Origin of the sequence: Halonotius sp. F2-221B, from assembly GCF_046719765.1 — an archaeon.
In the GTDB taxonomy this organism is placed as follows: Archaea; Halobacteriota; Halobacteria; order Halobacteriales; family Haloferacaceae; genus Halonotius.
Map to the genome: position 1 here is coordinate 1 of NZ_JABEBY010000010.1, position 44,705 is coordinate 44,705.

At 62.6% G+C, this 44,705-nt stretch carries 47 protein-coding genes, 1 tRNA gene and 6 pseudogenes; 26 read left to right on the plus strand and 28 right to left on the minus strand.

Annotation, left to right across the window (positions count from 1 at the left end; all coding sequences use genetic code 11):
- Positions 1-143 precede the first annotated feature (143 nt).
- Positions 144-1,556, plus strand: coding sequence for an adenylosuccinate lyase (gene purB, locus HKK80_RS08415; protein WP_411799163.1), 1,413 nt, complete (start codon positions 144-146; stop codon positions 1,554-1,556).
- A 20-nt stretch (positions 1,557-1,576) separates the two neighbouring features.
- On the opposite strand, the gene HKK80_RS08420 is transcribed toward purB, so the two are convergent.
- The 4 genes from HKK80_RS08420 to fba form a co-directional block, all read right to left on the minus strand.
- Positions 1,577-2,371 carry a universal stress protein gene (locus HKK80_RS08420; protein WP_411799164.1) on the minus strand — a complete coding sequence of 265 codons (795 nt, stop codon included), beginning with the start codon at positions 2,369-2,371 and terminating at the stop codon, positions 1,577-1,579.
- Between the two features lie 157 nt (positions 2,372-2,528).
- Positions 2,529-4,205, minus strand: coding sequence for a tRNA uridine(34) 5-carboxymethylaminomethyl modification radical SAM/GNAT enzyme Elp3 (locus HKK80_RS08425; protein WP_411799165.1), 1,677 nt, complete (start codon positions 4,203-4,205; stop codon positions 2,529-2,531).
- A gap of 106 nt (positions 4,206-4,311) precedes the next feature.
- Entirely contained in the window at positions 4,312-4,761 is a 450-nt protein-coding gene (locus tag HKK80_RS08430; protein ID WP_411799166.1) for a universal stress protein, read from the minus strand.
- A 75-nt stretch (positions 4,762-4,836) separates the two neighbouring features.
- Positions 4,837-5,829 carry a class II fructose-bisphosphate aldolase gene (gene fba, locus HKK80_RS08435; protein ID WP_411799167.1) on the minus strand — a complete coding sequence of 331 codons (993 nt, stop codon included), beginning with the start codon at positions 5,827-5,829 and terminating at the stop codon, positions 4,837-4,839.
- Positions 5,830-5,938: 109 nt separating this feature from the next.
- On the opposite strand from fba, the gene HKK80_RS08440 reads away from it, so the two are divergent.
- The 5 genes from HKK80_RS08440 (at position 5,939) to asd (ending at position 9,031) form a co-directional block, all read left to right on the plus strand.
- A complete protein-coding gene (locus tag HKK80_RS08440) occupies positions 5,939-6,214 on the plus strand; it encodes a DUF433 domain-containing protein (protein WP_411799168.1) in 276 nt (91 codons plus the stop codon).
- 37 nt (positions 6,215-6,251) lie between these two features.
- The gene (locus HKK80_RS08445; RefSeq protein ID WP_411799169.1) at positions 6,252-6,575 is read left to right on the plus strand and encodes a DUF5615 family PIN-like protein; all 324 of its coding nucleotides are present in this window, start codon (positions 6,252-6,254) and stop codon (positions 6,573-6,575) included.
- 258 nt (positions 6,576-6,833) lie between these two features.
- Positions 6,834-7,124 carry a hypothetical protein gene (locus tag HKK80_RS08450; protein ID WP_411799170.1) on the plus strand — a complete coding sequence of 97 codons (291 nt, stop codon included), beginning with the start codon at positions 6,834-6,836 and terminating at the stop codon, positions 7,122-7,124.
- Between the two features lie 80 nt (positions 7,125-7,204).
- Positions 7,205-7,873 carry an AIM24 family protein gene (locus HKK80_RS08455; protein WP_411799171.1) on the plus strand — a complete coding sequence of 223 codons (669 nt, stop codon included), beginning with the start codon at positions 7,205-7,207 and terminating at the stop codon, positions 7,871-7,873.
- Between the two features lie 114 nt (positions 7,874-7,987).
- The gene (asd, locus tag HKK80_RS08460) at positions 7,988-9,031 is read left to right on the plus strand and encodes an aspartate-semialdehyde dehydrogenase (RefSeq protein WP_411799172.1); all 1,044 of its coding nucleotides are present in this window, start codon (positions 7,988-7,990) and stop codon (positions 9,029-9,031) included.
- A gap of 39 nt (positions 9,032-9,070) precedes the next feature.
- Here asd and HKK80_RS08465 read toward each other — a convergent pair whose 3' ends face one another.
- Positions 9,071-9,844, minus strand: coding sequence for a hypothetical protein (locus tag HKK80_RS08465; RefSeq protein ID WP_411799173.1), 774 nt, complete (start codon positions 9,842-9,844; stop codon positions 9,071-9,073).
- Between the two features lie 115 nt (positions 9,845-9,959).
- On the opposite strand from HKK80_RS08465, the gene HKK80_RS08470 reads away from it, so the two are divergent.
- Positions 9,960-10,532, plus strand: a complete 573-nt coding sequence (locus HKK80_RS08470; RefSeq protein ID WP_411799174.1) for a GNAT family N-acetyltransferase — start codon at positions 9,960-9,962, stop codon at positions 10,530-10,532.
- A gap of 1 nt (position 10,533) precedes the next feature.
- On the opposite strand, the gene HKK80_RS08475 is transcribed toward HKK80_RS08470, so the two are convergent.
- The 3 genes from HKK80_RS08475 to HKK80_RS08485 are packed head-to-tail and all read right to left on the minus strand — an operon-like array spanning position 10,534 to position 11,333.
- Positions 10,534-10,797: a hypothetical protein gene (locus tag HKK80_RS08475; RefSeq protein ID WP_411799175.1), complete on the minus strand. Its 264-nt coding sequence runs from the start codon at positions 10,795-10,797 to the stop codon at positions 10,534-10,536.
- Between the two features lie 40 nt (positions 10,798-10,837).
- Positions 10,838-11,110, minus strand: coding sequence for a hypothetical protein (locus HKK80_RS08480; protein ID WP_411799176.1), 273 nt, complete (start codon positions 11,108-11,110; stop codon positions 10,838-10,840).
- The gene (locus tag HKK80_RS08485) at positions 11,100-11,333 is read right to left on the minus strand and encodes a hypothetical protein (RefSeq protein WP_411799177.1); all 234 of its coding nucleotides are present in this window, start codon (positions 11,331-11,333) and stop codon (positions 11,100-11,102) included. The genes HKK80_RS08480 and HKK80_RS08485 overlap by 11 nt, the downstream gene beginning before the upstream one ends.
- A gap of 87 nt (positions 11,334-11,420) precedes the next feature.
- On the opposite strand from HKK80_RS08485, the gene cdd reads away from it, so the two are divergent.
- The 3 genes from cdd to HKK80_RS08500 are packed head-to-tail and all read left to right on the plus strand — an operon-like array spanning position 11,421 to position 13,947.
- Positions 11,421-11,885, plus strand: a complete 465-nt coding sequence (gene cdd, locus HKK80_RS08490) for a cytidine deaminase (RefSeq protein WP_411799178.1) — start codon at positions 11,421-11,423, stop codon at positions 11,883-11,885.
- Positions 11,882-12,727 (plus strand): nucleoside phosphorylase, encoded by an 846-nt coding sequence (locus HKK80_RS08495; protein ID WP_411799179.1) that lies wholly within the window; start codon positions 11,882-11,884, stop codon positions 12,725-12,727. Before cdd ends, HKK80_RS08495 begins: the two co-directional genes overlap by 4 nt.
- Positions 12,728-12,783: 56 nt before the next feature.
- Positions 12,784-13,947, plus strand: a complete 1,164-nt coding sequence (locus tag HKK80_RS08500; protein WP_411799180.1) for an NAD(P)/FAD-dependent oxidoreductase — start codon at positions 12,784-12,786, stop codon at positions 13,945-13,947.
- Positions 13,948-13,994: 47 nt separating this feature from the next.
- On the opposite strand, the gene HKK80_RS08505 is transcribed toward HKK80_RS08500, so the two are convergent.
- The 6 genes and pseudogenes from HKK80_RS08505 to HKK80_RS08530 form a co-directional block, all read right to left on the minus strand.
- On the minus strand, positions 13,995-14,519 hold the full coding sequence (locus HKK80_RS08505) for an Rrf2 family transcriptional regulator (RefSeq protein WP_411799181.1): 525 nt from the start codon (positions 14,517-14,519) through the stop codon (positions 13,995-13,997).
- Positions 14,520-14,670: 151 nt separating this feature from the next.
- Positions 14,671-15,516 carry a hypothetical protein gene (locus tag HKK80_RS08510; protein ID WP_411799182.1) on the minus strand — a complete coding sequence of 282 codons (846 nt, stop codon included), beginning with the start codon at positions 15,514-15,516 and terminating at the stop codon, positions 14,671-14,673.
- A gap of 3 nt (positions 15,517-15,519) precedes the next feature.
- Entirely contained in the window at positions 15,520-18,048 is a 2,529-nt protein-coding gene (gyrA, locus tag HKK80_RS08515) for a DNA gyrase subunit A (RefSeq protein WP_411799183.1), read from the minus strand.
- Positions 18,048-18,467, minus strand: a pseudogene (locus HKK80_RS08520) (DNA topoisomerase IV subunit B); the annotation flags it as partial. The gene gyrA and the pseudogene HKK80_RS08520, both read right to left, overlap by 1 nt.
- A 6-nt stretch (positions 18,468-18,473) precedes the next feature.
- Positions 18,474-20,162: pseudogene (locus tag HKK80_RS08525) on the minus strand (LAGLIDADG family homing endonuclease); the annotation flags it as partial.
- A pseudogene (locus HKK80_RS08530) lies at positions 20,148-21,656 on the minus strand (DNA gyrase subunit B); the annotation flags it as partial. The pseudogenes HKK80_RS08525 and HKK80_RS08530, both read right to left, overlap by 15 nt.
- A 114-nt stretch (positions 21,657-21,770) precedes the next feature.
- On the opposite strand from HKK80_RS08530, the pseudogene HKK80_RS08535 reads away from it, so the two are divergent.
- The 5 genes and pseudogenes from HKK80_RS08535 to HKK80_RS08555 form a co-directional block, all read left to right on the plus strand.
- Positions 21,771-22,121 (plus strand): annotated as a pseudogene (locus HKK80_RS08535) (ATP-binding protein); the annotation flags it as partial.
- Positions 22,122-23,789 (plus strand): annotated as a pseudogene (locus tag HKK80_RS08540) (DNA topoisomerase VI subunit B); the annotation flags it as partial.
- A gap of 30 nt (positions 23,790-23,819) precedes the next feature.
- Positions 23,820-25,922 (plus strand): annotated as a pseudogene (locus tag HKK80_RS08545) (DNA topoisomerase VI subunit B); the annotation flags it as partial.
- 38 nt (positions 25,923-25,960) lie between these two features.
- Positions 25,961-27,055, plus strand: a complete 1,095-nt coding sequence (locus HKK80_RS08550; protein WP_411799184.1) for a DNA topoisomerase IV subunit A — start codon at positions 25,961-25,963, stop codon at positions 27,053-27,055.
- Positions 27,056-27,151: 96 nt separating this feature from the next.
- Positions 27,152-28,669 (plus strand): sensor histidine kinase, encoded by a 1,518-nt coding sequence (locus tag HKK80_RS08555; protein ID WP_411799185.1) that lies wholly within the window; start codon positions 27,152-27,154, stop codon positions 28,667-28,669.
- On the opposite strand, the gene ndk is transcribed toward HKK80_RS08555, so the two are convergent.
- The 9 genes from ndk to HKK80_RS08600 form a co-directional block, all read right to left on the minus strand.
- Entirely contained in the window at positions 28,670-29,134 is a 465-nt protein-coding gene (ndk, locus tag HKK80_RS08560) for a nucleoside-diphosphate kinase (protein ID WP_411799186.1), read from the minus strand.
- A gap of 24 nt (positions 29,135-29,158) precedes the next feature.
- Complete coding sequence (locus tag HKK80_RS08565) at positions 29,159-29,350, minus strand: 50S ribosomal protein L24e (protein WP_120084264.1); 192 nt, start codon at positions 29,348-29,350, stop codon at positions 29,159-29,161.
- Between the two features lie 2 nt (positions 29,351-29,352).
- A complete protein-coding gene (locus tag HKK80_RS08570; protein ID WP_021061981.1) occupies positions 29,353-29,580 on the minus strand; it encodes a 30S ribosomal protein S28e in 228 nt (75 codons plus the stop codon).
- 6 nt (positions 29,581-29,586) lie between these two features.
- On the minus strand, positions 29,587-29,949 hold the full coding sequence (rpl7ae, locus tag HKK80_RS08575; RefSeq protein ID WP_142442081.1) for a 50S ribosomal protein L7Ae: 363 nt from the start codon (positions 29,947-29,949) through the stop codon (positions 29,587-29,589).
- 188 nt (positions 29,950-30,137) lie between these two features.
- Positions 30,138-30,584: a MaoC family dehydratase gene (locus HKK80_RS08580; RefSeq protein WP_411799187.1), complete on the minus strand. Its 447-nt coding sequence runs from the start codon at positions 30,582-30,584 to the stop codon at positions 30,138-30,140.
- Complete coding sequence (locus HKK80_RS08585; RefSeq protein ID WP_411799188.1) at positions 30,581-30,970, minus strand: PIN domain-containing protein; 390 nt, start codon at positions 30,968-30,970, stop codon at positions 30,581-30,583. The genes HKK80_RS08580 and HKK80_RS08585 overlap by 4 nt, the downstream gene beginning before the upstream one ends.
- Entirely contained in the window at positions 30,967-31,242 is a 276-nt protein-coding gene (locus tag HKK80_RS08590) for an AbrB/MazE/SpoVT family DNA-binding domain-containing protein (protein ID WP_411799189.1), read from the minus strand. Before HKK80_RS08590 ends, HKK80_RS08585 begins: the two co-directional genes overlap by 4 nt.
- A 113-nt stretch (positions 31,243-31,355) precedes the next feature.
- Entirely contained in the window at positions 31,356-33,230 is a 1,875-nt protein-coding gene (gene gatE, locus HKK80_RS08595; protein WP_411799190.1) for a Glu-tRNA(Gln) amidotransferase subunit GatE, read from the minus strand.
- An 88-nt stretch (positions 33,231-33,318) separates the two neighbouring features.
- Positions 33,319-33,753 (minus strand): DUF5788 family protein, encoded by a 435-nt coding sequence (locus tag HKK80_RS08600; protein WP_411799191.1) that lies wholly within the window; start codon positions 33,751-33,753, stop codon positions 33,319-33,321.
- A gap of 164 nt (positions 33,754-33,917) precedes the next feature.
- On the opposite strand from HKK80_RS08600, the gene HKK80_RS08605 reads away from it, so the two are divergent.
- The 9 genes from HKK80_RS08605 to HKK80_RS08645 all read left to right on the plus strand — a co-directional run bounded on the left by HKK80_RS08605 (position 33,918) and on the right by HKK80_RS08645 (position 39,541).
- Positions 33,918-34,412: a 50S ribosomal protein L11 gene (locus tag HKK80_RS08605; RefSeq protein WP_411799294.1), complete on the plus strand. Its 495-nt coding sequence runs from the start codon at positions 33,918-33,920 to the stop codon at positions 34,410-34,412.
- A 101-nt stretch (positions 34,413-34,513) separates the two neighbouring features.
- Positions 34,514-34,792 (plus strand): ribbon-helix-helix domain-containing protein, encoded by a 279-nt coding sequence (locus tag HKK80_RS08610; RefSeq protein ID WP_379724304.1) that lies wholly within the window; start codon positions 34,514-34,516, stop codon positions 34,790-34,792.
- A 165-nt stretch (positions 34,793-34,957) separates the two neighbouring features.
- On the plus strand, positions 34,958-35,599 hold the full coding sequence (locus HKK80_RS08615; RefSeq protein ID WP_411799192.1) for a 50S ribosomal protein L1: 642 nt from the start codon (positions 34,958-34,960) through the stop codon (positions 35,597-35,599).
- Positions 35,596-36,645 carry a 50S ribosomal protein L10 gene (locus HKK80_RS08620; protein WP_411799193.1) on the plus strand — a complete coding sequence of 350 codons (1,050 nt, stop codon included), beginning with the start codon at positions 35,596-35,598 and terminating at the stop codon, positions 36,643-36,645. Before HKK80_RS08615 ends, HKK80_RS08620 begins: the two co-directional genes overlap by 4 nt.
- An 18-nt stretch (positions 36,646-36,663) precedes the next feature.
- The gene (gene rpl12p / locus HKK80_RS08625) at positions 36,664-37,023 is read left to right on the plus strand and encodes a 50S ribosomal protein P1 (protein ID WP_411799194.1); all 360 of its coding nucleotides are present in this window, start codon (positions 36,664-36,666) and stop codon (positions 37,021-37,023) included.
- Between the two features lie 123 nt (positions 37,024-37,146).
- Entirely contained in the window at positions 37,147-38,373 is a 1,227-nt protein-coding gene (locus HKK80_RS08630; protein WP_411799195.1) for a tripartite tricarboxylate transporter permease, read from the plus strand.
- Between the two features lie 183 nt (positions 38,374-38,556).
- Entirely contained in the window at positions 38,557-38,736 is a 180-nt protein-coding gene (locus HKK80_RS08635) for an HVO_2753 family zinc finger protein (RefSeq protein WP_411799196.1), read from the plus strand.
- Positions 38,737-38,738: 2 nt separating this feature from the next.
- A complete protein-coding gene (locus HKK80_RS08640) occupies positions 38,739-39,005 on the plus strand; it encodes an elongation factor 1-beta (protein ID WP_379724294.1) in 267 nt (88 codons plus the stop codon).
- A 131-nt stretch (positions 39,006-39,136) separates the two neighbouring features.
- The gene (locus HKK80_RS08645; RefSeq protein ID WP_411799197.1) at positions 39,137-39,541 is read left to right on the plus strand and encodes a helix-turn-helix domain-containing protein; all 405 of its coding nucleotides are present in this window, start codon (positions 39,137-39,139) and stop codon (positions 39,539-39,541) included.
- Between the two features lie 18 nt (positions 39,542-39,559).
- Here HKK80_RS08645 and HKK80_RS08650 read toward each other — a convergent pair whose 3' ends face one another.
- The 3 genes from HKK80_RS08650 to HKK80_RS08660 are packed head-to-tail and all read right to left on the minus strand — an operon-like array spanning position 39,560 to position 41,604.
- A complete protein-coding gene (locus HKK80_RS08650) occupies positions 39,560-40,033 on the minus strand; it encodes an FKBP-type peptidyl-prolyl cis-trans isomerase (protein ID WP_411799198.1) in 474 nt (157 codons plus the stop codon).
- 33 nt (positions 40,034-40,066) lie between these two features.
- Positions 40,067-40,972 carry an SDR family NAD(P)-dependent oxidoreductase gene (locus HKK80_RS08655; protein WP_411799199.1) on the minus strand — a complete coding sequence of 302 codons (906 nt, stop codon included), beginning with the start codon at positions 40,970-40,972 and terminating at the stop codon, positions 40,067-40,069.
- Positions 40,969-41,604, minus strand: coding sequence for a DsbA family protein (locus HKK80_RS08660; protein WP_411799200.1), 636 nt, complete (start codon positions 41,602-41,604; stop codon positions 40,969-40,971). Before HKK80_RS08660 ends, HKK80_RS08655 begins: the two co-directional genes overlap by 4 nt.
- Positions 41,605-41,694: 90 nt before the next feature.
- Here HKK80_RS08660 and HKK80_RS08665 point away from each other — a divergent pair, with 90 nt between their 5' ends.
- Complete coding sequence (locus HKK80_RS08665) at positions 41,695-42,204, plus strand: hypothetical protein (protein WP_411799201.1); 510 nt, start codon at positions 41,695-41,697, stop codon at positions 42,202-42,204.
- An 83-nt stretch (positions 42,205-42,287) separates the two neighbouring features.
- On the opposite strand, the gene HKK80_RS08670 is transcribed toward HKK80_RS08665, so the two are convergent.
- Positions 42,288-42,370 (minus strand) — tRNA-Ser (locus HKK80_RS08670).
- A 394-nt stretch (positions 42,371-42,764) separates the two neighbouring features.
- Here HKK80_RS08670 and HKK80_RS08675 point away from each other — a divergent pair.
- On the plus strand, positions 42,765-44,024 hold the full coding sequence (locus HKK80_RS08675; RefSeq protein ID WP_411799202.1) for a tRNA (N(6)-L-threonylcarbamoyladenosine(37)-C(2))-methylthiotransferase: 1,260 nt from the start codon (positions 42,765-42,767) through the stop codon (positions 44,022-44,024).
- Positions 44,025-44,047: 23 nt separating this feature from the next.
- Here HKK80_RS08675 and HKK80_RS08680 read toward each other — a convergent pair whose 3' ends face one another.
- Positions 44,048-44,503, minus strand: a complete 456-nt coding sequence (locus HKK80_RS08680; protein WP_411799203.1) for an NYN domain-containing protein — start codon at positions 44,501-44,503, stop codon at positions 44,048-44,050.
- Positions 44,504-44,705: the final 202 nt, after the last annotated feature.

The following is a 44,705-nucleotide window of genomic DNA, read 5'->3' on the forward strand; positions in this document are numbered from 1 at the left end:
TCGTATCGGCATCCTCACCATGTCAGACTGCGATCTTGCTGCTACCGTTATCAGGAGAACGGACAACTAGCGATATTGCTCATCTGAATCTTCTCTAGTAGCCCTTCGACATGCTTTTGCGACTGCCACGGGCACCGTCGGCCATGACCGATCTCTCGCGTAGTGACCCGCTGGCGGCGGTCTCGCCGCTCGACGGGCGGTACAGCCGCCGGACGGCCTCCCTCTCGCCGTACGCCAGCGAGTCCGGACTCATGCGCGCTCGCGTGCGTGTCGAAGCCGAATACCTGATCGCACTCGCCGATCTCGACGCCGTCGACCTCGATCTCACCGACGACGAGCGCGCCGCCGTCCGCGCGACCTACGAAGATTTCGACGGCGACGACGCCGAGTTGATCAAACAGCTCGAAGTCGAGGGCGCGGCGGGCTACAGCGCGACCAACCACGACGTGAAGGCCGTCGAATACTTCCTCCGCGTTCGGCTCAGCGAGGCCGACGCCATTGACGACGCCGAACGGCTCTACCCGTGGCTCCACTTCGGGCTCACCAGCGAGGACGTGAACAACCTCGCCCAGCGGCTGTTGGTCAAACCCGCAGTCGAGGACGTGTTGCTGCCGGAACTTCGGGAGATCCGCGACGAACTCACCGATCTCGCCCACGAACACCGCGATCTGTCGATGTTGGCACGGACGCACGGCCAGCCGGCGACGCCGACGACGTTCGGCAAGGAGATGGCCGTCTACGCCGCCCGACTCGGGAAGACGATGGCACGGCTCACGCAGGCTAGCGACGACCTCGCGGGCAAACTTGCCGGAGCCTCAGGCACCTATGCCGCCCACCACGCGGCGTTTCCGGATGTGGACTGGCAGGCGTTTTCGGAATCGTTTGTTACCGATCTCGGCCTCGACCACACCGCGTTGACAACGCAGGTCAACCCCTGTGACGATCTGGCCGCGCTGTTCGACGCGGCCCGCGGCGTCAACAACGTCCTCATCGATCTCGATCAGGATATGTGGCTCTACATCTCGGATCGCTATCTCGGCCAGCAAACCGTCGAGGGTGAAACCGGGTCGTCGACGATGCCCCACAAGGTCAACCCCATCGACTTCGAGAACAGCGAGGGCAACCTCTCGAAGGCGAACTCGGATCTCACCTTCCTCGCCGACTACGTGACGACCTCGCGGCTCCAGCGCGACCTCTCGGATTCGACAGTCAAGCGCAACATCGGTGCGGCCTTCGGCCACTGCCTGATCGCCTACGGCAAGACGCAAGCGGGCCTTGGCAAGATCGTTCCCAACGAGGCGGTGATGACTGATGACCTCGAATCGACCCCCGAGATCATCGGCGAGGCCGTCCAGACGATCCTCCGCCGGGAGGGCGACACTGACGCCTACGAGCGGGTGAAGGAACTCACTCGCGGCAAGCAGGTCACGATTGAGGATTTCTATGAGCTCTTCGAATCACTTGATGTCGACGAGTCGGTTCAAGAAGAATTGCTCGTGCTGACGCCGACCGGCTACACTGGTGTTGCCAGCGACCTTGCCGACAGCACGGAGTAAGAAGCGAGCGCGCTCCAGTCTCAGGGGCTGTGGGCGTGGGCGACGACAACCGGCGAGTCAGCATCCTGTTGCACGTCGGTTGAGGTTGAGCCGAAGACAAACCGCTCTAGGGGGCCGACCGTCGGCGCGCCCATCACCGTCAGGTCGTAGTACTCCGACTGCTCAATGATCGCATCAGCCGCTGACTCAGCCTCATAGAGCCACGTATCGGCACTCTCGAACTCACCCAGCGCGGTCGCCGCCGTCGCCAGGATCTGTTCGCCGCGCTCGCGGCTCGCCGCGCCGTCGGCTTCGACGACATGGAAGAGATCGATCGCGGCGTCGTTGGCGGCGGCGATCGCCCGCGCGGCTTCGACGGCCAGCTGGCTGTGACGGCCGCCGGCGATCGGCACGAGGATCGACGCCAGCGTCTCGACATCGCCGCGGTCGTCGACGGTGAGCACATCCGTTCGGTCGGCCAGCCGCTCGGCGTCGGTACCGCGGAGCCCAGTCAGCAGCGATGGCCGCGACTCGCGTTCCATCACGAGTGCCGAGGGGTTTCGTCGATCGACCGCGGGTTCGACATCGCTTACCCCGGCAACGGCGGTGGCCGACTGGCTGTATGCGTCGCGGTGATCCGCCGGCAGTTGGATATCGTCGGCCGAGGGGGCGGTGGTCGACTCCGCGAGGAGCAGTTCGGTGTCCCGGACGGTCGCCATGGCGTGGGCGACCATCGCGCCACGCCGCGCGGCTGTCTCGTCGCTGATGTGGCCGACAAGACATGGCCCGTGGCCCTCAGTTGCTGGTGTCGACCCGGCGTCGTTGACCGCGATCATGCCTCACAGTGACGCCTGCTCGGATATAAATTCCACTGACCGTTCACGAGAAATGATGGTTTGCTAATAGATGTAGGGGCTGTGTACCACCCAGTGTGACTGTCAATTTGTGCAACAGTTCTGGCTTTAGATGGGCGTTCGATCAGCAAACAGCTTGTTATAACCACGTGCTTACGTATGGGCCATCCTGCGTGTACCCTAGCTTCTCGCGGTAATACTGCCGGACACCGATCCCGGAGATCACGCTGAGTTTGTTTAAGCCAGCGTCAGCCGCGAGCTCCTCAGCCGTTTCGAGCAGTCGCCGACCGTAGCCGTGGTGTTGCCAGTCGACCTCGCCTGCCGGCTCGCCGATCCCGGCCTCGCTGCCGTAGACGTGGAGCTCCCGGACGATCGCCGCGTCCTGTAGCTCCCGGCGCACCGGGTCGTTCGGGAACCGCAGCCGGCAGAACCCGATGAGCAGGTCTTGTTCGGTATCCTCGTAGCTGATGAAGTGTTCGGTGCCGCCGCAGGCCTCGTAGGTCAGCACGTCGCGCTCGATATCCTCGGGGTTTGGGTCGGCCTCGTTCATCCCGACCTCGCGGGCGCGGATGTCCCGACACTCGATGCCGTTGTCGTCGGCGTACTGCTGGGCCAACTGCCGGAGATTCGACTTCCAGACGCCGGCATCGATGAAGTCAGCGGGGATGTCACGCTGGACGCGCTGGAGGCGGGTGTATTTCGGGATCAACCCCATGATCTCGCCGACGAGTTCGGCGGCCTCCTCGTTTTGGAGCGGGTCGTACTCGCCGCGTCGCCACATGTCGTAGGTGAGCGTATCGCGGACGACAATGGTGGGATAGATCTTGAGATAATCCGGCTTGTAATCCGGGTTGGAGAACAGCTGCCGAAAATCCTCCAAGCACATCTCTTTGGTCATGCCAGGCTGGCCGGGCATCATGTGGAAGCCGACTTTGAACCCCGAATCCCGCAGCCGGCGGTTGGCGTCGATTGAGGCCTGGTTGCCGTGGCCGCGGTGCATTTCCCTATTTATTCGCTCGTAGGTCGTCTGGACGCCGACCTCGACTTTCGTCCCGCCGAGATCGAGCATGCGGTCGATCTGTTCGGGATCACACCAGTCAGGCTTGGTCTCGAAGGTGGTGCCGATGTTGCGGATCTCGTTGGTCTCGTTTTCGGCGATCACATCTTCCAGATACTCGAATGCATACTCCTCGGGATCCTGCGCGAAACTCTCGCCCTCGGCGGCCGCTGGCTCGCTGTCGAGGTCGTAGTCGTTCAGTGCCTGCAGCGCGCGCTTGACGAACCACTCCTGGTAGTCGTGGCTTCGGGCGGTCATCGTCCCGCCCATCAGGATGAGTTCGACCTTGTCGACCGGGTGACCGATCGTTCGCAGCTGGTGGAGCCGGAGCGTGACCTGTCCGTAGGGGTCGTAGTCGTTCTGTTCGCCGCGAGCGGCGGCGGGCTCGTGGCCGGTGTAGCTCTGTGCGGAGTCGAACTCGCTGGCCGGGCCGCCGGGACAGTAGAGGCACTTCCCGTGGGGGCACATATGCGGGGAGGTCATGATCGCCACCGGCGAGACGCCGGAGGCCGTGCGTACCGGTTTGCGCTTGACGACCGACTTGACGGTGTCGCGGTGTTCCTGTGGGGCGTGTGCCAGTAGCTCGGTGTTTTTTGGAACCTTTGGCGCAGAATACTCCGAACAGACATCCAGCTTCGCGGATTCGAGGTCGTCGCGTTCGATCTCGCCGTCGATGATTCGGGCGACAAGCTCCTCGCAGGCCTGCTGGAACGCCGCGGATTCCTCGGTGGTCTCGCCGTCAGCGAGTTCAGAGCTCACGGCAACACCTCCGATCGAACAGGTCGCATTACTGTGTCGTGGTCGCGTTTCGCGGTTAAGCGTGTCGCTCGGCGGACTCGTGCCATAGCTCGGTGACCCATGCCGCCTACTCGGCAGCTTCGTCGGCCGCCTGCTTGATCACGAACACCGGCACTTCGGCTTTGTCGACAACACGCTCGGAGACGCTCCCGAGCGAGCGGAGCTTTTCGCGTGGTGTTTTGCCATCGGTGCCGATGACGATCACATCGATATCCTGCTCGTTGGATTCTTTGACGATCTCTTTGTCGGGTGTGCCGCGCCGGACAGTCGTTTCGACATCAAGTCCCTCCGCGGCGGCCGCGTCGGCGACCGCCTCAACGGCGGCTTCGGCATCAGCGGTCAACTCGGCGTCGACGCCCTCGCGGTCGCCGTCACCGGCGGCCTGTACCGAGCGGATGTCAACGACCGACAGCGCGCGCACGGTCGCGTCGTTGTCGGCGGCCAGCGTCAGGGCGTGCGGGAGCGTTCGCTGGATCGTCTCGCTGCCGTCGGTCGGCACCAGAATCGTCTCGTACATGCCCACTGCTACGGTGGGTGGCCGCTTAATTTCACCCCTTCAGTGGGCCGTCGGCGATGGGTAGTCGGCTGCGGCTCAGTTGAATTTGCTGCGGCCGGCACTCCCCGAAACCTCGGCGAGATCGGCGTACACATCGGCGATGCGGTCACGGATATCCCGGCCGGCGACACGGGGATCGAAGCGATCCTTGTTCGGGGCCCACTCCACGTCGTTGAAGAACGTATCGCGGTGGTCGTCGACGCCCTCCGGCGGGACGATCTCGTCGGTTTCCTCCCGGTAGAGGTCGAAGGCGGTACGGGTGTACTCGTACTGATACCGGGTGTCCTTGTTCACTTTGCAGATCCCATGTTCCAGCATCTCCTGTAGCTGGTCGGACTGGACGCCAGAAGAGCCATGCAGGACGAGCGGCGTATCGAGGCCGTGATCGCGGAGGGCGGTGCGGATTTCCTCGGTCAGATCGGGTTTGAGTTCGAGATCTTTCCCCTTGGCGACGCCGTGTTGGGTGCCGACCGAGATCGCCAGCAGATCACAGCCCGTGCGGTCGACGAACTCGACGGCCTGCTCGGGATCGGTGTAGAAGGCGTGCTCGGCGACGATCTCGTCTTCGACGCCTTTGATCTTCCCGAGTTCGGCCTCGACGAGGATGTCGGCGTCGGCGTCGTCGATCATCTCGACGACCTGTTTGCTCCGGGCGACGTTTTCCGCGAAGGCCTCGTGGGAGGCGTCGATCATGATCGAGGAGGGGATCTCCAACTCGACCTGTCGTTGAATGGTGTTGAGGTCGGTCTGGTGATCCATGTTGAGGAAAACGCCGATATCGTACTGGGCGGCGATCCGTTCGATATAGTTGCCCATGACGCGCAGGCCCGCGATGGGATCGCCGTTGCCGGCGAACGTGCAAGCACCATTGCTCATCTGCAGGAGGAGGTCGGAGTCGGCTTGCGCCGCACCCTGAATCAGCCCGATCATCGTGTTCGGCTCGGCGATGTTGCTTGCGATCAACCCAAAGCCCGAATCGAGTGCATCGTCATAGACTGTTCCCAGTTCGGCTCCACCATAGAAGGTCATGTCTACCGTGTTTCGCGTCGACTGAGATAAATCCCGCCGTCATTTGTCGCACACTCGCTGATGAGTTACCCGACAAAAATATAAATGACTCATGTGCCTACAGGACGGTATGACGATCACCCGTGATGACGACGTACTCGGCGGGGAACCCCACATTCAGGGGACGCGGATCGGGGTTCGACACATTGCTGAACGGGTGATCGAGAGCGATCGTTCGCCGGCCTACGTCGCCGATCAGTTCGATCTCCCACTCGCGGCTGTCTATGCGGCTCTTGCGTATTACTACGAGCACATCGACGAGATGCGTTCGCTTGATCGCACAAACGAGGCTGCGTTCGACCGCGTTCGTGAGGAATCGCTGAAGCCGAAAGAACCGATCCAGTGACCGGGGGCAGCTCCGTCTGGATGAGCACGTCGGCCGCGTGCCTGAGCGATTGCTCCGCGAACGTGGCCACGAGGTTCGACAGGCGAAAGACGAGTTCGACGAGTACACCGACGACGCCGCACTCTTGGAGTGGTGTGCAACCAACGGTGTCGTACTGGTAACGAACAACGCAAAAGATTTCGAGCCGCTGGCCAGCAAGCGAGCGCATGCCGGCATCCTGCTCTACTACGACCAGAGCCTTCCAGAAACCGATCCAGAAGGACTCATACGGTTTGCTGTAGGAAGTTACCGTTCGACCGCCGCCCGGTGGGCGGTCGAGGCGGTAACCGTCTACAGTAAACAGTATCACACAAACGATTGACGAAGTGTTCACACAGTACGGAATGGCTGGCGTCGAGGACGAACTCGTCGATCTCGGTGAGTGGTGCGACTGGCTCAACGAGTGAAATATCGCCCGGAACACTAACGCCCAACCTCATCCAGCGGCGGCATGCCATGTCGGTCGGGAAACCCTCGTGCCGGGCGGCTGTCGTTGCGGCCGACAGCGGGCCGTCTGTCCCGTGCCTGGGTTCGCCGGACTGTCATCGCTCCCGAAATAGGATAGCTCGGCCGGGGACTTGTGGCACGTACCACAGCGTCGGTGCGCGCTCGGCTTACACCTTCCGCTGCCGTCGCCCGCGGGCGTGACCAACTGTACCAAGCCGAAACACAGCCGCGTCGCCCCGAGACGGAGTACAGCGTTGTCGCTGCCGCCGCAGGCCTACTGGCCGTCTTTTCGGTGCTTCCGATTGCCGTGTTGACCGTCGGCGACGTTGACACCGGAACCGCCATCGCGGTGCTCATACTCGCCGCGCCGTTGTTGGCGCCGTTGGTCGGGGGGTTGCTGGTGAGCGGCTTGTCACGCATCTGATCGCAGCCAACGGGGTGTTGCAAACGCGCGTTTGAGTCTCCACCGCATATATACGGCTCCTGTGACAACCGCCGGCTGTCATGGAACTCGACGAGTTCACACAGGCCAATGCCCCGGAATCCGGCGGCGAGAGGTTCCAGTTGGAGAACAGCAAGCTGCTCGATATCACCGTCGACGGCACCGTCATGGTCAAAGCCGGCACGATGGTCGCCTACACGGGCGAGATGACCTTCACCGGCAAATCCTCCGCCGAGGGCGGGATCACCGGCTTCGTCAAAGATGCCGTCTCCAGCGAGGGAACGCCGGTGATGGAGGCCGAAGGCTCGGGCCATCTCTACGTCGCCGAACAGGAAAAGAAGATCCAGGTGCTCGAACTCGACGCCGACGACGCCATCTCGGTCAACGGCAACGACATCCTTGCCTTCGAGTCCCGCGTTGACTACGAGATCAACACCGTCGGCGGGCTCTCGGAGGCGGTTGCCGGCGGGCTGACAAACGTCTACCTCAGCGGGCCGGGAACAGTCGCGTTGACGACCCACGGCGACCCGCTGGTGGCGACACCGCCGATCACGACCGATCCCGACGCGACCGTCGCCTGGAGTACGAACCTCTCGCCGTCGATCGGTACCAACAAAACGATCGAGATCGGCCAGCAGTCCGGCGAATCGATCCAGATGGAGTTCACGGGCTCGAAGGGCTTTGTCGTCGTCCAACCCTACGAGGAAGGCGGCCAGCCAGCCCAACAGTAGCGACCCGCTGGCAGCCATCGACGACCGCGGGACGTTCACCAACAACCGAGACAGATCGACACACTGCGCCGTGAATCCGACCGACTTATATATGTGAGACGGCTTCGCACGGCAATGACAGTATCAGTCGGGATTCTCGGTGCGACAGGCGCGGTTGGACAGCGATTTATTCAGCTGCTTGATGGGCATCCGACCTTTGAGATCGACGCACTCACCGCCAGCGAGTCGAGTGCGGGCAAACCGTATCGGGAGGCCGCCAAATGGCGCGCCGACTCGCCGATCCCCGAGGATATCGCCGGGATCGAGGTCGACACGACCCATCCCGACGACGTTAGCGACGACATCGACCTGCTGTTTTCCTCGCTGCCCTCCGGCGTCGCCAGCGAGGTCGAACCCAAATTTTTGGAGGCGGGCTACGTCGTCTCCTCGAACTCCTCGAACGACCGCATGGCCGAGGACGTGCCGCTGACAATCCCGGAGATCAACCCCGATCACCTCGATCTGATCGAGGTACAGCGCGACAACCGCGGCTGGGATGGCGCGCTCATCAAAAATCCGAACTGCTCGACGATCACGATGGTGCCCACCCTTGCCGCACTCGATGAATCGTTCGGGCTCGACCGCGCGGACGTGACGACGCTACAGGCCGTCTCCGGGGCGGGCTACTCCGGGGTCACGTCGATGGAGATCATCGACAACGCGATCCCACATATCGGCGGCGAGGAGAACAAGATGGAGACCGAATCCCGCAAGCTGCTTGGTTCGTTCGACGGCGCGGAGCTCTCCCTGCATGGCGCGAGCGTCAACGCCTCCTGTAACCGGATTCCGACGCTCGATGGCCATCTCGAAAGCGTTTTCGTCGATCTCGACGACGCACCGACGCCCGCCGAGGCCCGCGAGGCACTGGAGTCGTTCCCGGGTGTTGACCTCCCAAGCGCGCCCGACCAACTCATTCATGTCTTCGGCGAGGATCAGCCCGACCGTCCGCAGCCACGGCTTGATCGGAACCGCGACAACGGGATGGCGATCTCAGCCGGCGGCGTCCAGCCGACCGACACCGGGCTCAAATACAACTGTCTCGCCCACAACACGCTCCGCGGCGCGGCGGGTGCGAGCATCCTCAACGGCGAACTGTTGCTCGAAGACGGCTGGATCTGAGAAGGGGATCGTCGGTTGACAGCAGCGAGTGGCTGTCAGCTACGTCGCGCTGTCGTCGCTTCGGTCGTCTTTTTTGTTGTCGCCATCCGTTTCTTTGGCCTCCGCATCGGCGGCCTGCTCGTCGAGTTGCGCCTCGATCGCCTCGGTTTTGGCTTCGAGCTTCTCGGTGGCCGCTGAGACCTCGTCGCTGACGGTCTCCTCGACGGCTGCTTCGACCGTCTCCTCGACCCGTTTGGCGACCTCCTCACCAACCGTTTCCTCAACCGACTTTTCGACCTCGTCGCCGACGGTCTCCTCAACGGTTTTCTCGACCTCCTCACCGACTGTTTTCTCGACGGTCTTTTCGACCTCATCGCCGACAGTCTCCTCGACGGTTTTGGCAACCTCGTCGCCGACGGTCGCTTCGACCGTTTCCTCGACAGTTTCGCTGACGCCGTCGTCGACGGTCTTGCCGACGGTCGCTTCGACCGTTTTCTCGACGGTGTCGCCGACCTCCTTTTCGACCGTTTCACCGACCGTTTTCTCGACGGTGTCGCCAACCTCCTTTTCGACCGTTTTCTCGACGGCCTCACCGACCTCCTTGTCGACGGTTTCCTCGACGGTCTTTTCGACGGCCTCGGCGACCTCCCGTGTCATCCAGTCGGGATCGAACCGGGCCATCTTCCAGACGACGTGGATGGTGTACGACAGCAACACACCGACGCCAAAGGCGACGCCGGTTTGGGTGCCGACGACAACGAGCAACACCACGGCCAGCGAGATCAGGATCCCGAAGGCCATGTCGACGGCGAAATCGACGCGGTTCGGTTTCATGACTGTCCCCCAAGAGAGCAACTGTAAATCGACATACCGTCGCTACTCGGCCGGCGGGTTTAGTTGTCCCGTCACGGCCCAACAGTTTACATCGGTGCGGGCGATACCGCCTGCTATGTACGTCCGCGATGGAAAACCCCGAGATGAGACGTGGCTCCGTGAGGGGATCGAGACGATGGGACTCGCGGCGGCGACGATTCAGCCGGCGGAGTACGTGATCGCGGTCGACGAGAGCTCAAACGACCGGGCCGGCTTCGGCCGGCTTCGCGTCTCCTCCGGCGAGCCACCCGTCGGCGAGATAACGAGCGTCGGCGTCCGGGAACCCTGGCGCGGCCAAGGGGTTGGGGCCCACATCATCGAGCGGCTGCTCACAAAAAGCGGCGATGCTGGCGTTACGACGGCCTACATGCTGACCGACGAGCCCGGCTATCCGGCGCAGTTCGGCTTCGAACAGCGGGCCGTCGAGAGCCTGCCGGAGCCGCTGGTCGACCGACAGGCCGAAAAACAGGCTGCCTCCGACGGCGATGTCGTTGCCCTCGCCATCGATATCGACGACTTCGAGATGCCCACCGACCGCCGGGAAGCGTTCAAATCGGCCAGCCCGGCCGGCGATGAGCCGACCGTCGAATCCGAGGAGTTCGGGATCGACGCCGAGGGAGCGACCTACAAGTACGATACCGGTCGCTGACCTACCGATCGTCAAGGAAGTCCGTGCTGAACACGATATATGTCAGGGCGGTCGTAAACAGGATCGGCGGGAGTTGGGCGAACGCCCACAGCGGTTCAAGCCCAAAATTGAGGATCAAGACGGCGTTGCCGACGCCAAGCGCGAGAAACGGCAGCGCGTAGAGGGCTGCTCGCCGGCGGTTGCGACCCTCCGCTGTCGACTCCGCGGGTTGTGAACCCCTTGTCGACGCATCCGGCCCCTCGGTCTTACCGGGTGGCGGTGCCATAGCGTCTCGTAGGGGCCGATGGGTAAAAAGCGGGCGTCTTTCAGTTCGGGTCGTGGTCAAACCGCGAGGCCACCGACACCAACCCGTAGAGCACCCCGATCGCCAGCGCGATCAGCCCCATGCCATACAGCGTCATCGCCCCCGGTGTGATCGGCACCGTCACCAGCCCAAGGGGTTCGATGGCGTCGATCCCGCCACCGCCGTTGGCACCGACAACAAAGCCAAGCACGCCACCGAGGACAACCGTACCACCGCCTAACAGGAGAAGGATCCGCCGTCCGGCACCGGTCTCGGTGTCGCTGTCAGTCGTCACAGGGTCGGTATGAGCCGCGATGACTACAGCCTTTCTGTCCGGCTGTTGGGGGTGCCATGGCGATCGAGAGCCCGATCATGATCGCGGCAACCCCGGCACCAACCCCGACGCCGGCGAGCAGCGGGATCGCCAGCCACCAGCCCGCGGCCGCACCGCCAGCAACAGAGGCGGGCATCGCGGCCAACAGCCCGTCGTAGCGCGTCGGCGACGGTGGTCGATCCATGCCGATCTGTCTGCTCCCCTGCTAATTAAATATTATTATCGATGGTTCCACGCCAAGCTATTTGCTGGTCGGCCCTCCCTGCTCGGTATGGACAATCCATTGATCGAACACGCACGCGAGGCACTCGCCGAGGCCTACGTCCCGTACTCCGAGTACCGCGTCGGAGCCGCCCTCCGGACGGCCGACGGCGAGATTTTCACCGGCTGCAACATCGAGAACGCCAACTACTCCAACAGCCTCCATGCCGAGGAGGTGGCGATCGGAACGGCGGTAGCAGCAGGCCACCGAGAGTTCGAGCGGCTGGCGGTTAGCTCCGGCGTCCGCGACGGCGTTACCCCCTGTGGGATGTGCCGACAGACGCTCGCGGAGTTCTGTGGGGACGACCTCACGATCGTCTCTGATCTCGGCGACGGCGCGGTCACGACCTACACCCTCGGCGAGTTGCTCCCCGAAACGATCTCGGCGTCAACGCTGTCGGCCGCTGCCGAGGCCAGCGACGACGCGGAACCGCCACACGAGGTGGGTGACACAGACAGTGAGGAACCATCATGACGGACGGAGATACCCCACCCGAGAGAAGAGACAGCGAAGACCCAAACACCGATCGCCAGTACCACCTCGAAGTCACCGACGACGACGTTGCCGACAGCGTCCTCCTGCCGGGGAACCCGGATCGGCTGGCAACGATCACCGACGTATGGGAGTCGGCGACCGAGGTTGCCAGCCACCGGGAGTACCGCACCGCAACCGGCCGGTATCGGGAGACGCCGATATCGGTCACCTCCACGGGGATCGGCGGCCCCTCGACAGGCATCGCCGTCGAGGAGCTTGCCCGCGTCGGCGCGGAGACGCTCATCCGGGTGGGCTCCTGTGGCACCGTCCGGCCCGACATCGCCGTCGGCGATCTTGTCATTACCTCGGGGGCGATGCGCGGTGAGGGAACGAGCAGCGAGTATATCGACGAGACGTATCCGGCGAGTGCCGACTACGAGGTGATCGCCGCGTTGGTCGCCGCCGCCGAGCGACTGGGATACGAGTACCACGTCGGCGTCACCCTCAGCACCGACAGCTTCTATGCCGGCCAAGGGCGGCCCGGCTTCGAGGGGTATGAGGCCCCCGGCAGCGACGACCTGTTGGAAACGCTCAAATCGGCCAACGTCGCCAACATCGAGATGGAGGCCGCAACGCTGTTTACGATTGCCGGTCTCTATGATCTGCGAGCGGGGGCGGTGTGTGCGGTGTACGCCAACCGCGAAACCGGCGAGTTCGAGACGATCGGCGCGCGAGCAGCCGCTGAAACGGCGAGCCTCGCGGTCGCGCTGCTGGCCAAGATGGACGCCGCAAAGGCGGCCGCCGGTGTCGACCGCTGGCATCCCGGCCTTTCGCTTGAGTGAGGAGGCGGCCACACCGTTCCAAAGCCGCTTTATCCGAGGGCCCCAGAGGCAGTGGTATGTCAGCCAACGTCGTTGTCGTCGGTGCCGGCTATGCCGGTACTGGAGCCGTCAAATCGTTTGAAGACGAGGTCGATGATGGGGAAGCCGAGCTTACCTGGATCTCCGAACACGACTACCATCTTGTCCTCCACGAGACCCATCGGGTGATCCGGCGTCCCGAGGTCGAATCAAAGGTAGCGATCCCGGTCGATGAGATCAAATCGCCGGCAACGAACTTCATCCGCGACCGCGTCACGGATATCAACACCGACGAACAGACGCTCGAACTGCAGGACGGCGAGGCCGTCGACTACGATTACCTGCTTGTGGCGGTCGGTAGCTCGACGGCCTTCTTCGGGATCGACGGCCTCGAAGAACACTCGCTGACGATGAAGAGTCTCGACGATGCTCGTGAGATCCATGAGGCGGTTCGGACGGCCGGCGAGGAGGCCACGCAGTCTGAACCGGCACAGGTGGTGGTCGGCGGTGCGGGGCTATCAGGCATCCAGATCGCCGGTGAGATCGCCGGCTACCGCGACGACACCCACGCGCCGATCGATATCACGCTGATCGAAGGTCTTGATGAGATCTTCCCGGGCAACGATCCCGAGGTACAGGGCGCGCTCCGAAAACGCCTGCTGGAACGCGATATCGAGATCCTTACCGGGGATTTCATCTCCGAGGTCGACGACGACTCCGTCTACCTTGGCGAGGAATCGATGCCGTACGACGTGCTCGTGTGGGCCGGCGGTATCACCGGCCACGAGCCGGCCGCCAACAGCGAGCTTGCGACGGATGAGCGATCGAACCGGCTCCACGTCGAATCAAACTTCCAGACCAGCGACGACCGGGTGTTTGCGATCGGCGACACCGCGCTGATCGACCAGGGCGGCGACGAACAGGCACCGCCGACCGCGGAGGCCGCCTGGACGGCCGCGGAGGTCGCCGGCGAGAACCTGGTTCGCGCACTGCGGGGCGCGCCGCTGAAATCGTGGCAACACAAGGATAAGGGAACGGCTATCTCGGTCGGCGAAGACGCCGTTGCCCATGATGTGATCGGGGTTCCGATCAACACCTTCGGTGGGGTCGCCGCCAGAACACTGAAGAAAGCGATCGCCGCCCGCTGGATCGCCGAGATAAGCTCGACAAAACGCGCCATCAGTGCCTGGAGCGACATGTAACCAGGAAGGAACACCATCCACCACCCGCGAAAAAACAGAAAAACGCGCTATTCGTCGACCGGGGCAACCATCTCGTCGATCTCGAGGATCAGAATACTGTCGGTGTCATCCTTAGCATCGAGCGTGCCGGTGATCTTCAGCTTCGACAGCGGCGTCGGACCGACGGTCACCGAATCACCCTCATGGAAGTCACGGATCGAGCCCTGAAGGTGGATCTCGGCCCGGCAGAGCTCCGGGTGGTGAACACTGGAGAGATCGATGCTCTCGACGGTCGCGTTGTTGATCGACTCACCGTCGTGCTGAAGCGGTACCGGCGCGGGCTCATCCATCTGATCAACATCGAGGGCCTCGTAGGCGTCGGCGGTCGGCTTATAGCCGCCTTTCGGACCGGGAACCCCCTCAACGAGTTGGAGTGCTTTGAGGCTCTGCATCTGGTTGCGGATCGTCCCGGGGTTGCGGTCGACCTCCTCGGCGATATCCTCGCCTTTGATCGCGTCTTCGGCCTCGCGGTGGAGGTTGGTCAGTGCGGTCAGAATCGTTTTCTGACTTGGCGTGAGTTCGATCGATGACATGTGCTTCCGTTCGATGGGACTACGCATAAATCCGATGGAAGAATAATTACAGTTCAGGTGATAAATTTCAGTTCGGCCTCGGCGCAAAATTCTTTCGAGGTGACAAACAAATCCTCTCTGTTCCACCGATCGTGTCCTGTGACAGACACGCTCAGGGCTGCAGTTGTCGTTGCACCTGTTCGGCGACAGCCGATCGGAACCCGGCCTGATCGAGGCTGTCGGCACCCAGAAAGGCGTCAGGATGGCGGCGACCAACAGCCGCACAGAGTCGATCAGTTACCGCATCGACGGCGACCGGCTGGTCTGCCGCCCGGAGCGACGCAGCGATCGCGTCGATCCGCTCGCCCGTTGCGTATTCGGTGATCAGCCCATCGATCGAGGGTGCTGTGGCTGACTTGGCTGATTCTAGTGCTGGTGTAGCTGTCGGGACAGCAGCATGCGATACCCTGCCGCGGTGGCCCTGCTTATCCCGGATCACGACGCCCGCGGCCGGGCCGTCGTACCACGCCGACCCCGGAATCTCGTAGGTGTCGACGCTGAAATCCCGAGCGTGAACCTCGCGCCGAAAGGTGTTGACGGGGTCGAGCCCGAGCCGTCGAAAGATGCCATCGGCGGCATCCGGCGGGCGAAACGCCTCGTCGTCGGCTGCCCACACGTCAGTCCCAAGAAACGGGGGCATCGAACCAAGATCGTAGGGCACCGACTCCCGGGTGGTCGCCACGCCGTAGAAGGTGACCCCCTCCACATCGTCGACAGCCGCCCGCAACGCCGCGCGGTCAAGCGACTCCCGGATGTGCTGAACCGCACACTGAAATGGGAGCGGGATGGCGTTGGGATCGGCGTAGACGGTCTCGGCGTCGCCGACGCGGAGTAGCCCGGAGTCCTGTAGCTGAAAGCGGAGCGGCCGGCCGTCGATCAGCTCCAACAGCCAGAGATGGCCCGACAGAAGGTCGTCCGGCGCGTCTGCGACCGGTTGAACGGACGGAAACTCGTTCACGCGTTAGTCGTCGCTTGCGGTCGCTGTCTCGGGGTCGGCGTCGAGATCAACGTCGGCCTCGGATTCATCGGTCACCATCTCCCGTGGGATCACATCAAGGCAGGCGACACGGTCGTTTGCTTCGAGATCCATGACGATCACGCCCATCGTGTTGCGACCGACCGTCGAGATATCCTCGACGGGTGTTCGCATGATCTGGCCCGACCGGCTCATCACGACGAGGTGGTCGCCCGGCCCGACGGTCTCCATCGCACAGACCGGCCCGTTTCGGTCGCCGGTTTTGATGTCGATCAGCCCCTTTCCGTTGCGCGATTGGACACGATAGTCGTCGATATCGGAGCGTTTGCCGTAGCCGTTTTGGGTGACCGTCAGCACCCAACTGTGGCGGTCGGTGTCGACGGCGGCGACGCCGGCGACCGTATCGCCGTCTTGGAGGTCGATCCCACGGACGCCCCGGGCGCTCCGGCCCATCGCGCGAACATCGTCCTCGTCGAAGCGGATCGACATGCCGCCCGCGGTTGTTACCACGAGCGTCCGGTCGCCGTCGGTAACCTCCACGTCGGTGAGTTCGTCACCATCCTCCAGGCGGATCGCACGGATCCCCGAGGTGTGGATGTTCTGGAACGCCGCGACATCGGTTCGTTTGATGTAGCCGTCCCGGGTCACCATCGTCAGATAGCGGTCGGCGTCGCCGTCCTCGATCTCGATGTCGTCGGTGTTGACCACGGCAGTCAACTCCTCGCCGTCGTCGAGATCGAGGATGTTGACCGCGGATTTGCCGCGGGCGGTGCGGCCCATCTCGGGGATCTGGAACCCGCGGAGCTTGTAGATCTGGCCCTGATTCGTGAAACAGAGCAGGTAGTCGTGGGTGTTGGCGACAAACACCGAGGAGACCGAATCGCCCTCCTTGAGGTCGGTGCCGATGATCCCTTTGCCGCCGCGGTGCTGAGCGGAAAAGGTCGACAGCGGCATCCGCTTGATGTAGTCGTCTTCGGACATGGCGACGACGATATCCTCCTCGGGGATCAGATCCTCGTGGGCGACGGTGTCGGTGTCCTCGATAAACGAGGTGCGTCGCTCGTCGTCGTACTCGTCTTTGATTTCGAGCAGTTCGTCCTCGATGACGCCCAGCAGTTCGCTCTCGTTGGTGAGGATCTCCTGAAGGCGGTCGATCCGCGCCTGTACCTCCTCGTACTCGTCTTTGATCGCCTGGGCCTCCATCGAGGTCAACGAGCCGAGCTGCATCGAGACGATGTGGGCGACCTGCTCCTCGGAGAACGCAAACTCCTCCCGCAGGGCGGCTTTTGCGGCGTCGCGGTCGTCGGCATCCTGAATGGTTTCGACAACGCTATCGACGTTGTTGAGCGCGGTCAGTCGCCCTTCGAGGATGTGGGCGCGATCCTCGGCCTCGTCGAGTTCGTACTGAGAGCGACGGCGGACGACCTCACGACGGTGATCGAGGTAGTGCTGGATGGTCTCCCGGAGATCCAGCACCTGTGGCGCGCCGTCGACGAGTGCGAGGTTGATGACGCCAAAGGTCGATTCGAGGTGACTTTCGAGCAGCTGGTTTTTGACGACATCGACCATCGCATCGCGTTTGAGGTCGATGACGACGCGGATGCCGTCGCGGTCAGATTCATCGCGGAGGTCACGGATCCCTTCCAGTTTGCCCTCGTTGACATCCTCGGCGATGCGCTCGACGAGACGGGCCTTGTTCTCCTGGAAGGGGAGTTCGGTGATGACGATCCGGCCCTCCTCCTCGTCGACCTCGAACTCGGCGCGGACGCGGACGCGACCGCGGCCGGTCTTGTACGCCGAGTGGACGCCACCCCGGCCGACGATGTTAGCACCGGTCGGGAAATCCGGCCCCTTGACGTGCTCCATCAGATCCTCGACGGTCGCCTCGGGGTTGTTGATCAGGTGGACGGTCGCATCGATCACCTCGCCGAGGTTGTGCGGCGGGATGTTCGTCGACATCCCGACGGCAATCCCGGAGGAGCCGTTGACGAGGAGATTCGGGAACGCCGACGGGAGTACGTCAGGCTCCTGCAGGCGGTCGTCGTAGTTCGCGCTGAAATCGACGGTATCCTTGTCGATGTCGGCCAGCAACTCCTCGGCGATCGGTGCCATGCGGGCCTCCGTATAGCGCATCGCGGCCGGCGGGTCGCCGTCAACAGAGCCGAAGTTCCCCTGGCCGTCGACGAGCGGATACCGCATCGAGAAATCCTGCGCCATCCGGGCGAGGGTGTCGTAGATCGCGCTGTCGCCGTGGGGGTGGAAATCACCCATCGTCTCACCGACGATCGAGGAGCTTTTGCGGTGGGCCGAGCCCGCCGAGACGCCAGCTTCGTGCATCGCATACAGGATGCGGCGGTGGACGGGTTTGAGGCCGTCGCGGACATCGGGCAGTGCGCGCCCGGCGATGACCGACATCGCATAATCGATGTAGGACTGCTCCATCTCGTCTTCGATCCGGGCGGTTTCGATGCGTGCGGCGTCTACGTCGGAGTCATCAGGGAGATCTGTGCTCATTAGATATCAACCCATTCGGCGTCGGTCGCGTGTTCCTTGATGAACTGTTTCCGCGGTTCGACGGCGTCGCCCATCAACACCGAAAACATCCGGTCGGCCGCCGCGGCGTCCTCGATGGTGATCCGCTTGAGGATGCGATTCTCTGGATCCATCGTCGTCTCCCACAGTTGATCCGGGTTCATCTCGCCAAGACCTTTGAACCGTTGCACCTGGGTTGGGTTGCCGTTGCACTTCTCTTCGACGATCCGGTCGCGGTCAGCCTCTGTCATCGCGTCGTAGGTGTTCCCGCGGTAGCGCACGCGGTACAGCGGCGGTTGAGCGGCATAGACGTAGCCAGCTTCGATCAACGGCCGCATATGGCGGTATAGCAGGGTTAAGAGGAGTGTTCTGATATGGGCTCCGTCAACATCCGCGTCCGTATTATGCGCACAGAGCCCGCCCATGCCGGCGATAAAGTTCTCGTCACTCTCAACGGAGAAGTCGTAGACGTACTCGCTGGACGGCTCGACTTCCGATACCTCTCTCACCGAAAGGGCGATAAGGTCATCGGATATCTCACGGTATCGCCTTGCACCCGGATTGTCGTGGCCGTCATCGATTTTCGGCACGAGTGCGTCGCCGTTACGGTGGGATGCCCATACGTCACGAATCCGGTCGAGATCAGCGCGCGCTGCGACCGTGACGGTGTGTCGCTCCGCGTTCGTCTCGTAGCCGGCATCGAGAACCGACGGCGGTGTGGTGGAGTGAGAGCCCATGACGCCCTGTGCGGAGAGCAGATACATGAGACCACTGGCGAGATCGCGTGAACAAGTCGTCCACGCGATCCGATTCTCGTTGACGGTTCCATCGCCGTGCAGATATCCGCGGAGGAACGCCTGCTGACACGACGACGACACGTCGAAGACGAGATCCGGAACCGATTTTTTGACTGCCGTTTCGCCATCGAAGCCGAAGGCGTGTTCCCAGACGAGGGCTGCGGCGCGGTTGACGAGTTTAACCTCGTCGACGCGGTCGTCGGCCTCGCTGTGTTTGGCCGGTATCCCGAAGACCGCCTCGAACGCATCGATGTAATGCTCTCGTAACGACGCATTGGTGTCACCAATCGCCAGGCGGATTCCGTTGCGCGGCGAACTTGATCCATCGGCTGCGTAGATGCCGAACAGCTCACAGAGCGTCTCGTCGATCCTGATGTAGCGATCGATCCCATGATCGGCGTAATGTTCCGGTGTCAACTCAACGTGGGCATCCTCGGGGATGTCGTCGAGATCCGACTCCTCAAGATCGCTGATCCGAACGTAGTCACGAACGCGGTTGGTCGGCGCGCCCTCGTACTGGTTGTTCCAGCGTTGATCGAGCAGCGAGTCGCCGACAGTCACATCGTCCATCACTGCGGCGGGCGACGCGCCGACCGCCCCACAGTAGGCCTCGAAGTTCGAGACCGTCGGCCGCGAGTTACCACGCTCCCACTGCGAGACTGTGATCGGCTGGGAGACGCCGACGGCATCACACACGTCCTGCTGTGTCAGTCCCGCATCGGTTCGTTCGGATCGAAGTTGTGAGCGAACCGATTCCGGGATCTCGACGCGCGGCTCCGCGCGGGCGACGGCCCCGCCGTCGGTGGCGTACTCCGCGCGAACCTGCTGTTTGAACATCTCTTCGATCCCTTCACCACGGGCGTAGAGTTCCGAGTCCAGTTTGTCCTGTCGGGCGACGAGTTCGGCCAGCAGGTCGATCCGATCGCCATCACGGTCGCCGGAGACGGGGATCGACCGTGGGGCGACGACCTCGTCGCCCGATTCGATCTCGTCGCCGCTGGCTAGCTGGATCTCTCCGTTGCGGTGGACGAACACGCTGTGTGAGGCGGTGACTTTCAGATTCCGCCCGTAGTCCGTTTCGATCTCGTAGAGCGGCTCATCGATCTTGTGGCGGATCACCTGATCGATCGGCCGGAACTTGGTTCGGTTGTCGTCGCGACCGAAACAGAGTACCTCGTAGTCGTCGTAGCCATCGCCGTCGGCGTCGATCACACCGTCGATGAACGAACCGATCTCGACGAACTGGGTGTTGCCGTCGCCATCGCGGACAAAGCCGTGTTCCTCGCCATCGACGCTCATCAGGATGATCTTGTGATACCGCGCCTCCTCGATATCGAACTCTTCGCCAACGCCCGCGCCGATCGCGGTGATCAGCGCGCGGATCTCGTCGTTTTCGAGAATGCGATCGAGACGATGTTTCTCGACGTTGAGGATCTTGCCTTTGATCGGGAGGATCGCCTGATTGTGGCGGTCGCGGCCCTGTTTGGCCGAGCCGCCGGCGGAGTCGCCCTCGACGACAAACAGCTCGCTCTCGCTGGGTTCACGCGTCTGGCAGTCGGCGAGTTTGCCGGGCAGGGCGGTCGATTCCAGCGCCGATTTTCGGCGCGTTAGTTCCTCGGCTTGTTTGGCTGCCTTTCGCGCACGGGCTGCCTCGGCGGCCTTCGCCACGACGGCTTCGCCGGTGTCGGGATTTTCTTCGAGATAGGTTCGAAGGTGTTCGTGGGTCGCACTTTCGACGATCCCGCGAACCTCGCTGTTGCCAAGTTTGGTCTTGGTCTGGCCCTCGAACTGCGGGTCGGGGTGTTTGATCGAGACGACCGCGGTGAGACCCTCCCGTACGTCCTCGCCTTTGAGGTTTTCATCGAGATCGGTCGTCAGATTGTGGTCGTTTGCGTAATCGTTGATAACCCGGGTGAGCGCGGTCTTGAAGCCGGTGAGATGGGTGCCGCCCTCGCGGGTGTTGATGTTGTTGGCGAAGGCATGAATCGAGCCCTGGAGCTCGTCAGTGGCCTGAATGGCGATCTCGACGGCGATATCGTCTTCCTCGTCGTCGAAGTAGATAACCTCCTCGTGGAGCGGGGTTTTCGTCTCGTTGAGATAGTGAACGAACTCCTTGATGCCGCCGTCATACAGAAACACGTCTTCCTCGTCGGTGCGGTCGTCGGTGAGTGTGATCTTGACGCCGGAGTTGAGAAAGGCAAGCTCGCGGAGGCGGTTGGCCAGCGTCGAGTAGGTGAACTCGGTCGTCTCGAAGATGTCGTCGTCCGGCCAAAAGCGGATCTGCGTGCCGGTCTCCTCGTCGGGTTCGAGTTGGCGAACCTGCTGGAAGCCGTCGGGTTCGGGCTCGCCGTGATCGAAGCTGTGCGTCCAGAGATAGCCATCGCGGCGCACCTCGACCTCCAGGGATTTGGCGAGGGCGTTGACGACGCTGACGCCGACGCCGTGCAACCCACCGGAGACCTGGTAGGATTTGTTGTCGAACTTCCCGCCGGCGTGAAGGACGGTCATGATGACCTCGACGGCCGGCCGATCGTACTCCTCGTGGATGTCGACCGGTATCCCGCGGCCGTCGTCGGCGACCGAGACGGAGCCGTCGTCGTGGATCGTCACCTCGATGTGGTCACAGTAGCCCGCCAACGCCTCGTCGATCGAGTTGTCGACGACCTCATAAACGAGATGGTGGAGCCCGCGACCGTCGGTCGAGCCGATATACATCGCCGGCCGTTTGCGGACAGCCTGCAAGCCCTCAAGGACTTGGATCTGTCCGGCTCCGTAGTCGCTTTCGTCTGCCATAGAACTATACACTCCTAGTAGACCCCGTGGCATAAAGCTCCCGCACCCGCGCGCGCGTAGCCGGGCGGACAGTCACACAAATTATACTCCCCCCGGCGAAAGAGGGTTCATAGCATGACATCCTTCCAGGCGGAACTCGGTGCCGACGAGGGGATCGCCGAGGAGTTGGCCAAGGGCCAACGCGAGATCTCCATCGCCGAGTTCTTCGAGAAGAACAAGCATATGCTCGGCTTCGACTCGGGGGCTCGCGGCCTCGTCACCGCGGTCAAGGAGGCCGTCGACAACGCCCTCGACGCCACCGAGGAAGCCGGGATCAGACCCGATATCTACGTCGAGATCAGTGAGGTCGGCGACTACTACCGCGTTGTCGTCGAGGACAACGGCCCCGGGATTACGAAAGACCAAGTCCCGAAGATCTTCGGCAAACTGCTGTACGGCTCCAGGTTCCATGCCCGTGAGCAATCACTGACCCCGGATCAGCGACTGCTCGTCCGCCGCGACGGGGACATCGAGTTCGTCTCAATCGGGACGCTATGCGATGCGTATCTCCCAGCCGACGGCGGGGGTACTGCCCCGGTCGGCGACGGGATCGAGGTGCCGTGTTTCGACCGCGAGACACAAAAGATGACGTGGCAGCCGGTAACGCACGCGATCCGTCACGAAACCGAGGAAGCGACCTACGAGGTGACGACACAAAAGGGCCGAACGGTCGAGGTGACCGGCAACCACAGCGTCTTCACCCTCAACAAAGACGGCGAAACCCGAGAGGTTGCCGCCGGCGATCTACAGCCCGGCGATACGCTGTTAACCCCCCGTCGCCTCCCGCAGCCTGAGGAGACCACCGAAGAGATCAACCTCCTCAATCATATCACCGCCGACCAGCTTGACGGTCGCCGCTGCTATGTCTACGGCTTTGACCGCGAGCAACTCGAAACCCTACGGAGCGAGGACACCGTCCGCAAGAAACCCGCTCCTGACAGCAACCGGGAACGGTACTACTACGTCCACGAGGGCGTCGAAATCCTCCGCGACAGTTTCGAGACCAACTACATCGAGGACGGCTATCTCCCCGCCGAAACCGTGCTCGAACTCGGCTGGGAACAGCAGGCTGCCGACTGTGAGTTTGTCACCTATCAGGTCGGCGGCGAGGAGACGACGATCCCGGTGACGTTGCCGGCCGACGAACGACTCGTCGAACTCGTGGCGTACTACATCTCGGAGGGTCATGTTGATGACAGGCAGATCGGCTTCACCTTCGGCAGCCATGAGTCCGAGCTGATCGAAGCGACCGAGCAGGCCGTCGCCGCCGTCGGTGGCACGACGACGACTGTCGACCGCGAGCGGAACGCGACGCGCGTGAAGGCCTTCGGATCGCCGTTGGCGATGTTTCTGCATTCGGCCTGCGGCGATGCGGCACGAAACAAACGGATTCCCTCATTCGTCTTTGAACTCGATGCTGAGCTACAACAGCAGTTCATCGCCGCGCTGTATCAGGGCGACGGCTCGGATAGCCATCCCAGCAATGAACTCTCGCATACGACAACGAGCGAAACGCTTGCCCGCCAACTATCGGTGCTGTGGAACATGCAAGGGGTGCTGGCGAGCACGGAGGTCGCGTCGAACACGGACGGGTACGCCGCAGGTGAGACCGAGCAGTACCGAACCAAGGTCTACGGCGACGATACAGACCTCGCAGATGTCTTTGCACCGTCGAAGGACACGACCGAACAGACGTACAAACGGATCCCCACCTCGCTTCTCGACGACGTGCGGGTTGGACGAGCAGACAGCAAAACAGTGCCAGATTCGGTGCCCGGCCTGCTCATGGCCGCCGGCGTCGGCTCAAAGATCGATCACGCAGAGACGTATGCGGACTTGATCGAGGCGGCGATTGCCGGCGAGTACGTCGACGAACCACGGTACAGTCACAACCTCAAAGGGTGGGGGCTGCTCGATGACGACCATCAGCCGACCGACCAGCTCACGGAACTCTGGTCGACGATACAGAACCTGCAGGGCCTGTCGGAGACGGATATGTGTCTGCTCCCGGTTGAGTCGGTCACCGAAACCGAATCTCCCGAGTACGTCTACGACATCTCCGTGCCGGGCGCGACCGGCCACGATGAGAACTTCGTCGTCTGCAACGATGGCGCGCTGAGCGTGAAAAACAGCCGCGGGCAGCAGGGGATCGGGATCTCGGCGGCCGTCCTCTACTCGCAACTAACCAGCGGCAAACCCGCCAAGATCACGAGTCGAACGAAGGAAGCCGACCAGGCCGAATACTTCGAGCTCATCATCGACACCGACACCAACGAGCCGGAAATCCGGGACTCGGAGCCGACAACGTGGGATCGTACCCACGGCACACGCATCGAGTTGGAGATGGAAGCAAACATGCGGGCCCGCCAGCAGCTCCACCAGTATATCAAAAACACGGCCGTTGTCAACCCACACGCCAGAATAGAGTTGCGCGAACCCGGGCTTGAGGAACCACTCAAATTCGAACGCGGCACCGACCAACTGCCCGCGGAAACCAGCGAGATCCGCCCACACCCTCACGGCGTCGAACTCGGCACGCTGATCAAGATGATCGCCGCGACGGATTCGTACTCTGTCTCGGGATTCCTCCAAGATGAGTTCACCCGTGTCGGGAAGAAAACCGCCGACAAAGTCCTCGATTCGTTCCGCGACCGCCACTTCGGCCGCGAACTCGCCTGGCCCACCCCCGCCACCGGCATCGACATCGCGGGGGCTGTCACCGACGCCGTTGCCAACAAGGGAGCTGAGGCGACCGAGACGTTCGCCACCGAAATCGAATCGACGCTGCGCGGCCGTGACCGCACCGCGTACTCCGAGTTGGCGGGTATCGTCGACGAGATCGCCGACGGCGTCGAAGCCGACACCGGCCGCACGTTCGGGGCGACGGTTCGAGAAGCCGCTGTCGCCGCCGCGTGGGGTGAACTCACCGCCTTCGAGGACGACGAGACCAACGGCGAGGAGCCCGGCCGCGATCATCTCACGCCCGGGCTCTACGGTCTCGTTGACGATGCCACGAGCAGCCGGAAGGACGACGAAACCGTCGAAGCCCTCGCCGAGCGGCTAGCCCGACGAGCCGATGGTCTCGGCGATGACGACGACAGACGGTTCCGGGTAACACACGACGACCTGTCGGCAATGGTCGAGGCGGCCGCCGATGCGACCGTCGAGTACGACGACGTAACACTCGGCGAGACCGCCCGCGAGAACATCACCGAGGCCCTGTGGTCGACTGCCCAGACGGTTCCCGACGATGTACCGAAGATCAGCGCGATCGACGGCGACCGCGACACCGCCAGCGAACTGTTGGAAGCGATGCGGGCGACCGACATCCTCGCGCCGCCGACGGATTGTCTCTCACCGATCACGGCCGACCTCGTCGAGGCCGGCCTCCGTAAGGAGTACGACGCTGATTTCTTCGCCGCCGCAACGCGGGATGCCGAAGTCCACGGCGGCGACCCCTTCATCGTCGAAGCCGGGATCGCCTACGGTGGCGACCTCCCGTCGGAGGGGAAGATCGATCTCCTCCGGTTTGCCAACCGCGTCCCGCTGGTCTACCAACAGGGGGCCTGTAGCTCGACAGATGTGGTCAAACAGATTGGCTGGCGGAACTACGGGCTTGATCAGCCCGGCGGGAGTGGCCTGCCGAACGGCCCCGCCGTACTGATGATTCACGTCGCCTCAACGAACGTCCCCTTCACCAGCGAATCGAAGGATGCGATTGCGAACATTCCCGAAATCGAAGACGAGATCGAGTTGGCGATCCGGGAGGCCGCCCGCGAACTCAAATCCTATCTCAACAAGCGACGCTCCCTTGAGAAACGCCAACAGAAACAAAGCGTCCTCAGTCAGATCCTCCCGGAGATGGCCGACAAGGTCGCCGAGGTGACCGGCCAGGAGCGACCCAACATCGACGCCGCGATGGGCCGGATCATGAACAACCTCTGTATCGACCGCGAGATCGACGATGGGACGGTGACGCTCCATGTCGAGAACTATTCGGATCGCGCCGAAACACCCGAGATCACGGAGATCGTCTCGGTTGAACCGACCGATGTCGACGGTGACGGAGCCACCGTCGTCGATCTCGACGGCGAGTGGTTCATCCAGTGGTCGCCGTCGCTGTCGGCCGGCGAGGAGACGAAACTCACCTACACAGTCGGCGACGACGCCGAGTTCGACATCACCGTCGAGGGTGTCGAAAGCGAGAAGCTGACACTGAACGCCTGAGCCACGACGAACCCACACCCAACCAATCTAACCCAATTATGAGCACGAAACTCAACGAAGAACGCGCCCGCGAACAGCTCATCGATCTTGCCGCCGAGTTTTACGACCAGTTCGCCGACGGCGAGATCCCGCATATGACGCTGCCAACCCGAACCAAGAGCAACATCGAGTATGATCCTGATTCCGGGGTCTGGGTCTATGGCGACCGCACCTCGACACGGAGTGCGAACTCGGTGCGGGGAGCCCGCAAGCTGCTGAAAGCCGTCTACACCATCGAGTTCCTCGCGGAGCAACTCGACCAGGATCGTTCCTCGACGCTGCGTGAACTCTACTACCTCTCGGAGTCGTGGGACAACGAGGAGGCCCATTTCTCCGATCAGGACGAGTCAAACCAGCTGATCGAGGATCTTGAGATCGTCTCGGAGGTCACCCGCGAGGACTTCCATATGCGCCCCGAGGAGTCCGGGGCGACGCTGATGGGGCCGCTGCTGTTGCGCGAGCAAACGCGAAGGGGCGAACGCGAGATCCACTGTCAGAAAGACGTTGGTGAGGGCGGCTACCAGATCCCGAACAACCCCGATACGATCGAGTTTCTGGACGCCGACATCGATTTCGTCCTCTGTGTCGAGACCGGTGGCATGCGCGACCGGTTGATCGAAAACGGATTTGACGAGCAGTACAACTGCCTCGTCGTCCACCTCAAAGGCCAGCCCGCCCGGGCGACCCGCCGGATCACCAAACGGCTGCACGATGAGCTTGATCTGCCGGTCGTGGTCTTCTGTGACGGCGACCCGTGGTCGTACCGGATCTATGGCTCGGTCGCCTACGGCTCGATCAAATCCGCCCACCTCTCGGAGCATCTCGCCACACCTGAGGCGCGCTACGTCGGCATCCAGCCGACCGATATCGTCGAATACGATCTCCCGACCGATCCGCTGGCGGACTCTGATATCAACGCCCTTGAGTCGGAGTTGACCGATCCGCGCTTCCAGACCGACTACTGGGAGGAGCAGATCGAACTGCAACTCGATATCGGCAAAAAGGCCGAACAGCAGTCGCTGGCGGCCAACGGGCTGGATTTCGTCACGGATACGTATCTGCCGGAACGACTCGACCAAATGGGCGTTCTCTAGACGATATTGAAAATACACAGTAGATAAATACTATATTTGGCCAATGCTTGGATAGCAATCGCCACTATTTTATTCGTACCACTCAGAACACATGTTATGCCTGCATCGATCCGCGTCCTCTATATCGGTGGTTCGACGCCCGGATCGAAGTCGCCGCCGCTGGCTGACCGCGATGGCTTCGACGTGAAGCGAGCCGACAGCGTGGCCGAGGGGTGTACACGACTGTCATCTGACGCCGCTGATTGTCTCGTTGTCACCCCCGACGCTGTCGCCGGAGCAGACGAGACGACGATGGACACGCTGTGGAACACCGCCCCTGGGTGTCCGTGTTTGCTTGCGCCGCCGCCACGTGACCCGCCGATCGTTGGCGAGGGGAACGCCGGTGGGGGCCATCCCGCCGAATCACACCACGACCACACGACAGCACTGGCAGAACGGATCCACACGGCTGTCGACACCACGCCGACAACTGACGACACCGATGCGACCGGGGCGGGCCACCAAACCGCGATGGCTGGTGGCCAACACGGTGAAACAACCGATATCGACACGGCGAGCGACGGCGAGCCAGCCTACCGGTCGCTGATCGAAGACGGCTTGGCGATCTCCTCGGTTGGCATCTTCGTCCTCGGCAGCGATTTCTCGGTCGTCTGGCTCAACGAGGGGGTTGAGAACTACTTTGGTATCGACCGTGCCGACGTGCTCGGTAAGGACAAACGACAACTCATCAACGACCGGCTCAAACACATCTTCGCCGAGCCCGAGCGGTTCGCCGAGACGGTGTGTGCCACCTACGACGACAACACCTACATCGAGCAGTTCACCTGCCATGTTGTCGGCGACGACAGCCGCGACGATCGGTGGCTCGAACACGCCAGTTACCCGATTCCGGATGGCCCCTATGCCGGCGGCCGGATCGAACACTACGTCGATATCACCGAGCAACGAGCGACACAACAACAGTTTGAAGCCCAAAACGAGCGGCTCGCGGAGTTTGCCAGCATCGCCAGCCACGACCTCCGAAACCCCCTGCACGTGATGGGGAGCTCACTGGAGTTAGCCGTCGAAACTGGCGAAACCGAACACTTCGAGCGCGCCGAGCGGGCCGTCGATCGGATGGAACAGCTGATCGACGATCTCCTCGTGTTGGCCAAACAGGGCGACGGGATCGATACCGTTGAACCGGTCGATCTCGACGATATCGCTCGGGAGTGTTGGACGACTCTCTCGACGGCGGAGGCGACCCTGCGTGTCGAGACGGATCGCACGATCATAGCCGATCGGAGCCGGCTCAGCCAGCTGCTCGAAAACCTGTTCAGCAACAGCATCGACCACACCGGCACCGAGGTGACGATCACAGTCGAGAACTGCGACGGTGGGTTTGTTATCGTGGATGACGGCCCGGGCGTGCCGCCCGATGACCGCGAGAACATCTTTGAGCGGGGGTACACGACAACCCGCGACGGAACCGGGTTAGGGCTCTATATCGTCAGTGAGATCGCCGCAGCCCACGGCTGGGACGTGACACTTGCCGACAGCGCGGAGAGCGGTGCTCGAATTGAGATCACCGGTGTCGATGCGGTAGGAGATGGGCGCGGAACACCCGACGCGTAGCTACTCGTAGCGCCACTCGTCGGTCGCCTGCTCGTAGTCAAGCAGCTCCGCGTCGTCGAAGAAGACCGCGATCTCTCGTTCGTTTGCGCCTTCGTCCTCGTGGTCGGAGGCGTGGATCACGTTGCGACCCAGATCAAGGCCGTAGTCGCCACGGATCGTGCCGGGGGCGGCCTCAGCAGGGTCGGTCGCGCCGACCATCCGACGCACCTGTCGGGTGGCATCTTTCCCCTCCCAGACCATCGCAAACACCGGCCCGGAGGTGATGAACTCGACGAGGCCCTCGAAAAACGGCTTGCCCTCGTGTTCGCTGTAATGCGTTTTCGCACGCTCCTCGTCGAGTTGGAGGGCTTTGGCTCCGACGAGTTTTAACCCTCGATGCTCAAACCGAGAGATGATCTCCCCGATCAAGCCACGCTGGACGCCGTCCGGTTTCACCATCACAAAGGTTCGCTCGTCGTAGGACATAGGAAGGGTATGCTCCGTGGGGTCTTATTGTTGGCCGCCGTCGTTGCGGCCAGCCTCAGTCCATTCGAGGTCGCGGGCTTCGCGGCCGAGCCGGTAGTTCTTCTCAGCTTTCGAGTCCTTGAAATGGAGGATGGTGCCGTCTTTCTTGACGAACATCGTCCCCGTTCCAGGCTCGATCTCTTCGCCTGAGTAGTCACACGTTCGCGTTTCAACCATCGTTATTGCCCTCCGATTGAGTCCGCATCGCGCTGGGTTTCCCGCAGCTGGAGCACGTCGCCCTCGCGGATCGGGCCCAACACGTTGCGCGTGATGATGCGGCCCTTGTTCGAGCCTTCGCGGATGCGGCATTTGACCTGCATGGCCTCGCCGTGCATCCCGGTTTTGCCGACGACCTCGATGACCTCAGCGGCCGTCGAGTCGCCAGTTGTCTCCTCTTCTGCGCTCATGGGTGGTTAGTTGAGTTCCTCGACCTTCTCGGCGATATCTTCGATGTCGTCGCTGGCGTCGCCCGCGCTGGTGACGGCGGCCGCGGCACTGCCGACTTCGAGGCCGGCGGCGTGGCCAACATCGTCTTGGGTCTCGACGAAGATGACCGGGATACCCTTCTCCTCGGCGAGTTCGGGGAGATGCATCACGATCTCTTCGGGCGAGACGTCCTCGGCGACGAAGACGAGCTGGGCGTTGCCGCGCTCGACGGCCTTCGTGGTCTCGTTGGTTCCTTTCTTGACGCTGCCTGTGTCTCGGGCGACCTCAAGGGCGTCGAGTGCGCGCTCTTCGAGGTCGGCTGGGGTTTCGTAGTTGACGTAAACTGCCATAGTTTTCCTCTCCCTATCCTCGGGCTCACACAACCTCGCCAAACGGTAGATCCCTGACGGCGAGGCGTATCATCAACCCGGATAGGCTGTACCCCGTCGTTTGGCGCACCCACATAAAAGCGCTTTCAAACCCCGTCGACCGTGTGATGGCAAACCACAGTCGTTGTCGGCGGTTTATGCAGGCGATTTTAGGCCTCGTCTCCCCGGGCAAACATCACTAAGGCGATCATCGAAAAGACGACCTCGCCGTCGTGGTTCGCGGTCTCGATCTGAATGTCAGCCAGCCCGCGGCTATCGGTTTCTGCCTCCAACTCAAGAATTTCGGCGCGGATCGAGAGTCGATCGCCTGGCCGCACCGGCTCATGCCAGCGGAGTTTGTCGATCCCCTTCCCGCCGAGCGTCGCGGTGTCAGATAAAAAACAGTCGACGAACAGCCGCGTCGAGATCGCGGCCGTGTGGAACCCCGCGGCGATCAGGCTCCCATAGATCGACTCCTCGGCGGCACGCTCGGGATCGGTGTGGAACCACTGGGGATCGTACTGTTCGGCGAACTCGATGATCTCATCTTGAGTAATCTCGTAGTCGTCGCTCGTCCACTCGTCGCCGACTGCCAGATCTTCGAAATAAAGCGTCATCGTGACTCCTCAGGTGGTTCCAACGGAAGCCGTTCAGCATCCGCCGCCTCGTATGCCGTATCGGATGAACAGATCGACAGCCGTCGAGTTTCGGCAGTTGCCGCGTGGAAGGCATCGAATGGCGTCATCCCCTCCTCGTAATATGTCACCGCTTTCAGGACGATCTGGTGTTCCTCTTCGGTACCAACGGGAACGAGGGCAAGCATATTGGCGAACAGTTGAGCATAGTCGTACTCGTGTCGCTCGTTGATAATCAGCAGTTCGAGATATGAGAACGGCGATGTGACTACATCGTTATCTTCGAGAACCGATTCGGCACGTTCTTGTAGCCAGTCGGAATCTTTTGCCAGCGCGACGAGGAAATCAGTCTCAACGAAGCAGGTCATTTCTCACCGCTTGCTGTCTCTTCATCCGACCGTTTGAGGTCGGTTTTAGCTTCTCGTTGGGCGGCCGCAAGTGCCTCCTCTTTGAGTGCTGCTGCCGATTTTCCCTCGAAGGCATCACCGACAGCCTCCCGAACCGCCGCCAGTGGATCGTCGGCAATCGGGATCAGTTCGAGTCGGTCATCATACCTGACAACGTGGAACTTCTCGCCGTACTCCTCACGAAGCTCCGCTGGAAGATAGAGCCGCCCCTGTGTGTCAGTCTGTATCGACATCTACGTAAGGCTTGATCGTGGTAGAACTAATACTTTCTCCCCACATATCGAGATTTTTTACCATCAAACGGCAGCTGTATTCACGCCTTTCGGAACTGTGTGCACGAGGACGCTTAGCTCCGTTTGCCGATCTCCTCGCGCAGCACGTCGCTGACCGTGTCGCCGTCGGCTTTCCCGCGGAGTTCCGCCATACATTCGCCCATCAATCCTGAGAAGGCTCCCATGCCTTCTTCGGCGACTTGGTCGGCGTTGCGTTCGACGACGCCGGCGATGATCTCCCGGACTTCGTCGTCGTCGACACCGCCGAGTCCGGCCTCTTCAATGGCTTCCTCGGCCGTCAGATCGGGCTGTTCGGCGAGCACCGTTAGCACGTCGTTGACGCCCTCTTTCGCCAACTCGCCGTCGGCAACGAGATCGAAGACAGCGAGGAAGTGGGCGTCGGCGATGTTCTCGACCGGAACATCGTCGCGGCGGAGTTCAGTGACCGTGCTTTCCAGCACCGAGGCCGCAAAGGTCGGGTCGATCCCGCGGTCGACCGCCTCTTCGAACAGCGGCATCCGGCGGCCGTAGGCGACCTGTTCGGCCAGCCCGCTGTCGAGATCAAACTCCTCTTGGTAGCGGTCGACCTTCTCGGTCAGGAGTTCGGGCTCGTCGATCTCGCTGGGGTCGGGTTCGACCGGCGGCACGTCGGTTTCGGGGTACATCCGCGCCGCGCCGGGTAGCGGGCGGAGATAGCGAGTGGTGCCCTCGTCGGTCGCGTCGCGGGTTTCCTCAGGGACGCCCTCGATGGCGGTTTCGGCGCGTTCGGCAGCTGCCTCGATAGCGAGATCAGCTGTTTCTGGGTCGGCGGCGACGATGGCGACGGCGTCGTCGTCGCCCGCGCCGACGGCCTCGCGGAGCGCGGCGACCTCCTCGTCGGTGACGCCGTAGGCCGGCAGTTCGTCGGTGTGGAAGATGCCGCCAGCACCGTTTCGCTTGGCGTGATCCGAGAGTTCGGTACCGAGCCGACGATCGGGCTGGATCTCGCGGCCAACGAGGCCGTCAAATCCATACAGTGGGACGGCCGTCACCGTGCCGCCGTCATCAAGCGCGCCGCCGATGACGCCGGAGTCAGTGTCCTCGAAGATGTTGGTCACGTCCTGCGTGTCGCCGACGCTTGCGTCTCGGGCTTGGAGTTCCTCGGCGATATCAACGAGTTCGGACTGGCGACCGACTTCCAGCCGGACGATCTCATCGATCTGATCGAGGGCCTGCACGCCTTTGATTTCGACGCGGGCACCCTCCGCGATGGAGACGTTGACATCTTGGCGAATGGTACCGAGCCCCCGCTTTACCTTCCCGGTCGAGCGCAGCAACATCCCGATCCGTTTGGCAGCCTCCTTGGCCTGTTCGGGGGTGCGGATGTCCGGGCCGGTACCGATCTCGACAAGCGGAATACCGAGCCGGTCGAGGCTGTAGCGGACGCCGCCGTCATATTCCTCGACGCGCTGGGCGGACTCCTCTTCGAGCAGGAGGTCGACGATCGAGACCGGCCCCTCGCTGGTCTGGATCTCGCCTTCCTGGCCGAGGAGCATCGACCGCTGAAAGCCGGAGGTGTTCGAGCCGTCGATGACGAGCTTTCGCATGACGTGGAGCTGATCGACGATTTCCATATCCAGCAGCGAGGCGATCTGCATGGCGACCGAGAGGGCTTCGCCGTCGACCTCCGTCGGTGGTTCGTCGTCTTCCTCAACGAGACAGGTCGAGTCGTAGGCAAGATACTCGAACTCGCGGTCGACACGGCTCTCTTCGAGGGCGGCGTCGTCGAGTTCGCCCAACTCGCTTTTCGTGGGATGAAGGAAGCGCGTGATCGTTCGGTCGGATTCCTCGGGCTCACGAAGGTCGGTCGGCGACTCACAGAACAGTTTGGTCTCGGTGTCGAGCTGTTGGTGGATTTCGAGGCCGGCGACCAAGCCGAGGGCCTCGTAGTCGTAGGCGTCGGAACTCATTGGTGTGGTGTGTGCGACGGGAGCCTAAAAAGGTGCAGATGCGACGACCGCCCGGTCGGCAGCAGCGGCCGATAGCCGTGCTCCGCGATCACTGGATCGATTCGACGAATCCGAGCCATCGCTTGTAGTCATCGATGGTCATGTTGTGGGCCTCCTCGCCGTAGTCGGGGCGGTACACCCCATCGAGCGCGTTGCGTGCGCGGTCGAGTCCGATGATCTCCTCGGCCAGTGTCTCTGCGGCCGCCTCGCTGAGTGACTCCTCGGTTTTGAGTCGTTCGACGCGATCCTCGCGTTCGGTTTTGAGTCGGCGTTTCGCCGTCGACACGAGTTCCTTGGTACCCGGCGGAATCTCCGGAAGATTTTGTGTCTCGATCAGAAACTCGTGAAGATCGATCTCGGTGCCCTCGATGGTGATTGTCTCGGGTGTTTTCGCCCCGATGGTCGCGCTCTGTCGGTTGACGCGTTCGAGCAACGCCGCTCTGGTGGCCTCGTCGATCGGCTCGCCGTCCGGGGGGTCGTCCATGTGTGACCAGTTGTGAACACACGCTCCGACCGCTTACTGGTGGCGATCTGCCGCTGTCGACGACGCCACAGGGGGTGCGCGGTGCGACCTGGGGTCGTGTGAGCCTCCCGCGTGGCGACTCCGAAAAAACAACCCTTAAAAACAGCAACCGACTCCACACGGATATGGCTGGAACTATCGAAGTACTCGTCCCTGGCGGGCAGGCCAACCCCGGCCCGCCGCTCGGACCGGAGCTCGGTCCGACGCCGGTCGACGTGCAGGCTGTCGTACAGCAGATCAACGACGAAACCGACGCCTTCGACGGGATGGAAGTCCCGATCACCGTCGACTACGACGACGACGGCTCCTTCGAGATCGATGTCGGTGTTCCGCCGACGTCGGAGCTCATCAAGGATGAGGCCGGTTTCGACAGCGGTAGCGGCGAACCCCACGAGAACTTCGTCGCCGACATGTCCGTCGAACAGGTCAAAAAGGTCGCCGAGCAGAAGTCGACGGATCTACTCTCCTACGACGTGAAAAACGCCGCCAAGGAGGTCAGCGGCACCTGCATGACCCTCGGTGTCACCATCGACGGCGAGGACGCCCGCACATTCAAGGAACGCGTTGACGACGGCGAGTACGACGACGTGCTTGTCGACGATGCGGAAGCAGCGGCCTGATTTTCGGCTCCACACTGGTGCGGGGTTCGACGAAGTTCCGGGAAGCGACAGTGACCGATAGCGGCGTAACTGCTTTTGCGACACAATTTCAACACACGCCTATGGCCGATGCCGAACGCTCACCCACGAAAACGACCGTCAACATCCGGATGACCGAAACGTTCCTCGCCGATGTCGATGGGACGTGGCAGGAACTCGGCTACAACAGTCGAAGCGAGTACGTCCGAGACGTGCTTCGAGATGCGGTCAAACACCCCGAGTGCAACCGTGCCGACCTCAAAGCCATTGCGGCAAGCGAGGTCGATATTCAACAGGGCAACGTCCACACGAGCGAGGAAATCAAAGCCGAGTATGGGCTCGACGGTGCTGACGAGGAATGACAACTGAGAAGAGAGCAAACCGGGCTATCAGCCATGTGACCGACCCACAGACGCTGCGAACGGCTTCGACGCCCTTTTACGGCCCATCGGCTACTCTCCGATGAGACAGGCTTTGCCTGTGTCACTGACCCGTAGGAGCATTCCTGCGTACTACGGAGGTGAATAATGGCAGACGATACGATAGTACAAGCAGTTTCGCGCGCGCTCGACGAGTCCCCACCACGGAACTTCAGTGAGACCGTCGATCTCGCCGTGAATCTGCGTGATCTAGACCTAGACGACCCATCGAATCGCGTCGACGAGAGCATCGTGCTCCCGTCCGGCACCGGCCAAGAGACACAGATTGTTGTGTTTGCGGAGGGTGAAACCGCCCTTCGGGCCGAGGATGTCGCCGACGAGGTGCTGTCGGGGGACGACCTCGAAGACCTCGGTGACGATGACGACGCCGCCAAAGACCTCGCCGACGACACCGACTTCTTCGTCGCCGAGGCCAGTCTGATGCAGGACATCGGTCGCTATCTCGGGACGGTTCTCGGCCCCCGAGGGAAGATGCCGACGCCGCTGCAGCCGGACGACGACGTCGTCGAGACAATCAACCGGATGAAAAACACGGTGCAGCTTCGCTCCGGCGACCGACGCACGTTCCACACGCGTGTCGGTGCCGACGACATGGACGCCGAGGAGATCGCCGACAACATCGACGTGATCATCCGGCGACTCGAAGCTGACCTCGAAAAGGGGCCGCTGAACCTCGATACCATCTACGTGAAAACGACGATGGGCCCCGCTGTTGAGGTGGACGCATGAGCAGCAGCGAATCTGTCCGCAAAACCGAGACCATCCCACAGTGGAAACAGGACGAGGTCGACGAGCTGACCGACTTTATCGAGCGATACGCCTCCGTCGGCATCGTCGGCGTCGAAGGTATTCCGAGCCGCCAGCTGCAGTCCATGCGGCGTGGACTTCACGGCAGCGCGGAAGTCCGGATGAGCCGCAACACGCTCGTCGTTCGCTCCCTTGAGGCGATCAACGACGGCGTCGAGCAGCTCACCGAACACGTCGCCGGCCAGGTCGCCCTGATCGGCACAAACGACAACCCCTTCGCGCTGTTCCAGCAGCTCGAAGCCTCGAAAACCCCCGCCCCGATCAGCGCGGGCGAGGTCGCGCCCAACGACATCGTCATCCCTGAGGGTGACACGGGCGTCGACCCCGGCCCGTTCGTCGGCGAACTCCAACAGATCGGTGCGGACGCCCGCATTGAAGAGGGCTCGATTCAGGTGCTGTCGGACAGCACCGTGCTGTCGGCCGGCGAGACCGTCGATGCCGACCTCGAAAACGTGCTGAGCGAACTCGGCATCGAGCCGAAAGAGGTCGGCCTCGATCTCAAGAGCGTCTACTCCGAGGGCGTACTCTTCGCCCCCGAGGAACTGGAGATCGATGTCGACGAATACCGCGCGGACATCCAGTCGGCCGCCGCGGCCGCCCGGAACCTCTCGGTCAACGCCGAGTATCCGACAGCCCAGACCGCGCCAACGCTCATCGCCAAGGCGACCGGCGAGGCCAAATCCGTGGCCCTCGCTGCCGCCGTCGAGAGCCCAGACGTGGTCGACGATCTCATCGGCAAAGCCGACGCCCAAGTGCGGGCACTGGCTGCCGCCATCGACGATCCGGAGGCCCTCCCCGAGGAGCTCCAGGATCTCGGTGACGACGCCGCCGCGGAAGCCGACGAGGCTGACGACGACGAGGCCGAGGAAACCGACACAGACGACGCACAGCCTGACGACGAAGATGAAGCCGAGGCCGATGACGGCGACGACGACAGCGACGCCGGTGCCGGGCTCGATATGCTCTAACAAGCGGAGATTACACCAATGGAATACGTTTACGCAGCACTCACCCTGAACGAAGCAGACGCAGAGATCACCGAAGACAACATCACCGCAGTCCTCGAAGCCGCGGGCGTCGATGTCGAGGAGTCCCGAGTCAAGGCCCTTGTCGCCGCGCTCGAAGACGTTGACATCGAGGAAGCCGTCGAGACCGCAGCCGCAGCCCCCGCAGCCGGTGGGGCCGCTGGCGGCGCGTCAGCTGACGCTGGCAGTGCCGACGAGGCTGACGGCGACGACGCTGACGAAGAGGAAGCTGACGACGGCGACGACGCCGATGTCCCGGACGACGCCGGCGACGACGACGAGGAAGCCGACGGCGAGGGCCTCGGCAACCTCTTCGGCTGAATCGCGGTTAGCCAGCAGTTCCGTTTTTTATTGCGACGTCACCCGGATAGCGACAGCTCTCAGATCGCGCCCGTCAACATAGCGGCCGGAGGTTTAACCCCAAAGCCGCGGCCAACCAGCCCGATGGGACTGGGAGTCGGCATCGATCCGGGACTGACGGGCGGCGTCGTCGCCTTCGCGCTCGGCGGGGTTGCCCTCGGAACCTGTAGCGGGCTGGTTCCAGGCCTCCACGCCAACAACTTCGCCATTCTGTTGGCGGCGGCAGCGCCGTCGATCCCGGCCGATCCGCTGTTGCTCGGCGTCGCCATGCTCGCCGCAGGCGTCGTCCACACGTTTCTCGATATCGTCCCCGCGCTCACGCTTGGCGTCCCCGACGCCTCGATGGCGATCGCCGCGTTGCCGGGCCATCGACTCGTGTTGGCCGGGCGGGGGCGGGAGGCCCTCCGGCTGTCGGCGGTCGGCAGCGCGCTCGCGGTTGGGATCGCGTTGCCGCTTGCGCTGCCGATCACATGGCTCATGGTCGCGTGGTATCCGACGATCCAGGCTCATCTCACGCTCGTATTGATTGCGGTCGTCGGCTTTCTCCTCCTGACCGAGTCGTCGCTTCGGGCGGCGCTCGGCGGACTCTTTGCGTTTGGGTTGGCGGCTGCGTTGGGGTGGGCAACACTCGACGTGCAGCCGGCCGCGCCGCTGGACGCCGGGAGCATGTTGACGCCGCTGCTCACCGGGTTGTTCGGCGCGCCGATCCTCCTGGACGCGATGGGCGGCGGCGGGGTACCGCCGCAGGCCGATGCGAAGCTGGCGATGCCGCGCCGAGAGTTGGGGCTGACAGCGGGGGCTGGCTCGCTGGCTGGCGCGCTCGTCGGCTACCTCCCGGGTGTGTCGGCGGCGATCGCCTCCGTGATCGCGCTACCGGCGGTGCCGAACAGTGATCCCGACCGAGAGTTCATTATCGCCAGCAGCGGGGCCAGCACAGCAAATACTGTCTTCGCGCTGTGTGCGTTGCTCGCGCTCGGAACCCCGCGAACGGGTGTGATGGTCGCCATGGATACCACCGGCGTACCGCTGACCATCCCGGCGTTGCTGACTGCCGTCATCATCGGCGCGGCGTGTGGCTTTCTGCTGGTCGTAGGGGTCGGCGATCGCTATCTCCGGACGGTCGGAACCCTGAACTACACGGTCGTTTCCGGCGTCGTCTTCGCGCTGCTGGTCGGACTGTCGTTTGTGTTCACCGGCTGGATCGGCGTTGGGGTCTTTCTGGTCGCCACGCTCGTCGGGTTGGTGCCACCGCGGTTCGGGACGCGGCGTGTCCATCTGATGGGCGTGTTGATCGGGCCACTGCTGCTGTGATACTGTTTGCTGTAGGAAGTTACCGTTCGACCGTCGCCCGGTGGGCGGTCGAGGCGGTAACCGTCTACAGTAAACAGTATGAGACATGTGATGCGACGACACAGCACGTTCGCTGCCGACAGCGTGGCGGTCATGACGAGTCGAAAGACAATGGTTAAAACCCGCGCGGTGATCCCTTTGGGTATGAGCGAGACCCAACAGCAGTCCGAGAGCCAGTGTGTCTCCTGCGGCATCAAGGTCGCAGCGATGAACGCTGCGTCCTTCGACTGTCCGGAGTGTGGCACCGAGATCCACCGCTGTCCGACCTGCCGCAAGCAGAGCAACCTCTATGAGTGTCCTGACTGCGGCTTCCGGGGGCCATAACGATGGGGAAGGTCGCCGCTAACATGAAGATCATGCCGCAGAGCCCGGAGATCGATCTTGATGAGCTCCAAGAACGACTTGAAGCCTCCCTCCCCGAGGGTGCCCAGATCAACGGCTTCGAGCGCGATGATGTCGCGTTCGGCCTCGTCGCCCTGCTGCCGACCGTGATCGTCGCCGACGACGCCGGTGGCACCGAGGTCGTCGAGGACGCCTTCGCCGAGGTCGAGGGCGTCGAAAGCGTCGCCGTCGAAGACGTCGGCCGGATCTAAGCCGTCGCTGTTTTGACACTCTGCGGGGTTCCAGTGGCCAGCAATACTCGCCGCTAGTGCGGTATGCCGGGGTGTGTTGCGCACATCCTGCAAACTTATATATCGCTAGCGACTACATCGGATGACTAAAAATGGCTAACTCCCTCGCAGAAATGCTTCGATCCGATATGGAGTGCGAAGGGTTGCTTGAGTGTTTTCACGGGCTCAAGGAACTCGACAGGCGATGTTTTCAGCAACTCGTCGGCGCCGAGACGGCGGTGACGATCGATGAGCTCGCAGAGCAGGTCGATCGTGAACGCTCGACGGTCTATCGCTCAGTCCAACGGCTGCTCAACGCCGGGCTGATCCAGAAAGAACAGATCAACTACGACCAAGGCGGCTACTATCATGTCTACAAGCCGGCTGACCCCGAGGCGATTCGAGAGGATATGCAACGGCTGCTCAACGATTGGTATGCGGAGATCGGCCAACTGATCCAGGAGTTCGAGGACAAATACAGTGACGCGGCCGACACGAGTGTGCCGGCAGAATCGTAATAACGCGGCTGATTCCTGCTACCACGTATCGAGGATCTCAACCTCGAACTCCAGTGTTCGGCCCGCCAGTTCGTGGTTGAAGTCGATCTCAACGGCGTCGTCGGTGACAGCAGTCACGTCGCCGTGGAGCCCGTTTTCGGCATGGACGTGGAGCCCCACCTCGGGTGGCTGACCGACCATCCCCTCGAAGACCTCCGGATCGTACTCTCGAACCTTTTCCTCATCAAACTCGCCGTATCCCTCCTCAGGTGGGATCGTCAGCGTCTCGGTGTCGCCGGCTTCAAGCCCGATCACACCCTGTTCTAAGCCTTCGATGACCTCCTCGTCGCCGATCTTGAACGACAGCGAGGAGTAGTCGTCGGGATCGGCATCCTGTGCCTCAACCAAGCCGTGTTCCTCGGCGACCTCGTACCGGGAGGTGTCGAAGACGCTGCCGTCGGGGAAGCGACCGACGTACTCGATGACGACCGTATCGCCAGCCTCGATTGCCATACCACTCGTCGGCGACGAAGGCGCATAAATCCGTCAGTCGTCGACCGACAGCGGCACCGAGATGTCGAGCAGGGCCGCACTGCGCTCAAACAACCGGCGTGCGGCCGCCCGGTCGCGGGCGGCAGCCGAAGGCTGGGTGGGTTCACAGTCAGCAAAGTACCGACCCGACACCGACCCAACACGGGGGCTGACAGCCAGATAGACCGCGGTGGCCGCGCCGTCGGCCGGGGTCGGCACAAACGGAAGTCCACCAGCGAGGCTCGCAAGATCCGACAGCGGCCCCGGCAGAAACCGCGTGAAGCCGCTGCCGGGGATCGCACCCGGATGGAACGAATTCGAGGTGATTGCGAGATCGGACTGTTCGAGTCGACGCGCTAGCTCGAAGGCAAACTGAATGTTGGCAAGCTTTGATCCCTGGTAGGCACTGAACGAGGAGTAGTTAGCGACGGAGTCGATAGCATCGAGATCCAGCGACGCCCCGCGGTGGGCGGCCGAGGCCGTGGTGACGATCCGGGCATCATCAGCCAGCGTCGGCAACAACTCGGCGGTCAGCAGATACGGCGCGAGATGGTTGACGTGGAAGGTGTATTCAACGCCGATGTCGGTAAGCCGGCCCGCACGGAACAGCCCGCCGGCGTTGTTGATGAGGATATCGAGGTCGTCGACCCAGTCGTCGACAGCGGTTGCCAGCGATCTGACCGCGGAGACAGCAGCAAAATCGGCTGGCTCGAAGGTCGCCTCCACACCCATCGCCTGAAGTTCCTCGACGACCGCACGGCCGGCCGCAGCATCGCGGCCGTGTACCATTACGTCGGCACCGAGTCGCCCCAACGCGAGGGCGGTCTCACGGCCGATCCCACTGGTCGAGCCAGTGACTAACGCAGTCTGTCCCGCACAGTCAACGTCGGCGACGCCAGCCTGTTTGGCGGGCTGTGTCATTCCGCGCCCTCAACGAGTCGGCGGAGTTGGGCTGGCGGCACCGCCCCGCGTGCGGCGTGGCCGTCGGCGACGAACGTTGGGACGCCGGTGACGCCAGCCTGCTGGGCAGCCGTGAATGCGTCGGTGACCGTCTCTCGATGGGCCTCGTCGTCGAGTGCGGCGGTGATCGTATCGTCGTCGATGCCAACGTTTGTTGCAAGGTCGACGAGCACATCCTCGCTTCCGATATCGCGTCCCTCCTGCCAGAGCGCGGCGAAGATCGCCTCATCGAAGGCCAGCCACGTCTCGTAGGGGTACTCCTGGCTGACGTAGGCGGAGGCAACCTGAGCGTCGAGTGAGTCGACTTCGGTCGCCAACGCCAGTGTCATCTCAACATCGTACTCCTCTTGCAGGCGACGCACGGACTCCTTGGCCTGCTCGAAGTAGGCGTCGTCTTTGCCGTTGTCGACCGAGTGGTCGATCTCGCCGTCGGCGGTTCGCTTGCCGGCCCGGAGGTCGAAGGGCCGCCAATCGATTCGTAGCGGCTCGTCCCGGTCGGCCTGATACCGCGACAGCGACTCACGACCAAGATAACAGAACGGACAGACGTAATCCGAGTACACCGTCATCGACGCGGATGTGGCTTCGCTCATTACGATCTGTTGGGTCTCAGGTCACAAAAGCCGGGCGGTGGGGCGTCCCAACGAACAACGCTCTTGTAGGTGGCTGCGAAAGCCGCCGTCGTGCTCCGAACACTGCGTGAGTCCGGCCCGGGGCTGCTTGTCCCCGCAGCGTGGCTCGTCGTCGCCGCGGCCCACCGTGGGGTGGTCACCAGCCGATCGATCTTCATCGCGCATCTGGTGATGGTGGCGTTTATCATGTTTTTCCTCGTGACGGGGTGGGACGAGATGAACGACCGCGCCCTCCAGGGCTGGCGTGTCATCATGGTCGTTGGCGTCGGTATCACGCTCAGTGGAATCGCCGGCTTCCTCATCGACTCGGTGGCGACACCGCTGTGGGCGATCAGTCTGGTCGGCTGGATGGTGCTCCCCGCGTTTGGGCTGTTTTACACCGGCATGGTGCTCCCGGAAGCGACGATCATCTACGTTGCCAGCGGGGCACTCTCGATCGTCGGCCCGATCATCTACCTGCTCTCGTTCCTCGTCGGGATCGACCTCATCGCCATCGCTGGGATCGGGGTGACCGCCGTCGGCCAAACGCTCGGCATCGGCGACGCCGTGTTGCGGTATTGACTGACGTGGTGGTTCCGTGGCTGCCGCTGCTCGAATATCAATCATCGATACGGCTGCTCGCGGAAATTGCTCGCAGCAGAACGCGGTGGGACTGGGATTCGAACCCAGGAGGCCAAAGGCCACCTGCTTTCAAGGCAGGCGCAATAGTCCACTCTGCCATCCCACCGCATTCGGGAGACGGCGACGGCGCGTAAAAACGGTTCTGGTTGGCTCGACGGTTCCGTTCGAACAAGCAGTTGTGCGGAAGAAGATGTGTAGAAAGCCCTCGGCTCTATCGGCTCCCGGGACTCGCTGCGCTCCTCACTCGCGTTGCTCGTTGCGGTGCTTGCGTCGTCCGGGTTCGCCGATAGAGCCTCGCCCTTTCAGTCCACCAGGAAGGTAGTTGATCGATCAGCCGACTACCTGTTTGCCTGCTTGTCTCTCAACACGACTGGTTGGCAGCCGGTGAATGGTCGCACCGGGTGGGCCGAACCATGTAACCGATTTCTGTTCCACCACTCCGACGCCGTAACCCGGATCGTCGGCCTTTTGCTCGCCGGGGCGCAACAGGTAGTAACTGGATGGCCTCCTACCACATCGAGACGTACGGCTGTACGTCAAACCGCGGCGAGAGCCGGCAGATCGAGCAGGCCCTCCGCGAGGGTGGCCACTACCCAGCAGAGGGCCCCGAAGCGGCCGACGTGGCGATCCTCAACAGCTGCACCGTCGTCGAGAAAACCGAGCGCAACATGCTCCGCCGGGCCGAGGAACTCCAAGAACAGACAGCCGATCTCATCGTCACCGGCTGTATGGCCCTCGCACAGGGCGAGGAGTTCGAGGACGCCGGCATCGACGCCCAGATCCTCCACTGGGATGAGGTGCCGGAGGCCGTACTCAACGGCGAATGCCCGAACGTCGCCCCCGATACCCAGCCCATCTTGGAAGGTGAGATCGGTATCCTCCCGATCGCCCGCGGCTGTATGAGCAACTGCTCGTACTGTATTACCAAGTTCGCCACCGGCCGGGTTGACTCGCCGCCTGTCGCGGAAAATGTCGAAAAGGCCCGCGCGCTCGTCCACGCCGGCGCGAAAGAGATCCGGATCACCGGCCAAGACACCGCCGTCTACGGCTGGGACGATGGCGACCGGAAGCTGCCGGAACTGCTGGATCGCATCTGCACCGAGATCGACGGCGAGTTCCGGGTCAGAGTGGGGATGGCCAACCCCGGCGGGATCCACGGCATCCACGAGGAACTCGCTGACGTGTTCGCCCGCCACGACAAGCTGTATAACTTCATCCACGCCCCCGTCCAGTCCGGCAGCGACGACGTACTGGAGGAGATGCGCCGCCAACACAGAGTCGAGAAGTTCCGCGAGGTCGTCGCCGCCTTCGACGACCGACTAGACTACTGGACGCTGTCGACGGATTTCATCGTCGGCTTCCCAACCGAGACCGACGCCGACCACGAGGCATCGATGGAACTGCTCCGGGAGATCCGCCCCGAGAAGGTCAACGTCACCCGCTTTTCGAAGCGGCCCGGCACCGACGCCGCCGAGATGAAGGGCCTCGGCGGGACGCTCAAGAAGGAACGCTCAAAGGAGATGTCAGCCGCAAAGCGTGAGATCGTCGGCGACGTACACGCGGAGATGGTCGGGACAACGCAGGAGGTGTTGGTCGTCGAGGAGGGCACCGGCGACTCGGTAAAATGTCGGGACGGCGCGTACCGACAGATAATCGTCCAGCACGCCGACGAGTACGGGCTCCAGCCCGGCGACTTTGCGACCGTCGAGGTCACCGACCATCAGACGATGTACGCGTTCGGGCAGCCGATCTCATCGTAACACCACCCGGCGTCGACAACCAACTACGACTCGCTGTCGCCCTCATCGAGGGTGAGGCTCTCCGTGGCGGCGTTCCGGAGCGCATCCGACCGGCCGTGGCTGGCCGGCGCGATCGCCAGCGTCGACAGCCCGTAGCTGTTGGCAACCTCCAACACCGGCTTAAAATCGGTATCACGCGAGGCGATCGCCAGCGTCTCCGCCCGCCCCTCGGTCGCAAACCGGGTGGCGTCGACCGAGAGCTTCACGTCGACATCGCCGCTGGTGACGATCACCTCAAACCCCCGGGCTTCCGCGGCCTGAATCAGCCCCGGCGTCGCGTGTTCGTCGACGTAGAGCCGGGCAGTCGCCAGCCGATCCTTGTCCGCTGTCGCCTCCCGGATATCGTCGAGATCGACATCGAACTCATCGCGCAGCATGTTCGGCCCATCAACAAACAGCGCGATGCCGTCAGTCGGCTCATCGCGCCCGAACAGATCCATACTGACGGTCGGTCGCGGGCAACTATAGGAATACCGTTTGTCGACCGCGGCGGGCGGGCGATCGGCTCGCCCGCGGCGTACCACCGTCACTCATCCGGCTGTGAGGTGTCGTCACCGAGATCAATCCGGCTGTGAGGTGTCGTCACCGAGATCAATCCGGCTGTGAGGTGTCGTCACCGAGATCAATCCGGCTGTGAGGTGT

Excerpts from the sequence above, each read along its gene's own strand:
- HKK80_RS08660 (WP_411799200.1), bottom strand. The coding sequence starts at position 41,604 with ATGAGCGAAGCCACATCCGCGTCGATGACGGTGTACTCGGATTACGTC.
- rpl7ae (WP_142442081.1), bottom strand. The coding sequence starts at position 29,949 with ATGGCAGTTTACGTCAACTACGAAACCCCAGCCGACCTCGAAGAGCGC.
- HKK80_RS08580 (WP_411799187.1), bottom strand. The coding sequence starts at position 30,584 with ATGACGCTTTATTTCGAAGATCTGGCAGTCGGCGACGAGTGGACGAGC.
- HKK80_RS08465 (WP_411799173.1), bottom strand. The coding sequence starts at position 9,844 with ATGAAACCGAACCGCGTCGATTTCGCCGTCGACATGGCCTTCGGGATC.
- HKK80_RS08470 (WP_411799174.1), top strand. The coding sequence starts at position 9,960 with ATGTACGTCCGCGATGGAAAACCCCGAGATGAGACGTGGCTCCGTGAG.
- HKK80_RS08485 (WP_411799177.1), bottom strand. The coding sequence starts at position 11,333 with ATGGATCGACCACCGTCGCCGACGCGCTACGACGGGCTGTTGGCCGCG.
- HKK80_RS08500 (WP_411799180.1), top strand. The coding sequence starts at position 12,784 with ATGTCAGCCAACGTCGTTGTCGTCGGTGCCGGCTATGCCGGTACTGGA.
- HKK80_RS08620 (WP_411799193.1), top strand. The coding sequence starts at position 35,596 with ATGAGCAGCAGCGAATCTGTCCGCAAAACCGAGACCATCCCACAGTGG.
- fba (WP_411799167.1), bottom strand. The coding sequence starts at position 5,829 with ATGACCTTCTATGGTGGAGCCGAACTGGGAACAGTCTATGACGATGCA.
- HKK80_RS08640 (WP_379724294.1), top strand. The coding sequence starts at position 38,739 with ATGGGGAAGGTCGCCGCTAACATGAAGATCATGCCGCAGAGCCCGGAG.
- HKK80_RS08635 (WP_411799196.1), top strand. The coding sequence starts at position 38,557 with ATGAGCGAGACCCAACAGCAGTCCGAGAGCCAGTGTGTCTCCTGCGGC.
- HKK80_RS08605 (WP_411799294.1), top strand. The coding sequence starts at position 33,918 with ATGGCTGGAACTATCGAAGTACTCGTCCCTGGCGGGCAGGCCAACCCC.
- HKK80_RS08505 (WP_411799181.1), bottom strand. The coding sequence starts at position 14,519 with ATGTCATCGATCGAACTCACGCCAAGTCAGAAAACGATTCTGACCGCA.
- cdd (WP_411799178.1), top strand. The coding sequence starts at position 11,421 with ATGGACAATCCATTGATCGAACACGCACGCGAGGCACTCGCCGAGGCC.
- HKK80_RS08420 (WP_411799164.1), bottom strand. The coding sequence starts at position 2,371 with ATGATCGCGGTCAACGACGCCGGGTCGACACCAGCAACTGAGGGCCAC.
- HKK80_RS08555 (WP_411799185.1), top strand. The coding sequence starts at position 27,152 with ATGCCTGCATCGATCCGCGTCCTCTATATCGGTGGTTCGACGCCCGGA.
- purB (WP_411799163.1), top strand. The coding sequence starts at position 144 with ATGACCGATCTCTCGCGTAGTGACCCGCTGGCGGCGGTCTCGCCGCTC.
- HKK80_RS08570 (WP_021061981.1), bottom strand. The coding sequence starts at position 29,580 with ATGAGCGCAGAAGAGGAGACAACTGGCGACTCGACGGCCGCTGAGGTC.
- HKK80_RS08475 (WP_411799175.1), bottom strand. The coding sequence starts at position 10,797 with ATGGCACCGCCACCCGGTAAGACCGAGGGGCCGGATGCGTCGACAAGG.
- HKK80_RS08650 (WP_411799198.1), bottom strand. The coding sequence starts at position 40,033 with ATGGCAATCGAGGCTGGCGATACGGTCGTCATCGAGTACGTCGGTCGC.
- HKK80_RS08675 (WP_411799202.1), top strand. The coding sequence starts at position 42,765 with ATGGCCTCCTACCACATCGAGACGTACGGCTGTACGTCAAACCGCGGC.
- HKK80_RS08600 (WP_411799191.1), bottom strand. The coding sequence starts at position 33,753 with ATGGACGACCCCCCGGACGGCGAGCCGATCGACGAGGCCACCAGAGCG.
- HKK80_RS08655 (WP_411799199.1), bottom strand. The coding sequence starts at position 40,972 with ATGACACAGCCCGCCAAACAGGCTGGCGTCGCCGACGTTGACTGTGCG.
- gatE (WP_411799190.1), bottom strand. The coding sequence starts at position 33,230 with ATGAGTTCCGACGCCTACGACTACGAGGCCCTCGGCTTGGTCGCCGGC.
- HKK80_RS08645 (WP_411799197.1), top strand. The coding sequence starts at position 39,137 with ATGGCTAACTCCCTCGCAGAAATGCTTCGATCCGATATGGAGTGCGAA.
- HKK80_RS08590 (WP_411799189.1), bottom strand. The coding sequence starts at position 31,242 with ATGTCGATACAGACTGACACACAGGGGCGGCTCTATCTTCCAGCGGAG.
- HKK80_RS08680 (WP_411799203.1), bottom strand. The coding sequence starts at position 44,503 with ATGGATCTGTTCGGGCGCGATGAGCCGACTGACGGCATCGCGCTGTTT.
- HKK80_RS08440 (WP_411799168.1), top strand. The coding sequence starts at position 5,939 with ATGACGATCACCCGTGATGACGACGTACTCGGCGGGGAACCCCACATT.
- HKK80_RS08430 (WP_411799166.1), bottom strand. The coding sequence starts at position 4,761 with ATGTACGAGACGATTCTGGTGCCGACCGACGGCAGCGAGACGATCCAG.
- HKK80_RS08550 (WP_411799184.1), top strand. The coding sequence starts at position 25,961 with ATGAGCACGAAACTCAACGAAGAACGCGCCCGCGAACAGCTCATCGAT.
- HKK80_RS08630 (WP_411799195.1), top strand. The coding sequence starts at position 37,147 with ATGGGACTGGGAGTCGGCATCGATCCGGGACTGACGGGCGGCGTCGTC.
- ndk (WP_411799186.1), bottom strand. The coding sequence starts at position 29,134 with ATGTCCTACGACGAGCGAACCTTTGTGATGGTGAAACCGGACGGCGTC.
- HKK80_RS08495 (WP_411799179.1), top strand. The coding sequence starts at position 11,882 with ATGACGGACGGAGATACCCCACCCGAGAGAAGAGACAGCGAAGACCCA.
- HKK80_RS08455 (WP_411799171.1), top strand. The coding sequence starts at position 7,205 with ATGGAACTCGACGAGTTCACACAGGCCAATGCCCCGGAATCCGGCGGC.
- HKK80_RS08565 (WP_120084264.1), bottom strand. The coding sequence starts at position 29,350 with ATGGTTGAAACGCGAACGTGTGACTACTCAGGCGAAGAGATCGAGCCT.
- HKK80_RS08615 (WP_411799192.1), top strand. The coding sequence starts at position 34,958 with ATGGCAGACGATACGATAGTACAAGCAGTTTCGCGCGCGCTCGACGAG.
- HKK80_RS08610 (WP_379724304.1), top strand. The coding sequence starts at position 34,514 with ATGGCCGATGCCGAACGCTCACCCACGAAAACGACCGTCAACATCCGG.
- gyrA (WP_411799183.1), bottom strand. The coding sequence starts at position 18,048 with ATGAGCACAGATCTCCCTGATGACTCCGACGTAGACGCCGCACGCATC.
- HKK80_RS08585 (WP_411799188.1), bottom strand. The coding sequence starts at position 30,970 with ATGACCTGCTTCGTTGAGACTGATTTCCTCGTCGCGCTGGCAAAAGAT.
- rpl12p (WP_411799194.1), top strand. The coding sequence starts at position 36,664 with ATGGAATACGTTTACGCAGCACTCACCCTGAACGAAGCAGACGCAGAG.
- asd (WP_411799172.1), top strand. The coding sequence starts at position 7,988 with ATGACAGTATCAGTCGGGATTCTCGGTGCGACAGGCGCGGTTGGACAG.